A 45898-nucleotide genomic window follows, 5' to 3' on the forward strand; every position below is an offset into this window, starting at 1 on the left:
TCGGCGGGGTTCACGGGGGTGTCCATGCGGGTGCTTCCGTTCCGGCCGCGCGGAGGCGGCCCGTCGTCCTGTCCGGTGCGGTCCGACCGGTGGTGTCCGACCACCGGGCCGGGCGGCCCGCGGTCATGACAGGACGTTAGACGTTGGAGTGCACTCCAACTCAAGCCCCGCCGTCCGACGGCCCCGTACGCACACTCGTGGCGCCGACGGCGGGAGGCGAAAGGGCGGCCGGGGCCGCCGCGCCGGGGAGGCGGTGCGGTGCCGCGGCCGTGACCCGGCGTCAGACGGACCAGCGGCCCGGGCGCCAGGAGCGGCGGCGACCGGCGGTGCCGAGCGCGGCGGCGCCGACCACGAAGGCCACCCCGGCGGTGGTGGCGGCCGCGATGACGACGGCCTGGTGCCCGGAGGGGTCCGCTGGCGGGGGCCGGAGCACGGTGACCGTCGGGGCGCTGCGGGGCGCCGGGTCACCGGCGACGGGAGCGCTGACGGCGGCCAGCGGGTCCACGGTGCCGTAGCCGAGGAGCGGGTCGGGCAGGGCGGTGCCCGGGTGGTAGGCGGTGGTCCGGAGCCGGTCGGCGAGGCGCTCCGGGGTGAGGTCCGGCCGGTAGGCCAGGGCGAGCGCCGCGGCGCCGGCCACCACGGCCGTGGCGAAGCTGGGCCCGGCGCCGGTGAAGTGGCCCTTGCCGCCGGGGCCGACGCTCAGCACGGCGTCGCCCGGGGCCACCAGGTCGACCCTGGCCGGATCCGCGGCGCCGCTCGGCGGGGCACCGTCGGGGGCGAGGTCGGCCACGGCGAGGACGCCCGGGAGGGCGGCGGGCAGGACGGGGGGCGGCGCCGCACCGGAGGACCCTGAGCCGCCCTGGTCAGGGGCGGCCGGGGCGATCACCAGCGCGCCGCGCTCGGCGGCGTGGCGGACGGCGTCGGCGAGTTCGGCCTCGCCCGTCGACACGGTGACGCCGACGGCGATCACCCGGGCCCCGCCGTCGGCGGCGTCCCGGATCCCCTTGGCCAGCGCGGCCGGAGTGGTGTTCCCCGCGTCGTCGGTCACGGCGACGGCGAGGATCCGCGCCTCGGGCGCGATCCCGGCGAAGCCGACGCCGTCCTGGCGGCGCGCGGCGACGAGCCCGGCGAGGAAGGTGCCGTGGCCGACGCAGTCGCGGGTGGAGTCGCCGGTGCCACCGTACTCGCGCGGCCCGGGGGTGAGGCGGCCCTCCAGGACGCCGGAGCCGGGGTCGACACCCGAGCCGACCACGGCGACCGTCACCCCGGCACCGCGGCTGAGCTCCCAGGCGGCCTCGGGGCGCAGGTAGGCCTGCGCCCAGGGGGTGCGGTCGGTGCCCTTGTCGGAGGGCTTGAGGCAGCCGTCGGGCCGCCCGCTGCCCCGGTTCTGGGCGACCAGCGGCAGGGCGGAGGGCTCGGCCCCGCCGGGGGCGGCGGCGGAGGCGCCCGGGGCGGCCGGTCGGGCGCGGGCCGCCGGCGTCCCGGCGACGGCCGCGGACGTGCCGGCGACGGTGCCGGGGACGGTGGCGGGCCCGGACGCCCCGGGGGCGGCGGGGGGCGCCGCCGGGGCCGCCAGGGCGGGCCCGGCCGGGAGCAGCAGGGCGCCGCAACAGAGCGCGGCCGCGGCCGCGCGGGCCGCCGTGCCCGCCGGCCCCGGAGTCGCCCGTGTCGCCCGTGTCGCCGGTGTCCCGGGCGTCCTCCTCTCCCCCGCCGTCACACCGCGCTCCGCTGCGCCGACCCGGGGATGTCCTGGGGCAGCAGCAGGCTGAGTTCGGAGAGGTCGCCGACGTCGAGCCGGGCGAGGCGGCCGGCCTGCCGGGTGACCATCGACTCCAGGGTCTGCCGGGCGAAACGGCCGTTGCCGAAGGTGCGGTCCCGCGGGACGGCCTCGCACAGCTCGGCGAGCGCGGCCAGCGTCTCGGGCGCGCAGACGTAGCCGGCCTCCTCGGCCTGCATCCGCACGATGGTGACGAGTTCGCCGGTGCTGTAGTGGTCGAAGGCGATCTGCTGGGAGAAGCGGGAGGCCAGACCGGGGTTGGAGCCGAGGAAGCCCTGCATCTCGTCCTGGTAGCCGGCGACGATCACGACGACCTCGTCGCGGTGGTCCTCCATCAGTTTCATCAGGGTGTCCACCGCCTCCTGGCCGAAGTCGCCGCCCGCGGCCGCGCCGCGCGGGGTGAGGGTGTAGGCCTCGTCGATGAACAGCACGCCGCCGCGGGCGCGTTCGAAGGCGTCGCGGGTGAGCTGGGCGGTGTGCCCGATGTAGCGGCCGACCAGGTCGGCCCGGGCGGCCTCGACCAGCTGGCCGCGCGGCAGGACGCCGAGCTCGGCGAGCAGCGCGCCGTACAGCCGGGCGACGGTGGTCTTGCCGGTGCCGGGCGGCCCCGCGAAGACGAGGTGGTGACTGATCCGGGCGGTCGGCAGGCCGGCCTCCTCGCGGCGACGGGCCTGGGTGATCAGGTTGACGAGGTTCTCGACCTGCTCCTTGGCCGCCGCCAGTCCGACCATCGACCGCAGCCGGTCGAGCAGTTCGCTGCCGCCGCCGGGCCCGCCCGGGCCGGCGGGGCGGGCCGTGGCGGCGAGCTCCGCGCCGAGGTCCTCGGGGAGCAGCCGGGCGAGGTCGGCGTCGGTGATGTCGGGGAGGGCGGCCAGCCGGGACGCCTGGCGGTCGACCATCTCCTCGAAGACCTTGCGGGCGGCGCGGCCGTTGCCGAAGTCGGCTCCCTTGGGCATCCGGGTGAAGTGCTCCCCGAGCACCTCCCGGGTGTCGTCGGCGAGTTCGAAGCCGTGCCCGGCGGCGGCCCGTTCGACGATGGTGACCAGCTCCTCCGCCGAGTAGTTGCGGAACTCGACGCTGCGGCTGAAGCGCGAGGCCAGGCCGGGGTTGGAGCCGAGGAAGGAGCGCATCTCCTCCGAGTAGCCGGCGACGATCACCACCACGTCGTCCCGGTGGTCCTCCATCAGCTTGACGAGGGTGTCGATCGCCTCGCGGCCGAAGTCCGGCCCGGTGCCGCCGGATCCGGCGGAGAGCGTGTACGCCTCGTCGATGAACAGCACTCCGCCGAGTGCCGACTGGAACACCTCGGTGGTCTTGATCGCCGTGCCGCCGACGATGGAGGCGACCAGGTCCGCCCGGGCCACCTCGGTGAGGTGCCCGCTGCGCAGCACGCCGAGCTCGGCGAGGATGGCGCCGTAGAGGCGGGCGACGGTGGTCTTGCCGGTGCCCGGCGGCCCCGCGAAGATCAGGTGGCGGCCCATCGGCAGGGCCGGCATGCCGGCCTGTTCGCGGCGCCGGGCCAGCTTGTTGAGGTTGACCAGGGTGGCGACCTGCTCCTTGACCCCCTCCAGGCCGACCAGCGCCTGCAGCGCGGCCTGCGGGCCCTCGGGCTCGGCCGGCGGAGGGTCGGCGGGCTGCTCCGCCGGGGGCCCGGCTCCGTCGACGCCCCCGTCGCCCGGCGCACCGCCCGGCCGGTCGGCCGCCGGGCCGCTCCCCGCCCCGGCGGTCGCGGTGCCCCCGCCGTCGGCCCGCCCGTTCTCCCGGCTGGTCAGGTCCTCGACGGACAGCCGGTCACCGGACCCGGTCCGGGACAGGCCCGCGCCGCGGTTGCCGGTGACGGTGCAGCCGGTGATCCTGATCGGCTCCTCGGACTCGGCGCGCAGCCCGTCGCGGGCGTTGTCGGCCATCTCGCAGCCGGTCAGGGCGGCCCGGCTGCCCGCGGCCAGCAGGACGCCGTGCCGCCGGTTGCCGTGCGACCGGGAGCGGGCCATGGTCAGTTCGCCGCCGTCCTCGACGACGACGCCGTCGGCGGTGCACCCGGCGATGTCGCAGTCGCGCAGTGAGGCGGTGCCGCCGTGTCCGACCTCGACCCCGGGGACGCCGCCCGGAGCCGCGGCCCCCTTGCCTCCGGCGGCCCGGCCGCCGGCCGTGCCGCGCACGGTGGTGCCGCCCACCTGGGTGTTGCCGCCGTCGGCGACCCGCAGAGCGGCCAGCCCGGTGGCGGCCAGGACGCAGGACTCCAGCCGGCCGCGCCCCTCCCGCAGCACCTCGACGCCGTGGCCGCGCACCTCGGTGACGTCCAGCCGGCGCAGCAGCGGGTTGGCGCCGTCGCGCACGCTCACCCCCGCGCCGGCCGCGCCACGCACCTCCAGCCGGTCGAACTCGGCGGCGCTCTCGCCGACCAGCTCGACGCCCGCGGCGCCGCCGTCACGCACGACAGTGCGGGTCAGGGCCGGGCTGGAGGCCTCGTCGACCAGGATGCCGGCCAGCTCCGGGGCGAGCACCTCGCACCCCTCGAAGCCGCCCCGGGAACGCCCGGTGACGTGGATGCCGTGGCCCTTGGTGCGCGCGGTGCGGCAGCGCCGCACCAGCGGATCGGTGCCGCCCGCCAGGACCAGGCCGTGGCCGCGGATGTCCTCGACCGTGCAGTCCTCCAGCAGCACCCGGGCGGCGGAGTCGACGAAGACCCCGATCGGCGCGGCGCGCACGGTGGTGCGCAGCACCCGGGTGCTGCTGTGCTCCTCCAGCGCGATCCCCGGTTTGTCGGTGGCGGAGATCTCGCAGTCCTCGATGGTGCCGCGGCCCTCCCCGTTGGCGCAGACGCCGTTGCCGCGGGCGTCGCGCAGGACGCAGTTGCGGACGACGGGGTCGGCCCGCTCGCCGATCACCACGGCGGAGCTGCCGAGGTGCTCGACCACGCAGTCCTCGATCACGCTGGTCCCGGTGGACGTCTCGACGATCCCGGCGCCGGCCGGGTTGACGACCCGGCAGCCGCGCATGGCGAGCGCCCCCTGCTCACGGGTGAACAGGGCCGTCCACGAGTTGCCGACGACCTCGCAGTCGTCCAGGGCCGCCTGCCCGCGCGGGACGTCGACGGCCGGCAGCTCCTCGTCCCGGCCCTGGAGCACCAGCCCGGTCAGCTGGACCGCCTCGGCCACCACCTGCACCACCGCGCCGCGCCGGGGGGAGATCCGGACGCTGCCGCGGGCCTCCTCGGCGGTGATGGTCACCATCTTGGTGATCACCAGGTTCTCCTCGTAGCGGCCCGGACGGACGCTGATCACCGTGCCGCTGCGGGCCGCGTCGAGCGCGGCGCCGATGGTGCGGTAGCCGCCGCCGTCGTGCTGCTCCGCGCTGACCGTCAGCACATGGCGGATCATGGTGCGTTCTCCTCCGTCGTTCGTGGCCCGGGGGCCGTGGTGCGGGCCGGGCCGGGTGGCGTCGTGCCGTCGGGCGGGCCGGGTGGGCGGTGCAGGCAGGGCGGGCGGTGCAGGCAGGGCGGGCGGGGCGGGCCGTCCGGGCGGGGCGGGCCGGGGGTCAGCCCGTGCAGGACGCCCGGACCGCGGACGCGGCGTGGTGGGCGTACGTCTTCGTGGAACCCGACCAGTCCAGGCCCCGGGTGTGCAGCATCACGGCGATCTTGCCGCCGCTGAGCGGGAACGTCCCCACCGAGACCCACTGGCCCCGGCTGGAGACCTGGTTGACGGTGAACGAGTCGATCGTCCCGGTGCCGGGCGCCGACTTGTTCTGCACGGAGTAGTACGTCGGGGCGCCGCCGACCGCCTTCACGTCCCCGCTGCCGGGCACGTAGACCGACAGCTTGCAGCTGCCCGTGGTGACCGGCGCGGTGTTGAACGTCCAGACCACCGAGTTGCCGTCGTCCTTGGCGTCGCCCGACATCGGCACCGAGTAGTAGGACCCGTTGCAGCCGTCGCCCGAGTAGCCGCCGGAGTTGGTGCGCCACCCCGACTGCCCGTTGTCGTACCAGCCGTACGACTGCGTGGTGGTGCTGCCGCCGCACGACGGTCCGGCCACGGCCGCGTAGGTCGGCGGCGGGGGCGGCGCCGGCTGGGCGGGCTTGGCCGCGGGCGGGGCGGGGGCCGGCGGGGCGGGCTGCGGGGCCGCGGGCGGCTGCTGCGCGGCCGGCGGCTGCTGGGGCGCCTGGCCCTGCTGCGGCTGGCTCTGCGGTGCCCCGGCGCCGCCACCGCCCTGCCCGGCCGGGGCGCCACCGGAGGTGCGGGCTGCGTCCGGCTTGCCGGTCGTCGCCGCCGGTGCGGGGCCCCCTGCGGCCACCCGGCCGGCGAACGGCACGGACTGCCCGCCACCGGCGCCCTGGTCCACCGGGGCACCGCCGGCGGCGGCCGCACCACCGGCCGCCGCCGCAGCGCCGTCACCGGGCGGCGGGCCCGCGGCGTCGACCGGCTGACCGGCCGCCACGGGCTGCTCGGCCGGCACGTTCCCGTGCGCGTCGGCACCCGGGACGAACCCGTTGCCGCCGTCCTGCTGCGTGTACCCGGCGGGCGGCGGGCCCTCCGCGCCGGACGGCCCCGGGTCCTCCCCGCCGAACTTCGCGATGCCGAGCGGCACACCGACCAGCACCAGACCCGCGATCACCGCGGCGGCCACCATCGGCCGGGAGATCCGGCGGGGGCCGCCGCTCTCCTCCTCCTCGCCCGGCGCCTCGCCGGGGACGGCGCTCACCCCGGCGGGCGCGCTGGCGGCGGTGGCGGCCGCCGCGGCGGGGGACGTCGTAGCGGGGGACGTCGTAGCGGGGGACGTCGCGGTGGCGGGGGTGGTGGCGGCTCGGGTCGGGGACGCCGTGGCAGCCGGCGCCGGGTCCGGGTCGGGCAGTGCGGGAGCCGCGCCGGAGGCGGGAGCGGCCTTCGCCTCGTTCGCGTTCACCCCGGCCTCGGGCGCCTCCTCGGCGACCGCCCCGACCGCCACCGCGGCAGCGCCCGCCGCGGAGACCGCCTGACGGGACGCCAGTTCCTCGGGCACGACCCACGCCACGGCGGGCAGCTGGATCCCGGCGCCCTCCGACCCCTCGGTCCGGCTCGCCCGGCCGCTCCGGTCCTTGCCCACCCTGGCCCCCTGGCCCTCGACGACGATCCTCGGCAGGGACCCGCCGCCGGCCCGGACCCGGTCGGGTCGGCCGGAACGACGCGTCCACCCGACTCGACGGCCGGAGCGCACCGGGAGGTTCAGCACCCGGCGAACTCGTCAGACGACCGGCGGCTCCCCGCCGCCACCGGTCCCGCCCCGGCCACGCCCACCCCGGCCACCGCCCCGGGGCGCGCCCCGGCCACCACGGCCACCGCCGCGCGGAACGTCGCCACCGGTCGGGGGCCGGACGGGCGTCGGGGTCGGCACCGGTGCCGGGGACGGCTGACCGGTGGGTGTGTCGTCGGCAGCGGTGTTCTCCGCTGCGGGCTCCTCCGTCGTGGTGTCCCCGGCCGTGTTCTCCTCGCGCTGTTCCCCGGTGTCCTGACCCTCGCTGTCCGTGCCCTCCGCGTCCGACTCCTCGCTGACCTCCCCCGGCTCGGAGTCCGACAGGTACGGCTCGTCGTGCTGCCCCAGTGGCGGCGTGTAGCCCTCCGGAGCAGTGATCCTCCCGTCCGTACCGAACAGCAGGGACTGCTGCTTGCCCTTCACCTGCACCGAGGTCCCGGTGATCTTCGCCGTCAGTGCCGCCCGCGCCTGCTCGTGCTTCATGAGGCACTCCGGCGCGGCCCAGTTGCCGAAGATCTTCCCGTGCGTGCCGCCCGTCACGACGACGAAGCCCAGATCCTTGGCGATGTACTCGTTGAAGACGGCGTGGGCCCAGTGGCAGGCCATGCAGTCGCGTTTGCGGCCGCCGATCGGCCAGGGCTTCAGCCTCGGCTCCTCCGCACGCTGCTTGCCCTTGTCCCGGGCCCGTGACGTGCCGCTGCTGCTCCCGGCGGCCGGGTCGTCCTCGTGGGTGGAACTCTCGTCGCCGGACTCCCCGGCCGTCTCCTCGGTCTCCTCCCCGGGCTCCTGCTCCGACTCGGCCTCCCGCTCCGCGGTCTCCTCCGCCTCCTTCGTCTTGCGCTCCTCCTCCGCCTTCCTCGCGGCTTCGAACTCCTTACGCATCTGCTCCTGCACCACGTTCAGGAGGTCCATCTCTCCGTGCACGCAGCCGGCTTCGGCGCGTTCGTTGGGCCTCCAGTTGATGCGGCTCGGGTCGATCAGCGCCCTGCGCACCGCGTCCAGGCCCGCGGCCTCGTCGACGTCGTCGCCCTTGCGCCGGTACCGACCGTCCCTGATCGCGCGGAGCTTCCCCAGGTCGTGGTTCATGGCCGGGTTCGGAACGTCGTCCAGACTCGACAGACGGTTCCTCGCACTGTCCTGCTTCTCCTTGGACATACCGGAGTTGCCCGCGACGTGGACCACCCCGTCGATGACGGTCAGGGCGATGTGCGGCGTTCCGGTCACCTTGAACGACAGGCCGACACCGAACCGGTCCGCGCCCATCATGACGCGGGACATCCGGTCCAGGGCCCGGCCGAAGGCGCCGCGCAGCGAGTCCGTCTCCTCCCCGAGCCGGGCGTCCAGGCTGGGCGGGCGCAGCTCCAGCGGGAACGCGGTGTGACCCGCCGTACCCGGCGTGCCCTTGACGACGTAGGCCACGCCGTCCCGGTCCTCCACCCGGGCCATGTGGTCCTGGTTCGTCAGCGGACGGCTCCCGCCACGTGCCACGGTCCCCCCGCCCCGGCCGCCGCGACCGCGACCGCGCGTCGACGGCGCCGACGCGGGGTGGCCGGTGTTGCCGGTGCCGACGTCGGCCCCGCGGCCACGGCCGCGACCGGCGCCGGACCCGCCTCGGCCGCCGCGCGTCGTCTCGGTCGGTGCCGGCGGACCCGCGTCGTTCCCGCGATGTCCCCGGCCCCGGCCCCGGCCCCGCTCCTGGCTTTGGCCCTGCTCCTGGCTTTGGCCCTGGCCCTGCGGACGTCCGCCCCGGGAGGCCGGGTGCGCCGAGGCGCCCACGACCGGGTTGAGCGCCTGCTGCACCAGATCGGCCATCGACGCCGAGTGGTCCGGCGCCTCCGGGGCCGCGTCCGGATCGTCCCCGAGCGGCTGCTCCTCCGGATGCCCCACGCCCTCCACACCGTGCACGAACTCGCGGAAGCCGCGCAGCATCGCGTCGTCCGCGGAGGTCTCGCGGACCGGGTTCGCCGGTACCGGGCGGCCACTGTCCGGGCGCTCCCCGTAGAGCCGTTCCAGGACCGGCAGGAGGGTGGGCAGGTGGTCGCGCACCCACCCGGCACCGTTGTTGCGCGGCCGGTCGGTGTCCGGGTCGTGGCCGTGGTTGGTGCCGAGGTAGGTGTTGGTCAGCTGGGCGAAGAACTCGTGCTCGTCCGTCGACGAGTAGTTGCCGACCAGGTGCCCGCCCAGGTCGTGCACCGGCCCGTCGGGCCAGGCCGCCGTCGACTCGGTGTCGAACAGCCCGCTCAGGGTGTCGGCCATGTGATTGTCGAGGAAGACCTCCCGTATGCGTTCGCGCTCCTCGTCGGTGAGGGCGAACGCGTGGAGGGCGTGGGCGAACTCGTGGGTGGCGGTGGAGTAGCCGTCCTCGAAGCCCGCCGCCTCGCCGACCGAGGTGTCCTCGCCGAGCAGGTTCTCCGCGGTCACGGCGACGTACCGGCCCTCGGTCGCGCCCCGCACGTCGTGCCAGCGGCGGAACGCTCCCGCCGCGCCCCCGGCGGCACTGCCGGCCAGATGGCGGAAGCCGTCGACCTCGGTGACCGGGACGTCGTTCGGCACGACCACCACCCGCACCCCTCGCCTCAGCAGGTCCGCGGCGACGTCGGGGTTGCCCAGCATCCGCTCCAACTGGGCGTGCGCGGCCTGCCGGGCGGCCACCGGCCGGTGCACCCCCGGGTCCACGTCCACCAGCAGGCGGGCGGCGACCACCGCGAACTCCTCCGGCAGCAGGCGCTCCCGGAGGGTCCCGACGAAGTCGGGGTCGGCCGCGAGCTCGCGACGTGCCCCGGGCGCGAGCGAGTCCAGCGTCAGCAGACGCTCCTGCGGACCCAGCGCCAGGAAGGCCTCCGCCGGCGGAGTCTCCTGAACCTGCGACGGCGGAAGCGGCTCGGGCTCGGGAAGCGGCTCGGGGTCAGGAAGCGGCTCGGGCTCGGGAAGCGGCTCGGGCACGGGCGAGGCGTCGGGGCGGGGCACCACCGGCAGAGGCTCGGTGACGGCCTCCTTGTCCCGCTCGTCCTGCTTCGCCTGCTCCTGCCGGCGCGCCAGCTCCGCGAGCCTGGCCGACTCGGCCTGCTGCCTGGCCAATTCCTCCCGTTCAGCCTGCTCCGCCTGCTGCCGGGCCAACTCCGCCAACCTGGCGAGCTCAGCCTTCTCGGCCGACTCCGCCTGCTGACGCGCCAACTCCTCCCGTTCAGCCTGCTCCGCCTGCTGCCGGGCCAACTCCGCCGACCTCGCCGCCTCGGCCTCTTCGGCCGCCCGCTGCGCCGCCGCGAGCTCCGTTGCGCTGCCCCCGGCACTGCCCCCGGTCCGGTCGCCCGGTGGCTCCGGCGGGCTCGGGACGCGGCCGAGGGTCTCGGCGATCCGTCCTGCGAGGTCGTTCGCCGACGCGTCCGGGACGGGCGGTCCGGTCTCCTCCTCCTGGTCGGGCGGCAGGTCGTAGGGGTCGGACGGCCGGCGGCCGGTGAGCCAGTTGTCCGGGGTGAAGTAGGTGTCGTCGGGGCCGGTGTGCTGCCGGGTGACCGACCGCTTCGGGACGGCGACCAGCACCGGGACGTCGCCGACCACGGTGTGCGGCCGCCACGACCAGGGTCCGGTGCGGTGCTGGAAGGAGAAGGTGAACTTGGCGTACCCCTCGAAGCGCACCAGCGGCTCGGGGAACTTGGAGTTCGTCACGGACCTCTCGGCGACGGTGCGTTCGCCTCCGGTGCGGCGCCCCGCGCCGCCGCCGAAGGTGATGCCGCCCATGATCTTGCCCTTGACCTTGGAGAACTCCAGACCGAACTGGCCCATGAGCTGGGTCATCCGGGAGGCCAGCGCGCGTTCGGTGAACCGGGTCGACACCTCGGCGGACTGGGAGATCTCCGACTTCGGCTCCTCGCGGCCCCGGCCGAGTGCGACCAGCTCCGCCCGCACGGTCACGCTCACCGTGTCGACGAAGCCCAGCCGGACGGTGCGGACCAGCGTCCCGCCCGCCGTCAGGTCGGGCAGGACGTCGATGAGGGTCCCGCGGTCGAAGGCGCGCCGGAGCCGGCGTGCGTCCGCCGAGTCCGGGTCCAGCCGGAACAGGTTCCGGCCGAGGGTGCCGAGCAGGTTCCGCAGCGAGCCGACGTCGGGCAGGTCCACGAGCAGGTCCTCGGCGCCGAGCCCGCTCCACACCTCCCGGGGCGGCACGAGGTGGGTGGTCGTCGGGACGGCCCCGCGGGGCGCCCGCAGCGATTCCTCGCCGGTGTCGGGGGCCCGGTGGCGCGCCTGCGCCGGCGTCCCGACCACCTGGGTGTCGGAGGTCTCCAGCAGCACGTCGAAGCCGAACTCGACGGTGGCGGTGGCCGCCCGGCGCGCACGCCCGGACCGTCGGTCCGCATCCGGCACCGGCCGTGGCGTCGGCGCGGAGCGCGCCGCGTCGCGGATCCGCTGGTTCTGCCGGTCCAGCTCCTCGACGAAAGGCCGGGGCAGGGGCGCGCCCGCGGGCAGGCCGGCGGCCGGGCGGAGCGCGCGCTGGCGCTGCTGTTCGGCGCGGGCCGCCGGCGGGAGGGTGCCGCGGACGGGCCGGGGCCTGCCCCTGCGGCGCAGCTCCACCTGGAGCACGCCGGTGCCCGTGAAGACGCTGCCGGGGACCTTGGTCTTGGTGGCGGTGCCGGTCCGTCCGGCGCCGTCGTGCTCGGTGATCCGTTCCTGGCCCCGGACGTGGCTCAGCGTGCCGCCGAGGACGAGGGAGACGGGCAGCGCGCCCACCGGGTCCGTGGTCACCACCAACCGCCCGGCGACTCCGTCGTCCGTGGCCGTGTTGTGGCCGGTCCGGCCGTCGGGGCCGCCCTGGGCGACGCCGCCGGCGCCGCCGGCGGCGAACTCGGTCTCCGTCGTGTCCGCCGTGTGCCGGATCTCCCGCACACCGGCCCAGCGCAGGACCACCGTGCCGCCGGGCACCTTGACGAAGTGCTCCTGGCCGGCCATCAGCGCGCGCATCCTGGACTGCACGGCGCCGGCCCGGAGGAGGGGTTCCAGCGTGCTCCGCACCCGTTCCCAGCCGGCGCCGTAGACGCTCCGGCCCGGCCGGTCGAGCTGGTCCAGCAGCGACGGGCGGTGTCCCGACCCGGGCTGCGGAGGCACAGGCACGGGCTGCGGCGCCGGCTGCCGAGACACCGGCCCGGGCTGCGGCGCCGGTCCGCGGTCCGGCTGCGGGGTGGGCCGGTCGTGCCCGGAGGGGAGGGCCCGGGGCTCCGGTGCCCAGACCCGCAGCAGCACGTCGGAGCCGCCGAGCACCCCGGAGTCGACGATCCGCCGGGGCACCGAGCGGTGTTCGGCGGGCGCCGGGGCCAGCCCCGTCTTCGGGTCGACGGGCAGTTCGCGGACGGGGAAGACCACGTCGATCCCGGTGACGGCGGTCGTCGGACCGGAGGCGTCGGCGAGCCGCTGCCGGACGGCCCGGCCGACCAGCACGGACGGCCGGTTCGACGTCACCACGACGGACAGCTCGACGGTCACGTCCCCCGTGAACCGGGCCGCCCGCTCGACGGTCTTCTCCTTCTCGGAACGGCTGGTCACCGTGTCGCGGGTGGTGCCCACCGTCCCGTGGGCGGCGGAGGTCTGGCTCAGCGTCACCGCCACGTGCGGGAACGTGCCGTCGACCGCCGCCGTCGCGGTGGCTCCGCCGCGCGTGTCGCGCAGGGTGCCGGTGGAGGAGACGGTCTCGCCGCCGCGCTCGAACTCGCACTTCTCGATCAGGCCCCGGTACTCCCGCATGGTCGCCGCGGCGCGCAGGAGCCGGACCTCGGCGGTGTAGCCCCGGTGCGAGACGGTCACCGTCCACCCGGCGCCGGTGGTGAGGGCCGCCAGCCGGGGGCGCAGCGAGGTCTCGTCGAGGTGGGGGGCGAGCGCGGCCTCGACCCAGGCCCAGTGCCGGCCGAAGACCGGCCGGAGCCGGGCGCCCACGGCGTCCAGGACGGCCCGGACGTCGTGCAGGCCGAGGACGGGGTCGGAGGCGCCGAGCTCCCCGGTCCGGGTGACCCGGTCCGGGGGTTGCACGGCGAGCGGCTCGACCGGGCGGGGCAACACGGCGGGAGGGCGGACGTCGGCCTGCTGGTCGCCGGAGGGCTGGTGCTCGCCCGGCGACGGGTGGTCGCCGGGGGCCTGCTGCCCGCCGGCCTCCTCGCCCTGCCCGGTGGGCGGGACGTCGGGGCGGGTGAAGACCAGGCGGGACGGGCCGCCGTCCGCCGCGGTCGGGTGCGGCGTCGTCAGGGACCTGGGGAGCGCCAGCAGGGCCCGGACGACGGCCCGTTCGGACGCGGTCGGTGCGCCGGCACCGTCGTGCGCGACCCTGACGTCGACCTCGACGTCGGCCAGGTAGACGACCATCGGCTCGGCGAACTTGGCGTTGGCGGAGCCGCCGGCGCTGTCCGCGGCCCGGTCGCCGCGGCGCGAGCGCGCGGCGTAGCCGCCTCCGCCGGTGGCCGCGACGGTGGTGTCGGCCGCAGGGAACCGGGGGCCGCCCTGGAGCCGGCCGGCCGCCGAGCGGAAGGTGTTGCGCCGGTCCCCGCTGCCGGCCGTCCACTCGTTCACGATGTTCAGCTCGGCCTCGTCGAACGCCCGGACGTAGGCCAGCCGCCGGACCTCGGCGCCGGCGAGCACCAGGGCGTCCGGCTGCCCGGCCCGCACCAGCAGCGGCGAACGCAGGTCGATGCCGTGGCTCATCCCCGGGAGCAGTGCCGCGAGCCGTTCGCGGCGGAAGGCCCCGCGCACGGCCGGGCCGAGCGCCGTCCAGCCCTCGGCACCGAAGGTGCGCCGGCCCAGGCCCTCCAGGACCTCCGTCAACCCGGGGAGCGCGTCGGGCCCGTCCTGGGGGCCGGACGGGAGGACGTCGAGCACGACGGCGCCCGTCGGCAGCCCGGTGCGGCCGTGGGCCGGGTCGGGGCCCCACACCTGGGGTGCGGGCATCCGGGCGGCGGTGCCGGGCGGCAGCACGGGCGCCCGGAGCGGCCCGGGCTCGTCGTCGGTACGGAACGTCCGCCCCGCTTCGCCGGCCTCGCACTCCGCGGCCTGGAAGAGCACCTGGAACCCCAGGTCCGCCCTCGCCCGGTCGGGGCCGACGGCGCCGGTCCGGTCCCGGTGGGCGAGCGAGAGCCGGACGACGCCGTCGAAGATCGCGCCCGGGACCTTGGCCTTGAGCGCCGCACCCGTCCGCTGCGCGTTCTGCCCGACGGTGTTCCGGTCGCTGCCGCGCTGCCCGGTCAGCACGCCGCTGCCCGTGCCGCTGACGGGATCGTCCTTCCCGGTTCCGGAGACCTTGGCCGAGAACCCGAGCCCCAGGGTCACGGCCCTGGTGCTGGAGGAGGTGACGGCACCCGTCGCGTCGGCACCGGTGTTGAACTCGCTCGGGTCGGTGTTGCGCAGGTGCACCAGCTCCAGGACCGTCGCCGAGACAAGGACGCTGCCCCGGCCCTCCGCCAGCGGGACCTCCAGCGGCTCCCCCGCGGTCATCGCCCTGAGCTGCGCCTGCAGACTGGGCAGGTCGAGCTGCGCGAGGAGCTCGGCCCGCACCGCGGGCCAGTCATCGCCGAACCGCCGCCGGCCGAAGGCCTCCAGCCCGGTGTCCGCGTCCGCGGGCCCGAACAGGGCGGTGTGCCCGTCGGCGCGGTCGCCGCGCCCGTACCGGGTGCGGACGTCCTTGACCACGTCCACCCCGCCCAGCGCCGCCGTGCGGAGCACCCGGGCCGGCGGGGCGTGGTGGGTCGTCGGCGACGGCGCGTCACCGCCGGCCTCCGCGGCCGGGGTGACGACCCGCGCCGACAGCCGCACCGACACCGGCCCCTCCTGCCCGGGCCGGGGGGCGGCCGCCACCACCGGGGTCCGCGACAGCGGGCGGGCCGGTGTGCGCACGCCCGGGACGGCGGAGAAGTCGAGGTCGAGAAGGATCTCCGCGTCGACCCACAGCACCGGCTCCGCCGTCTTGCTGCGGTGCGTCAGCCGCCCGGTCGAGGCGACCGCCGTCCCCTCGGCGCGTTCCGCGACGCGGGTCGCCGGACCGGTCACGCCGACGGCCGAGGCCGGCTTCCCGCTGACCACCAGCCCCCCGGCCCACCGGGTGCGGCTCTCGCGCAGCGCGCCCGTCCCCGCGGACGAGTCACCGCCGTCCTCGAACTCGAACTTCTCCGTCCGGTGCGCGGTGACCGCCCGCACCACCGTGGCACCGACCCGCAGCAGGCCCGGCCCACCGCCGAGGTCCAGCGGCAGCAGCAGGTCGTCGCCCCTGGTCATCCGGGACAGGTGGGGCTGCAGGGTGCGCACGTCGAGCTGCTCGGCCAGCCGCTTCCGGATCTCCTCACGCCGGCCCGCCGACACGCCCGCCGGCAGGTGCGCGAGCACGGCCTCCACGACCCGGCCGTTCGCACCGTGGACCAGCACCACGCGGTCGCCCGCGCTGATCCATCCCTCCTCGGTCATCCGGCGGGGCGGGGCGGGCAGGGGCGGGAGCGGAGTCGGGAGCGGGGTCGGGGCCGGGACGGTGGCGGGCTGCTCCTGCGGGGGGACGGGCGGCTTGGTCGGCTCCTCCCCCTCGTGGTGCTCCTCCTCGGGGTTCTCGTCCCCCTGGAGCCGGTCCTCCTGCGGCGTGTCCGCCTCCTTCGGCGGCTCGTGCTTCGGCGGCTCGTGCTGCGACGGCTCGTGCCCGTGGCTCTCCTGGACCGGCTCGTTCGGTGGACCCGCCGGGCGGGTCACCCAGGTGAGCGCGCTGTAGTGCGCGCCGCGGATGTCGGCGGGGTTGGAGCGGTGCACGTCGACGGTCCGCGCGGCCTCGGGGTTCAGCACGAAGGACCTGCCGTGGTCGTCGTGCACCACCAGGCGCACGGCCAGGGCGTGCGCGACGACCTGCGCGATCTCGTCGTAGAAACGGCTGCTCCACAGCGACCGGTTGCGCACCGCCATGTCCACCAAGAGGCTGAGCGGCTGGTCGCGGAGGTCCGCGAGGGTCAGCCGCCGGGGATCGGTGTCACCGTCGTGCACCCACAACGTCCCTGCGAGCGCGGGAAGCTGCTCCAGCATCCGGCTCCAGGCGGCGTCCGCGTCCGCCGCGGGCGCCCCGGCGGCGAAGACCGCCCGCAGGTGCTCGACCAGGTCCTCCCGACCCACGCCGTCGAACGCCGTTCCGGCGATCGCCCGCACCTGACGCTCCGTCAGATCGTCGAGCAGGAAGTGCAGCGGGCTCTGCTCCCGGGAGTCGATGCTCTCCCGCAGCGGAGCGCCCGCCGGGCCCCGGAACCAGTGCGAGACGACCCTGCGGGCGTCCCGGGCACCGAGGTCACGGTGCTCCCAGGGGCCGAGCCGGCGGTCCGCGCCGGCCAGCACCGCGGTGAACAGGCAGTCGCCGTCGCCCGGGGTCTCCAGGACGTCGAAGGACGACCCGTCCGCCCGCGTCACCCGCCGCACCACGCGGTGGCCCGGCCCTGCCTCCGGCCCGTCCGATGACGGCTGGTCGTCCTGCAGGAACCCGCCGAGCCCTCCGACACGCCGGGAGTCCTTGGACTTCCTGGTCTTCTTGGTCGATTCCGGCTCGACGGGCGGGTGCGAGCCCCGCTCCGTGTCCGGCTCCGTCCCCGGCACGAACTTGACCCAGCGCCCGCGCGTGCCGTGTTCGTCGCTGAGGATGCCGAGCTGGGCGACACGCTGTCCGACGGCCACGTGGATGGTGGTCGTGGACGCCCAGACCACGCGGCCGGTGGCCTCGGCGAGCTCCTGCGCGACCGCCTTCCCGCTGTCGCCCAGGGCTCCCGCCTGGCACGCGAGCAGCACGATCTGTGTGTCCGGCGGCATTCGCCGGAAGCTGGGACGCCGACGCACGACCTGGCCGAGCCCCGTGCCCGAGACGTACACCTTCTTCTTGTTCCCGTTGGCCGGCTGCCCGGACAGCGTCGGCAGTATGGCCGCCAGGTGCGTGGCGTGCGTCATGACGGTGTAGATCGGCGCCGAGACGTCCCAGGGGACGAGGCCGATGGAGCCGAGGTCCGGATCGTCCGACGCGGCCGCCAGCGTGGGATTGTCCCGGAAGTCGGAGGACAGGTACTCGAAGTGCGGACTGGTCGGATCGAAGCCGTCACGCACTGCTTCCCACTCCCGGGTGAGCGAGTCGTCCCGGAAGAAGCGGCCGCCCGACTGCCTGCCCAGCGGGAAGAGGATGGGCTGACTGTCGAGGTCGTCCTCGTCGACGATGTCCGGCTTCTTCGCGTCGACCCGGCGCCCGTTCTCCTTGGTGACGCCCTTGGTCGGGATGCTGGAACCCTCGGGCGCCTCCGGCATCGTCGGATCCGGCGGGACCTCCTTGATCCAGAAGCCCCGTTCGGCCTTCGCCCCGCCCTTGCCCTTCAGGTCGGAGCGCAGCCTTCCCCGGACCCGGATCTGGCCGTCCGTCAACGTCGTCGCCACCGAACTGGTCCACACCGTCCGTCCGGTCGCCGCGGCCAGCGCCCGCGGGAACACCAGGTCCGTGCCGAGGTCGGAGGGTCCGACCAGAACCAGCGGGGTCTCCGGGGCGAGGACGTCGCCCGGCAGGTCGGCCGCCACGGCCTTGGCGAGGTCGTCGGGGTCGAGGTCCGACAGCTTCGTGGGGATCAGCAGGAGGAAGGGCTCGTGCCCGGTGATCTCGGTCAGGCTGTAGTTCTTGTTCTTCTGCTCCTTGGCGTCCTGATCCTCCGGGTCGCTCCCGTCCTCGGCGTCCTTCGCCGGCTTCGTCGATTTCGGGGGCTTCGCAGCCTTCTCAGGCTTCGCGGGCTTCTCCGGCTTCGCGGACCTGGCCTTCTTCCCGGCCTGCACGGCGGTCGTGGCGCTCGGCAGGCTCTCCGCCGCCGCGCCCTCCGCGGTGACGTCCGGAGCCGCCACGCTCCGCTCCACCGGCTGGTACGGCCCGTCGACGGGCTTCACCGGCGAGGACCAGTGATAGATGCTGCGCACGTCATCGGCCACGGCGGGCAGCTCGTCGGGCCAGGCCCGGGCCCGCAGCAACAGGCCGACCGTGACGCCTCCGGACGTGGTCAAGGGGCGGGTCTGATAGCGCTTCTGCCGTTTGTCCGGCTCCTCCTTCGCCTCACCGGCGCCCTCGGAGAGGGGCTCGGGGAGCGTCTGCGGCGCGGCCGTCTCGCCGGACGCCGACTGCTCCCCCTGCAGCGCGGCCGGGAGCAGGACTTTCAGCAGGGCATCCCGCAAGGCGGACCCGCTCAGGGACGGATCGATCGCTCGGATCGCGTCCACGACGGCCTTCAGGTGCTCCGGCGACGGGCGCTGCCGGTCCGGCAGGCCGTGCAGGTCGTGTGCCATGCCCGCCAGCCAGCCGCCGGTCAGGTAGGCGACCCTCATCCGGTAGTGGTCGCGGGCGAGTTGCTCCAGTCGCCGGAGCGCCCTGACCCTGTCGAGGTCGCGCGTGATCGCCTCCGGGGCCACGTCCCGGTGGTAGAGGTCGTCGTGGATCTTCAAGAGTGCACCGGCGGCGAGCCGTTCCCGCGAGGAGGGCGCGGATGCCGAGGACTCCTCGCCGGGCGGCACCACGGCAGGGTCACCGGTCGTGGTGGGCTCCTCGGCCAGCTCGCGCGCGACCTCGTCCAGTGCGTCCCGGGTGACCGTGCCGCCCGCACCGTCGATGCCACGGGTGAGGATCGCCGCCGGTGAGGTGGGAGGCGTGGTCACCGCGGGCTTCTTGGCCCGTCCGGAGAAGCTCGTCGTGTCGTCGTCGTAGTCGTCGTCGTACTCGTCGTCGGTGCTGTCAAAGTCCTCGTCGTAGACGCTGTCGTCATCCTCTCCGTAGACGCTGTCGTCGTCCTCCCCCAGGAGGTGCCTCGCCACCGTCCGTCGGACTTCGGAGGCGGCGTCGGACCGATCCCGTTCGCCGCTGCCACGGGGGAAGTCCGGCATCAAGCCTCGACGGGCCAACGACTCGACGTTCACACCCAGTTCGGCGGCCAGCCGGTGCCAGGGGTCTGCCAGTCCGTCCGCCTCGTACCGGGCGAGCAGGGCGCGGGCATCGGCGAGCGAGAGGTCCCCGTGCTCGCCGGAGCTGCCGCCCGACTTGTCCCGCAGGTCAGCCAACAGCCGCTGCCAGTCGGCTTCTTCGGCAGCCTTCCGGCTCTGCCGGGCACTCTCCCGCGTCGCCCGGTGGGCAGCCTGCCGCTCGGCATCGCGCTGCTCCTCGCGGGCCTGCTCGTCGGCGAGGAGACGCTTCTGCTCCTCCAGGGCCTCCGCGCGCGCCCGGGCCCTGGCCGTCGCGTCGGCCTCCCGCTGCGCCTGCCGCTCGGCCCTGCGCTGCTCCGCCTCGGCGGCCTCCCGGGCCCGCTGTGCGGCGCGTTCGCGGGCCTGCGGGTCGTTCGTCTGCTCCTCGCGTCGGCGCTCGGCGGCCTGGTGGCTCGCGCTCTGCTGACCGGACTCGGTGGCCCGCCCGTCGCGGGTGGCGTCCTTCCCCCCGAGGACGTGGCCCTGGCCGGGGAAGTCGCCGCGCTCCTTCGGGGGTGCCGCGGGCGGGCGCTCCTCCCGCGGGCCGTCACCGGGCCCGTCCGTCAACCGGTGCCCCTGACCCGGGAACCTGTCCGGGGCCGTGGGGGTGTCCGAGCCGCCGGGGTGCTCGGGCCCGGCAGGCCCGGGTACCACCTGCGTCCGGCTGCCCTCGGACTGCCGGCGGGTCTGCACACCGGATTCGGACGGAGCCGAACCCGCCTGGTCGCGGCCACCGGAGCCCTTGTTGGGCGCGACGGCACCGGAGTCGTCGCCGTCCCTCTCCTTGAGCTCGTTGAACGCGACGATCCTGGACCTGCGCGGAGGCCGCGGCTTTCCGTCGTCGCCGTCACGGCGCGGGCCCTCGGAGGGCGAATCGGCGGTCGGCTTCCGGTCCCCCTTCAACTCCGCCTGACGATCCAGGAACGCCGACACCCGCTCACCACGCGGCCCCGACGCAGACCCACCCAAACCATCCCCACGACCCGAGAACGGCACCACCGGCGGCACCTCACCACCGCCATCACCATCACCACGCGGGCTCTCCGACGGCGAATCCGCCGTCGGCTTCCGGTCCCCCTTCAACTCCGCCTGACGATCCAGGAACGCCGACACCCGCTCACCACGCGGCCCGTGCGACGCCCCGTCCAACCTGTGCCCCCCACCCGAGGACGGCACCACCGGATCGGCCTCCTCGGAGGCCTTGTCCGCCGTCGGGCGCCGCAAGTCCCGGAGTTCCGCCTGGCGGTCGAGGAACGCCCGCCGCAGCTGCTCCTGCAGCGATTCGGCTTTCTTGGGCTGGTCGTTCTGCGGGCCGGGGCCTTCCGGTTCGGGGCCCCTTCCGCCGTCGGGGTCGGGGTGGGTCCCGGGCGGCGGGCCGTCACCGTCGCCTTCCCCGGACGGGTGCGGCGGCTTCCGCTCGGGCCTCGGGTCAGCCTTCGGGTCCGGCTTCGGGTCAGCCTTCGGATCCGCCTTCGGTCCGTCGCCCGTCGTGGCCGTGTTCCCGGACTCCGTGGCGCGGCGGGTCGGCGGCTCCGGGACCTTCCGGTTGCCGCCGGCGCCGCCGCTTCCGCTGCCGCTCCCGTCGCCGGGCGCGTTCCCCCTGGGGTTCCCGTTCCCGCCACCGCCGCCCTCCGCGGTCGCGCGAGCGCCCTGCGAGGTCGACCCCGCGTTACCGTCCGCACCGCCGCGGGAGGAGGACTCCGTCGAGACGGACGGCTTCCCGCCCGTCTCCTTCGCGTTCTCGGGGCCGCTCTTCGCCGATCCGCCGCCCTCGGTGCGGGGCGGGGTGAGCGAGGTGGTGCTGCCGCCCTCGAGGCCGGTCCGGTGCGCGCCGCCGCCCTCGGTGGGGCCGGGGACGTGCTCACCGAGCCTGGGCACCGGGAACGGCACGGCGTGGCCCGACAGGTTGGTGGCCAGCGAGAGCAGGGTCAGGGGGTGCAGCGGGCCGAAGTACTTGCTGGCGCCCGGGGGGATGTCGGCGTGCTGGAGGCTGTCGACGAACCTGACGTACTTGGTCATCAGGGGCGAGGCCGCCGCGTGCAGCAGGTGGCGTGCGCCGCCCATCAGGAAGCCGGCGAGGAAGCTCGCACCGCTGGCGGTGAACTGGTGCTCCGGCTCGAAGATCAGGTTGTAGAAGCCCTCGCTGAGGTACTGGTTGGCGCCCATCTTGACCTGCTCGCCCAGCGCGTGGCCGAGCACGAACATCGTGTTCAGCTTGTCGACGCGCCCGGCGAGTTCGGGCAGTTTCTCGGCGAGCAGGCGCAGTTCGCCGTTGGCCACCCTGGAGTTCTCGGCGATCTCGCGCAGGGCGGTGGCGAGGGCCGCGCGGCTCTCCGGCGACTTGGCCCACTTCTCGACGAAGGCCTCGCCGAACCTGGTGCCGAGCTGCCGGGCGAGGTCCTTGCCGATGCCGTCGCCGAGGTGCTTCTCGAAGGAGGTGGCCAGGCTCTCGGTGAACCGGGCGCCGGCGTTGGCGCCGCTCTTGCCGCCGGCGGTGAAGCCCCTGCCGAGGAAGGAGGAGTTCTCCCGGAGGATCTTGTCGATGCTGGCGGCGAACCGGTTGGCGGCCTCGTCGCCGAGGGCGTGTCCGGCGCCCGCCCCGGCCTCCTTGCCGCCGACGCTGCCGAGTTCCTTGCCGCCGACGTTGCCCAGCTCCTTGCCCCCGAGGTTGCCGAGCTCCTTGCCGCCGATCTTCCCGAGGTCTCCGGCGCCGGCCTTGGCGAGGCCGCCGGCGAGGCCCTTCAGCGAGTTGCCCAGCTCCTTCTGGACGAACAGCTTGCCGATCCCCATCCCGAAGAGCTTCCCCAGGCCCATGCCGAGCAGGTGGAGCGGTCCGGCGATCACGCCGCTGATCGCGCCGAAGATCGCGGCCTGCTTGGTGAGGTCCTTGTCCCACTCGTGCCGGTTGCCCTGGGCGAACTGGATGCCCTGGATGATGCCGTCGAGCACCAGCGCGCCGAGGACACCGAAGAAGGTGTGGGTGAGGATCACCTGGAGGAGCTTCTTCAGCAGGGCGATGATGATCGCCTTCGCCGCCTGTTTGGCGCCCTCGACGGCGAGCAGCGAGGCGCCGCCGGTGAACGGGGCCCAGAAGATGGCCAGGGCGATCTCGATGACCAGTTGGACGATCTGACCGATGATCATCCACTTCGTGTACTCGACGGTGTTCGCGACCTTCCCCGCGAACTCGCCCAGCTCGTGGCAGAGCCTGCCGGCCGTGGTCAGGTAGTCGTCCTCACCCGAGCTGCCGATGAACCGGCCCATCTCGCGGGTGAAGGCGTCCGCCGCCTCACCCTCGAACTGCTGCTGGCACACCGCCACCAGCTCGGCGATGTACTCCCTGAGCTTGGGCAGGTCCTCGGACAGCGCCTGGTAGTCGTCGCGGACGTCCCGCAGCTCCCCCTCCTTGGACTCCGGCCACGGCATCCCGGTGAGGATGTGGAAGAACGACGCGACACCGGGCGAGACCTGGAGCGTGGAGTGGGCCATGGCGGGGGGAGCCTCCGGGCGTGGAGCTGCTGGTGCGGGGTGGGGAGGGCGCCTGCCGGACACGCCTCAGTGGCGCCGGGGGAGGCTCACTTCACGAGGTCGGTGGCGTGCTGGTCGGTCGCATCGAACAGGTCGGCGGTGTCCTGGCCGTGCCGGGAGATGCTCAGCAGCTTGTTACGGATGCCGTCGACCAGGTTGGTCAGGTTCTCCGTCGGCTCGTCGACCTTCTCGTGGTACTGCTTGCCGATCTGGTCGGATCCGGCGGCCGTGCGGTTCTTCGCTCCGACCTCGACGATCTCGACCTTGACCTTCTCGACCAGCTCCGACATCTCGTCGAACTTGCCGAAGGCGGACTTGAGGTCCTCGAGCTTCATCAGCCGCTTAGCCATTGAACTCCTCCTGCCGGTGGGAGGGCCGGGCCGCGTCGGCGCCCGGCCGCATGGCGGTGAGCGGCGCCAGCAGTGCGTCCAGGTCGAGGCCGCTCACCACCGAGAGGAGTTCGTCCTCCCCCTCGCCGGCGACGGCCAGCCGCAGCGATTCACCGACCCCGTCGAAGGCCCGCATGGACCGGCTGATCTGTTCCCCCATCCGTGCCTTGGCCTCGTTCAGCACGTCCTTGAGGACGGCGGCGAGCTGGGCGGGGGCCATCTCCTGGTACGCGGTGGTGTGGAAGGTGAGCGCGAGGACCTCGCCCTGCGAGCCGACCTGCGCGGTGACCGTCCGGTCCTTGGACGTCGCCGAGGCGGTCGCGGCCTGCAGCTCGCGCGCCGTCTCGGCCATCCTGGCCTGCTGTTCCTCCAGGGCAGCCATCGCCTGCGCGAGGTGCTGCTCGATCGAGAACGTCATCTCCGTGTCTCCCTCTCCACTCTCGAATCGCCGGCCGGGTCTCAGCGGCCGATCACGCCGCTGACCGCACCGGTGTCGGTGCCCCAGACCTCTTCGTCCTCGGCCAGCCAGGTGGTCCGCTGGCGGCCCTTCTCGCCCTGGCCCGTCCCGCCCATGCCGCCGGCCATCGGCGGGACCATGGGCATCCCGCCGGCGCCGCTGGTGTTCACCGTGCGGCCCCGCAGCGCGGCGGCCTCCTCCGCGGCGAGCTCGGCGGCGGCCTTCCGACTCGCCGCGGCCTTCTCCGCCGCGGCCGCGGAACCGGTCATGGCGCCCTTGCCGACGGTGGGCACCGGGCCGCCGTTCTCCAGCGCCCGGGGGCCGAGCCCGCTGCCGGTGCCGAGGATCCGGGTGCCGTTCGCGCCGGCTCCGCCGATGCCCTCCTGGGTACCGCCGGAGCCGAACAGCCCGGGGTAGAGGCCGAGCGAGCCGGCGCCGGAGGTACCGTCGGCGGTGCCCGGGTCGAGGGTCCAGGAGGCCGGGTCGGAGCCCGACCAGCGCGAGCCGCCGTCGAGGCCCCCGCTGCCGGTGCCGCCGGTCCAGTTCCCCAGGCCGCCGCTGCCCGCTCCGCCGGTCCAGGTTCCGAGGCCGCCGCTGCCGGTGCCGGTGCCGGACGAGGCCAGGGCCCGCTGCTGGTCGCGGACGCGCTGGAGGTAGTCGGAGATCGGCTTCTTCTGGGGGTCCAGCAGGGTGCCGTCCGCGGCGACGCTGGAGCCCTTCTCCACCACGACCGGGTTGCCGTTGGCGTCGAGGACGGGCTTGCCGTCGGCGTCGACCACCGAGCCGTCCTCCTTGACGGTGGACCCCTTGGGCACCTTGGCGTTGGGCCCGTAGACCCCGCCGCCGCTGCCCGCCGGCACGTACGCGCCCGGGGGGACGACGACCGGCTTGCCGTCCTTGCCGAGCACCTCCTTGCCGTTGGCGTCGTAGACCTTGCCGCCGTCGCCGATGTAGCCGCCGGGCGGGAGGAGGACCGGCTTGCGGTCCTTGTCCAGGAGCGGCTTGCCGTCCTTGTCGAGGATCGGGGTGCCGGCGCCGGTGCCGCCGCCCGTCCCTCCGGTGCCGCCGCTCCCCCCGGTGCCGATCCCGCCGATGACCGGCGGGGGCACGTGCCCGGTGCCGCCTCCCCCGCCGCCGGTGTTCTGGTGGTCGCCGCCGAGGCCGGTGCCGCCGCCGAGGTCGCTCTTGTCGCCGGCGCCTCCGCTGCCGTCGCCGCCGAGCTTGGTCTCGCTCCCGTCGCCGCCGCCGGGGGGCGGCGGGCCGCCTCCGGTGCCGGTGCCCGGGTCCGGCGCGTCCTTCGGGGGGAGGGTGATGCCGACCGGCAGGAGCCCGAAGAACAGCTTGTTGATCAGCGGCTGGTAGGCGGTGTCCAGCGCCGTCATCGCGGTGTTGCCGGGCCCGTCCAGACCGGTCTGGACCTTGGCCAGCCAGTTCGTCTTGGCGGCGGTGTCGAGCGCCGTGTAGAACTCGGCGTTGTGCGGGTCCCCGAAGGGGGTGTCGAACTTCCAGCCGGTGGCCTCCCCGGTCCAGTCCGGGGCGTGGGCGTGCATCACCTTCACCAGCTCCTCCAGGATGCACTGGTAGGGGAAGCCGGTCGCGTACCAGGCCTGTTGGGCGGTCCAGAGCTCCTCGATCGTGACGCCGATCTGCTGCGCGGCGGTCTCCAGCATCGGCTTGTAGTCGGCCCCGACCAACTGGTTCTGCAGGTCGTCGAGTTCACCGGCGAAGCGCTGCAGGAGGATCTTGAACTCGCCCGCCGCGTCGCCCTCCCAGGTGTCACCCGAGGAATTGATCTTCGAGGCCCACTCGCGGGCCGCCTTCGCCTGCATCGTCAGCCACTTGACGCTGTCGTCGATGGCCGTGGCCGCGGCGAGCAGGCTCTGCGGGTGGATCGTGTCGTTGCCCCTGGTGCTGATGGCGAGCTTCTCGGTGGAGCCCGCCGGGACCGTCACCTTCACGTCCGGACGGATCGGCCCGAGGATCAGCTCCGCCTGGTGGTTGAACTTCGACAGCGGGCCGGTGGGGTCGTTCCCCCACTTCGAGTAGTCGATGTGGATGGAGACCTGGAAGTGGCGCTCCTTCTTCTGCGCGCCGTCGTAGAAGTTCATCGCCCACCAGACGTCCGGCACGCCCGTCCCCGACCCGTCCCACGCCTTCTGGTCGGCCGAGAAGTACCCGTCGAGGACCTCGAAGTTCCCGGTCAGCCAGGGGGCCGCCTTCGGCCCCGCGACGTCGGCCCGTCGGACGATCTCGACCGGCACCCCCGACTTCCTGGGGTTGAACGCGGTGAGGATGTCTTCCCAGAGCAGGGGCACGAGGGTCTCCGGAGGGGTGAACGGGCGGGGACGGGACGGGGCCGGTCGCGGACGGGGGCCAGCGACGGACGGGGCGGGCCGGGACGGTCGGGGGCGGGGTGCTACTTCCCGCCGCCCGCACCGCCGCCGCCCCCGCCGGCGCCGATGACGTCCTGCAGGATCTGCATCATCTGGGCCGCCGTCAGGGCGTGTTCGTGGGCGTCGTCCATCTGCCGGAGGAAGTCCTTGATGTCGAGGCGGGACTTCTCCAGCTGGGCGTGGAACTTCTTGAAGTCCTCCACCACGGGGCCGGCCAGGCTGTTCGCGAACAGGTCGTGCAGGTGGGTGCCGTTCTCGAAGTTGCCCGCGAGCAGCTCGGTGAAGTGGTTGGTCCCGCTCTCACCGCCCTTGCCGCTGAACCCCAGCATGGCGGTGAAACCCGGGTCGCCCTCCAGCTTGCGCACGTAGGCCGGGAGGACGGTGTCCGCGAAGTTGACCAGGTCGTCGTGGTCGACGCTGAGGGTCGTGACCTGGGGGTCCGGGGGCGGGGTCGGGCTACCCATCGCGCCCGCCCGTCCCGCGGACCCGGTGCGCCGCGGTCATCAGCCGACGCCCTGGCCGGCGCGGCGGTCCGCGTCGCGCAGCAGGCCGTGCATGAGGCGCAGCGTGCCGACGCCGTCCTTGATCTCGTTCACCATGTCGCTGTCCCGGTCGGACAGGGAGTTGTAGAAGGTGCCGGCCGCGGTGGCGAGGTCACCGCTGAGCTGCGCCTGGGCGGTCCTGATCGCCGTCATGCAGTCCTTCATCGCCGCGTGCATGCCGTCACTGGCCTGCTGCAGGGCGTCCGCCGCCTCGTCGATGTTGGCGTGGTGGAGCGCGATGTCGCTCGGTTGGTCCCGCGGGGTGTCGGCCATGGCCGTCCTTTCGGTGGTACGTCGGGTGGGTGGGGGGTCAGCGGGGGTTGAGGCCGTGCTCGACCTCGAGGGAGAGGTTGCTGCCGCCCCACTTGGTGCTGGCGCCGAGCGCCTCGGTGTGGGCGTTGCGGATCTGCTGGTGCCCGCTGGAGAAGTGGTCCTGGAAGGTCTGGTAGGCGGTCTTGAGCTGCCGGTACTGGTCCTGCCACTCGTGGATCTTGTTCTGGTAGGCCGTGCTGCACGCGGCCTGGAAGTGGCGGTGGACCTCGAGGTTCACGTCCTCGACCTGCATCCCGGCCCGGAACATGGCCTGGACGTGGGTGTCGAGGGTGGTCAGGACGGTCCTGACGGCCGCGTCCTGGACCTGCAAGAAGGCGGTCACGGGTTTCCCTTCGTCGGTGCGGGCTGCCGGTGGATCCCGGTACATCCGGTTCAACGGCGGTGCGGAACGCGGTGGTTCAGCGCGGACAGAGCGGATCGGACGGGCGGGCGGCGGTGGCCGCCGGGGCCGGCTCCGCGGGGCCGGCCAGCGCGGCCGGGTCGAGGCCGGGGCCGGTCGGGAGCAGGGCCAGCAGGCTCTCCGGCAGGGCGGACGGCGCGGTGCCGTCGTAGCCGAGCTGCTTGACGGCGGCCGCCGACGCGAGCGGGTACTTCACCCCGGCATCGGTGACCAGGTAGAGGGTGCTGCCGAGGCCCGCGCTGGACAGCGCCCGGACGAGGGCGCCGCCGCCGGGCCGGACGGCGATCCGGTCGGCGCCCGCGCAGGCGGGGGCCACCCCGGGCTGGGCGGCCGGCGGCGCGCCGGTGACGGCGCCGGCGTCGAGCAGGGTGACGGAGGTGGTCGGCGCCTGCCCGGTGAGGTGCAGCTCGGCGCAGACGCCCCGGCCCGGGGGGACCGTCACCAACTCGGGCGGCGCGGAGGGCAGTGCGGGGGTGCCGGACCGCCCGGCCGGGCGCGCCGGTGCGGTGTGCGCGGCGAGGTCGGCCGGGCCGAGGGCGACCGGGGTGACGGCGCCGTCCTGGTAGGCGGTGTGCTGGGTGCGGGGGTCGTTGGCGAGCAGTTCGAAGGCCATCCGGTCGAGCGGGGCGAGGCCGGCGGCGGTCAGCAGGTAGGGGTCGCCGCCGGGGCCGGTGAAGAGCTGGCCGATCCGGGTGGGCTGCCCGGCCAGCTGCGGTCCGGCGGTGCCGCGGCCCTCGACGTCGGGGAAGGCCAGGTCGGGGCCGGCGGCCAGCGCATTGAGGAAGGCCGAGGTCACCGGGTAGGCGGTGACGGCGGGCTGGCCGAGGGCGCGCCGGGCGCCGCCGGCGCCGTCCAGGCGCAGCCGGCGGCCGTGCCAGAGCAGGTACTCGGTGCCGTCGGGGGCGGCGACCAGGGCGGCCTGGCCGTCCGTCAGCCCGGCGCCCCGGGCGGCAGCACCGACGGCCAGGTCCAGTTCGGGGAGCCGGCCGCCGGCGGGCCCGGGCCGGCTGACGGCGCAGGCCAGCCAGGGCGCGTCGGCGAGCCGGCCGGGCTCGGGCAGGCCGTCGGGGGCGCCGAGGATGCCGATCGGGGCGCCGCGCGGGGTGTCGGCCAGCGAGCGCACCCCGACCTGGTCGACGACCAGCTGCTCGCCGGCCAGGAGCCGGGCGCTGGCCTCGTTCAGCACGGGGTGCAGGGCGCCGTCCAGGTAGAGGTAGCGGGCGCCGCTCTCCTTGACCACCACCAGGGTGCCGGGCTTGCGCCAGCCGGTGGCCCCGCCGGGGACCATCACGCCGTACACGGCGACGCCCAGGCAGACCAGCACGGCGACGACCAGTCCGGCGACGGTGCCGCGGGAGGTGCGCCCGGCGGGGGTGTCGGCCGCGTCGGGTTCGCCGCGCAGCATGCCGGTGGCGAGCCTGCCCATCACGAACAGGTGGGCCTGCACCTGGTCGCGCTTCGACTGCATCTCGGGGTCTCCTAGGGCGTGTTCCCGGCACCTGCCGGGCCGGGGACGGGGGGTGCGTACCGGTTCCGGCTCAGCTGGCCAGGCCGCGCAGCGCGTGGTAGACGCCGGCCACCGCCAGCGCCAGCGGGATCACCGCGACCGCCGCCGCGGTGTGCAGCAGGTCGGCGGCCCGGCCCCAGTACGGCAGCAGCCGGCGCCCGGGGATCGTCCAGGCGGTGACGGCCAGCGCGGCCGCCACCACGAGCAGCAGGACCAGCACCGACAGCCGGCCGCCGGTGGGTTCGCCGACCACCCGGTGGCCGAGCAGCAGCGCCGGGCCGTAGACGCCGGGCAGCAGGACGGACAGCCGCTGCGGGATGCTGCCGATGGCGCGGGCGTGCAGCAGCAGCAGGACGGACAGCGTGGCGGTGAGGGCCGTGCCGGCCCAGCCCGGCTCGTCGGCGACCAGTGTCACGCAGCCGGTCAGGACGGCGCCGAGCGCCAGGTGGAAGGCGGTCAGGTAGCCGTCGGCGACGGCGCTGCGGCTGCGGACGGTGGCGCTCGGCACGGCCGCGATGCCCTCCTGCAGTTCCTCGGCGTTGCGCGGCAGCGCGGGCAGCCGCAGCCCCGACAGCCGGAAGCAGATCCCCGGCACGAAGGCCCCGACGATCACCGCGAGCACGGCCAGCACCGCCGCCGTCTGCCCGCCGTCCTGACCGCCCAGCAGCAGGGCACCCGCCAGCACGCCGTACAGCGCGGTCAGCACCGCGCCGAGGAACAGCGGTGCCGCGCAGCCGACCGCGGCCAGGGCCAGCACCGCGGCCCCGGCGGCCGCGCAGCCGCCGGCCAGGAACCGGGCGCCGGTCGCGCCGGGCCCGCCGCCGGTCGGCAGCAGGGCCCCGGCCAGGGCCAGGTAGGGCACGGCGGCGGCGCCGAGCGCGGTGCCGGCGCCCGCGTCGCCGACGGCCCGGGAGGCGCTCAGGGCGCCCAGCAGCAGGAGCAGGCCGGTGGCGGCCGCGGCCAGCACCCGCGGCTGCGCGGGGCCGGGGAGCAGCAGGACGGCGAGGCCGCCGGCCAGGGCGGTCACGGCCAGTCCGAGCGCGAGGTGGTGGGTCAGCGCCGGGCGCCAGGTGTCGGAGCGGGCCCGCATGCCGGTGGCGACGGCGTCGGGCAGGTCGTCGTAGTGGACCTCGGGCAGCGCGTCGCGGCGCGGGCGCAGGTGGAGTTCGTCGCCGTCGTGCAGGTCGAGGGCGTCGGCGCCCAGCTCCTCGTCCAGCGGCGGGCCGCCGAGGCGCTGCAGGATCCAGCCGTCGTGCTCGACGCCCTGTTCCTCCAGCTCGGGGCCGGCGTGGGCGAGGACGGCCGGCAGCAGGTCGGCCAGCGGGACGTCGGCGGGGACGGCGAGTTCGAGCACCGCCGCGGGGGTGCGGAACCTCAGTCGGCACAGTCCGGCGACGGCGGTCCCGTTCGCGCTCCCGTTCACTGCTCTCCCTCACGACACGCCCAGATCCGGTGTGGCGAGGTGGCCGCCCGGGCCCGTCTGGGGGAGGGGCGGGCCCGGGCGTCACCTCACCTGGAGCCACGGGCGGCGGAGCGCGCCGGGTTCACCGCGGGTGGAACCGGTTCGCGCTGAACCCGGCCCGGCGCCCGGTCCGTCGTCCCGGGTGGACGGTGCGCGTCCGTCGCGGCCGGCGGTCCGGGCGGCCGGTCCCGAGCCGTCCCGAGCCGTCCCGAGCCGTCCCGAGCCGTTCCGAGCCGAGGAGCCCTTCGTTGAGTGTGGTGCTGGTCAACCGTCCGCCGCGGCGCCCCGGCCCGGCGATGCCCGACGGCGAGATCCAGTTGCAGGAGCCGCCGGTCCTGCCGGAGTCGCAGAGCGGCATGTCCAACATGATCATGATGGCTCCGATGGCGCTCAGCTCGCTGTCGATGGTCTTCGTCTTCCTGCGCCCCGGCGACGGCGGCGGCGTCATGACCTACGTCGCGATGGGCATGATGGCGCTGTCCGCCGTCGGCATGCTGGTGACCCAGCTGATCCGCGGAGCCAGTGACCGCAAGCGGGAACTGCGCGCGGAACGCCGCGACTACCTGCGCTACCTCTCCCAGGTCCGCCGCCAGGTGCGCGACCGGATCGCCCGTCAGCAGGCGGCGCTGGCCTGGCGCCACCCTGCGCCCGCCGCACTCGGCTCGCTGGTGCGCACCTCCCGGCTGTGGGAGCGGCGCAGCGCCCACCCCGACTTCGGCGACGTGCGGATCGGCACCGGGCACCAGCGGCTCGCGGTGCGGCTGGCCCCGCTGTCCACCAAGCCGGTGGAGGACCTCGAGCCGCTGTGCGCACACGCGCTGCGCCGTCTCATCCACGCGTACGGCACCGTCGCCGACCAGCCGATCGCCGTCTACCTGCGCGGCTACGCCCAGGTCCTGCTGCGCGGCGGGGACGACGCCGCCAACCGGGCGCTGGCCCGCGCGATGCTGGCGCAGCTGGCGCTCTTCCACGCCCCCGACGAGCTGCGGATCGCCGTGGTGACGGAGCCCGCGCGGCAGCAGGAGTGGGAGTGGACCAAGTGGCTGCCGCACGCCCTGCACCCCGAGGAGGTCGACGGGGTGGGGCCCGTGCGGCTGGTGGCGGGGTCGCTGGTGGAGATCGAGCAGCTGCTCGGCGACGAGTTCGCCGGCCGCCCGCCGTACGAGCCGGAGGCCCAGCCCGGCCGGGACGAGCCGTTCACCGTGATCGTGCTCGACGGCCCGCAGGCGCCGCCCGCCGGCCGCGCCGCACTGGCCGGCTGGCGCAACGCCGTGCTGCTGGACCTCGGCGACACCCTGGAGTGGAAGCCGCTGCGGCACCGGCTGCGGCTGCGGATCGAGGACGGCCGGCTGGCCATGGTCGGGGCCGACCGCAACCACCGCGACGAGGTGACCGACCTCGGCCGGCCCGACGCCCTCTCGCTGCCGGCGGCCCGCCGGCTGGCCACCCTGCTCGCCCCCTACCGGATCGGCGACACGGCGGACGCCGGGGAGCCGCTGGCCACCGACTTCGACCTCGCCGCCCTGCTCGGCATCCGCGACCTGCAGCGGCACGACGTCGGCCAGGGGTGGGCCGGGCGGGCCCCGCGCGAGCGGCTGCGGGTGCCGCTCGGCATCGCCGGCGACGGCACGCCGGTCGAACTCGACATCAAGGAGTCCGCGCAGGGCGGCATGGGCCCGCACGGCATGCTGATCGGCGCCACCGGCTCCGGCAAGTCCGAACTCCTGCGCACCCTGGTGCTGGCGCTCGCCCTGACGCACTCCTCGGAGACCCTCAACTTCGTGCTCGTCGACTTCAAGGGCGGGGCGACCTTCCTCGGCCTGGACCGCCTGCCGCACACCTCGGCGGTGATCACCAACCTGGCCGACGAGGCCGCCCTGGTCGACCGCATGCGCGACGCGCTGCACGGCGAACTCGTCCGCCGTCAGGAGCTGCTCCGCTCGGCGGGCAACTACACCTCGCTGCTGGACTACGAGACCGCCCGCGCCGCCGGCACCCCGCTGGACCCGTTGCCGACCCTCTTCGTGGTGGTCGACGAGTTCTCCGAACTGCTCGCCGCCCACCGCGACTTCATGGACCTCTTCATCATGATCGGCCGCCTCGGCCGCTCCCTGGGCGTCCACCTGCTGCTCGCCTCCCAGCGCCTCGACGAGGGCCGCATGCACGCCCTCGAGTCCCACCTCTCCTACCGGATCGGCCTGCGCACCTTCTCCGCCATGGAGAGCCGCGGCGTGCTCGGCGTCCCCGACGCCTACCAGCTGCCCCCGCAGCCCGGCAACGGCTTCCTGCGCAGCGACATCGCCACCCTCACCCGGTTCAAGGCCGCCTACGTCTCCGGCCCCTACCGGGCCCGGCGCCCCGCAGCCGCCCGTCAGGAGGCCGCGGCGGGCCAGGTCGCCCACTACGGCACCGGCTACGTGGCGCCGCGTCAGCCCGTCGCACCGCCGGTCGCCACGGAGCCGGAGGAGACCCCGGAGCAGACCCGAACCCTGCTCGACCTCGCCGCGGAACGGCTCACCGACGCGGGCCCGCCCGCCTACCAGGTGTGGCTGCCGCCGCTGGGCGTCCCGCCCACCCTCGACCAGCTGCTGCCGCCGCTCGCCCCGCACCCCGAGCGCGGCCTCACCACCGAGACCGGGTCCGGCCGCGGCACCCTGACGGTGCCCGTCGGCGTCATCGACCGCCCCTTCCAACAGGTCCGCGACCTGCTCACCGCCGACCTGTCCGGGGCGGGCGGCCACGTCGGCGTCGCCGGCGGCCCGCAGAGCGGCAAGAGCACCCTGCTGCGCACCCTGATCACCGGGCTGGCACTCACCCACACCCCGCGTCAGGTGCAGTTCTACTGCCTGGACTTCGGCGGCGGCACGCTCTCCTCGCTGCGCGGGCTGCCGCACGTCGGCGGGATCACCGGTCGGCACGACCCGGAGCGGGTGCTGCGCACCGTCGCCGAGGTCAACGGCATCCTCGTCCGGCGCGAGCAGCGCTTCGCCGAGCTCGGGATCGACTCCGTCGCCGCCTTCCGCCGCCGACTCGCGGCCGGCGAGCTGCCGGACGAGCCGCACGGCGACGTCTTCCTCGTCATCGACGGCTGGAACACCGTCCGCCAGGAGTTCACCGACCTCGCCCCCGCCCTCACCCTGATCGCCCAGCGCGGCCTCAACTACGGCATCCACCTGATCGTCGGCACCACCCGCTGGGGCGAGGTCAGCGGCGCCCTGCGCGACCTCCTCGGGACCCGCTTCGAACTGCGGCTCGGCGACGCCGTCGACTCCGCCGTCAACATGCGGGCCGCCGGCACCGTCCCGAACGTCCCCGGCCGGGGCCTCACCACGGACGCGATGCACTTCCTCACCGCCCTGCCCCGGCTGGACGGCGGCGGCAGCGCCGAGGACCTCGGCGAGGGCGTCGCCGACCTGGTCGACGCCGTCGCCGAGCACTGGAGCGGTCCGCGCGCTCCCGAGATCCGGATGCTGCCGCTGCAGCTGCCCGCGTCCGCCCTGCCCGCCCCCGAGGGCCGGCTGCGCGTCCCGCTCGGGCTCCAGGACGTCACGCTCGCCCCGCTCTGGCACGACTTCGAGGAGACCCCGCACCTGGTCGTGGTGGGCGACAGCGAGGCCGGCAAGACCAACCTGCTCAAGCTCGTCGCCGACGCCGTCACCACGGCCTACCGCCCCGACGAGGCGCGGATCATGCTCATCGACTACCGTCGCGTCCTCCAGGAGGCGGTGCCCCAGGAGTACCGGCTCGGACACGCCGTCAGCGTCGACGTGCTGCGCCAGATCGTCGACGGCGCCGCCCGTGCCATGGCCAACCGGCTGCCCGGCGCCGACATCGCCCCCGCGCGGCTGCGGCTGCGCGACTGGTGGGAGGGGCCCGAACTGTTCATCGTCGTCGACGACTACGAACTGGTCTCCGGCTCCCCCGGCGGCTACGGCAGCCACCCCTTCGAGCCGCTGCTCGACTACCTGGCCCAGGGCGCCGAACTCGGCCTGCACCTGATCGTCGCGCGCAGCGCCAACGGCGTCGGCCGGGCCTCCTCGGACCAGCTGCTGCGCCGGCTGGCGGAGGTCAACACCCCGGCGGTGCTGCTGTCCTGCCCGCCCAGCGAGGGCTACCTGTTCGGCGACACCAAGCCCCGCGTCCTCCCGGCCGGGCGCGGCCTGTACATCACCCGGCGCCGCACGGTGCAGCTGCAGACGGCGGTCGTCGAGGAGGGCGACATCGAGGAGGCGTCCTGAGGGGAGCCTCGTCGGGGCGGGCGGCAGGGAGGAGGTCGGGGCGGGCGGCCGCCGGCCGGCAACGGGGTGAACCCGGTCCGGCGGTGAACCCGGCCCCGCCGTGAACCCGGCCCCGCCGTGAACCCGGTCCGGAGGTGAACCCGGTTCGGCGGTGAACCCGGTCCGGCGCCGCGGCCGTAGAGCCGGGTGACGCGCCCGGCAGACGCGACCGGGCGCCGGGGAGGCGGGACGATGAGCACACCAGCGCACGCGGCAGGGGACGCCCCCCGCACCGCCGGGGCGGGCCGGCGCCTGCTGACCCGCCGCCGCACCGCCGCCGCGCCGCCGCCCGCCGCGCTCCACCGGGTCGGACCGCACTTCGTGATCGCCCCCGGCGGTGCGGACGGTGACGCTCCGACCGCCCTGCCGGGCGCGCTCACCGACGCCCTGCAGCTGCTCAGCCCCGTCGCCCGGACCGTCACCGTCCTCGCCGCCGCCCCCGACGCGCCCGCCGTCCTGTTCGGCCGGCTGGACGAGCTCACCCGCACCGCGGCCGCCCGGGACGCCACCGCCCTCGTCCTCGCCGCCTCCGGACTGGCCGCCGCCCCCGACACCGGGCGCCGGCCCGCCGAACGGATCGCTGAACTCGCCGGGCTCGGGGTCGTCGCCCCGGACGGCCTGGTCACCCTGCGGCCCGACGGCACGCTGCTCACCAGCGGGCCCAGCGACGACACGCCGTCCTCCTGGTGGCTCTGCACCCCGGCCGGCCACCTGCGACGGCTCGGGCCGCTCTGGCCGCTGCCCCCGGAACCCGCCGCACCGCCCGCCCGGTCGGCACCCGTGCCGCCCGCGGCCGACCCGGCACGGCCCGCCGCCGCACCCCCCGCCGCCGCGATGCCCGGACCGGACCTTCCGGAAGCCCCGGACGGCCCGCACCCCGCCGACCCGCTGGTCACGGCGCTGCCGCACGGCTACTGGATCCGCACCCGCCCCGCCCCCGACGGTCCCCCCGGCCCGCTGACCAGGGCCCGGGCCGACGAGGGCACCGTCGTCCTGGTGGTCGGCCACCCCGGGACGCCCCTCCCCCCGGCCGAGGAGCTCGCCGACCGGCTCGGCGCCCTCCTCCCCGGCGGGCCCGGCGGCGAGCCCCCGGAGCTGCTGCTCAGCGCCCCCTGGGCCACCGTCAGCGCGCTCACCGCCCTGGCCGACGGCCTCGCCACCGCACTCGGGCGCGACCTTCGCGCCGCCGTCGGACTGCCGCTGCGCACGGCCGCCGGCGCCTCCTCCCGGGTGCTCGCCGCCGACGGCACCCCCGCCTGGGAGCCCTGGCTCACCGAACTGACCGCCTCCCCCGCCCGCGGCCGCGTCGTCGCCTCCGCCTGGCGCACCGCCCCCGGCGGACCGCCGAGCTGCGGACCGGCGCTGTACCGGACCCCCGTCCCGGGCTGGCTCCTGGAGGCGGTGCCCGCGGGGCTCTGGCTGCGGCCCCGGGCGGAGCCGCAGGACCGCGGCCCCCGCCTGCGGGAGCCGGACCGGGCCCGCCCGCTGCTGATCGCCGGTGCGGACGGGCTGCCGGTGCCGCCGGAGGTGCTCGGCGTCCTGGAGGACCTCCGCGCCGCCCTCACCGCCCCGGGCGCGACCGCACCCGACCTGCTGGTCCAGGGCGTGTCCGCGCGCGGTGCCGCCGGGGAGCCGGCCGCCGCCGTCCCGCCGCCCGCGGTTCTCAGCGCCGGGCCCCCGACCGGGGCGAGCGGGGCCGCTGCGGAACCCGAGGCCTCCCGGGCGCCCGAGGCCTCGCAGGTGCCCGAAGCCGCCGAGGAACCCCGGGAGCCCACCGCGCCCGCGGAACCTCCCGTCGCCCCCGCCCCCGCTCCCTCCCCCGCCCGGCTCCTCGCACCGGACGGCGGCACCGTCTCCGGGCGACCGAGCACCGCCGCCGAACGGGCCGCCTTCCGGGCCCTGGTGGGCGAGCACTTCCAGCGCAGCGCCAGTCGGGCCGAGCAGGCCGCGACCCGGCTGCCGGCACTGCGTTCGCACACCCGGGACGACCTGAAGAGCGACCTCGCCGCGGTCTACCTGCACCACGTCGACACGGGCGTCCCGGTGTCCCGCGCCGAGCTGGTCGCGTCCGCCCGCCGGCCCGGCGGCGGTGCACTGGCGGCGTACCTGGCCTGCCTCGGGTCCGGGCTGCGGCGGCTGCCGAACCACCGCGGGGCCGTCCTGCTGGGTGCCGACGCGGGGGCCGAGGTGCTGCGCCACTACACCCCGGGGGCGCTGCTGGTGGAGCCGGCGCCGGTGGTCGGGACACCCGCCGCGGAGGTGCTGCCGGGGACGGCGGTCGAGTTCCTGGTGTGGTCGGCGACCGGCCGCCGGACGTCGGTGATGGCCGAGGACGGCGAGCCCGAGGTGGTGTTCCCGCCCGGTTCCCGGTTCTCCGTCCTGGAGGTCCTGCCCGCCGCGGAGGGCTGCCCGGACCGGGTCCTGCTGCGCGAGGTGGGCCCGGGCGGACCGGCCGAGTCGGCGGACGAGCGCGACCGCCAGGCCCGCACCCGGCTGCGCGACTGGCTGGAGCGCCGTGACGCCCTCGCCCCGGAGCTGCGGCGCCCGCCGGCCCGGCCCGGGCGCCTGCACCTGACCCCGGGCGTCGCCGCGCCCTGACACCCCGCCGGCCCTGAAGGGCGAACCCCGACGGCCGCCGACTGAACGACGTCGGTACCGGGGCTTGTCCCTAGCCCGCGGGCGTGCTGCGCGGTTCGACGCGGAAGTCGAACGCGACGGTCCCGGGATCGACGGCCGTCACACCGCCGTCGACGGTGAGCACCGCCCCGTTGACGAAGGACGCGGCCGGCGAGAGCAGCCAGGCGATGGCCTCCGCGACCTCCTCCGGCTCGCCGGGGCGGCGCGCGGGAACGAGCCGGGTCGCCGCCTCGTACGCCGCCTCCGTGCCCCCCTCCCCCAGGCCCGCCTCGTCGGCGAAGCGCGCCATCCGCCGGTCGGCCATATCGGTGCGCACCCAGCTGGGACACACGGTGTTGGCGCGCAGCCCGTGCTGCCCGTAGTCGACGGCCAGGGACCGACAGAGCTGGAGCAGGGCGGCCTTGGACGTCGCGTAAGCGGCGTTGCCCACCCCGTTGCGCAGCGCGGACACCGAGGCGACGGCGACCACCGAGCCACGGGCCTCCAGCAGGTGAGGGAGCGCGGCGCGCTGAAGGAGGAAGGGGCCGGTGACGTTGATCCGCATCACGGCCTCCCAGTCCTCGATCGACAGGTCGCCGACACCCCCGCTGCGCCCGGTGCCCGCGTTGAGCACGAGCCCGTCCAGCCGACCGTAGGCCGCCACGGTCGCGTCCACGAGGCCGCGAACGGCGTCGGGGTCGCCGATGTCGGCGGGGTGCGCAAGGGCTCCGGACTCCTCCGCGACCCGACGCAGCGGCTCGGGCCTGCGCCCGGAGACGACCACGTGATGCCCGGCCGCGCGCAGCAACCGCGCGGTTGCGGCACCGATGCCGGTCCCCCCGCCGGTGACGATGACAACTCGCTGGTCCGTCATTGCCGTTCAGCCCTCTCGACGAGTGATCGACTGGAGTCCGGATGATCATACGCACACGTCCCTACGGCCGGACGGGGCTCCCACCGAGCCGGACGGGTCGGCGGACACGTCGGGGGACCGGGCCCTACGACGCATCGATCTGACGGCCCATCAGTCCAGCCGCTCCCGCCCGCACGACGACCGGGATCCACCAGGACGGCACCCATCGCTGCGGCCCGCCCCGGATCGTCGGCGCGGGGCGGGCCGTCAGCGCGGCCGCGGGGCGGGCTGTGGGATGCGTCACCGCCGGGCACCGGTGGGCGGTTCGGGCCCCTACGATCACCAGCGCGGGCCGGGCCGCCGCCCGGCCCGCCCTGTTCGTCACCCCGCGATCGGCCCGAGGAGCACGTCCCTTGACCACCGGCACCACCGCGCCCGACAGCTACTACCAGCGCATCGACGAGGACCACTACAAGCCCACCGCCCACGCGGGCGGCGCCTGGGACACCGCCGAGCAGCACTTCAGCCCGCTGGCCGGCCTCGTCGTCCACGCGGTCGACCGCCACCTCGCCGCGCGCCCGGACACCGGTCTGACGCTGTCCCGGATCAGCTACGACATCCTCGGGCGGCTCCCGCTGGACGAGTGCACGATCAGCGTGGAGAGCATCCGGCCCGGCCGCACGGTCGAACTGCTGGAGGCCGTCGTGGTGATCGGCGACCGCCCGGTGGTGCGGGCCCGCGCCTGGCTGCTCGCCGCCTCCGACACCGCCGCCGTCGCCGCCACCGCGCAGGAGCGGATGGCGCCGCCCGAGGAGTGCGAGCCCTGGGCGATGGACGGCGAGTGGGACGGCGGCTACGTCTCCTCCATCGAGGTCCGCCGGGGGCCGGAGCACCGGCCGGGCCGCGCCACCGCCTGGATCTCCAGCCCGGTGACCCTGGTCGCCGGCGAGCCGAGCAGCGCGCTCGCCTCCTACCTCGCCCTGGTGGACACCGCCAACGGCATCGCACCCCGCCAGCCGCACACCGACTGGATGTTCCCCAACGTGGACCTGACCGTCCACCTGCACCGCCACCCCGAGGGCCGCTGGACCGGCCTGGACACCACCGTCTCCTTCGGCCCCACCGGTCTCGGCCTCACCAGCAGCGTCCTGCACGACCGCCACGGCCCGGTCGGCTGCGCGCAGCAGAGCCTCACCGTCCGCCCGCAGCCGGGCGCCGCCGGGTAGCCGCCGGGCAGTGCCGGGTGGCGACCGGCCGGCCGCCGGGGGGCCGGGTGGCCGCCGGCCCGGGCGCCGGTGCTCCAGGGCGTCTCGACCGGCCGCCGACCCGGACTCCACCCGGACCGGTGATCGTGAGGGCGACGCTTCACCCCAGAAGGACGGAGCACCCTCGGATGACCACGAACCTCCAGCGCGTCGCCGTCGTGGGTGCCGGTGCCGCCGGCACCCTCACCGCGGCGCACCTCCTCCTCCGGGCGGCCGAGCAGGGCCTCGGGCTCGACGTCCACCTCGTCGACCCGTGCCCGGGCACCGGCCGGGGCACCGCGTACGCCACCTCGGCGGGGCACCACCTGCTCAACGTCCCGGCCGGCCGGATGAGCGCCTTCGCCGACGCGCCGGACCACTTCACCGCCTGGCTGGAGCGCCGCACCCCCGGCACCTTCGCCCCGGGCGACCACGTGCCGCGCGGGCTCTACGGCGCCTACCTGGACGACGTGCTCACCGCGGCCGCCGCCCGCCCCGGCCCGGCCCGGCTGTCCCGGGTCCGCGACCGGGTGGTCGCCGCGCGCCGGGTCGGCCCGGGGGTGTCGCTGTGCCTCGACGGCGGCGGGACGTTCCGGGCGGACGCGGCCGTGCTCGCGCTCGGAACCTTCCCGCCGGACCAGTCCTGGGTGCCCGCCGCGCTGCGCCCCTCCGCGCGCTACGTCGCCGACCCGTGGACGCCCGGGGCGCTGGCCGCCCTGCCGGAGGAGGGCGACCTCCTGCTCGTCGGCACCGGGTTGACGATGATCGACGTCGCGCTCGCCGTGCACCACCCCGGGCGGCGCGTCCACGCGGTGTCCCGGCACGGGCTGCTCCCGCGCGCCCACGCCGCCTCCGCGCTGCCGGCCGTCCCCCCGCCGGCCGTGGACCCGGCGCAGGGCCTGACCAGGGTCCGCCGCACCCTGCTCGCCCACGTCTCGGCCTGTCGCCGCACGCACGGCGACTGGCGGGTGGGCGTGGACAGCCTGCGGCCGGTCACCGCCACCGTGTGGCAGGGCCTCACGCCCGCCGAACGGGCCCGGTTCCTCGCCACCGACCAGCGGCTCTGGGACGTCCACCGGCACCGCGCCCCGGTCACCACCGCCCGGGCCTTCGCCGAGGCCGTCATCGCGGGCCGGATCGAGGTGGGCCCGGGCGAGATCGCGGACGCCGAGGTCACCGCGGACGCCGTCCGGGTGCGCCTGCGGGACGGCCGGACGTTGGACGTCGCGGCGGTGGTCAACTGCACCGGCCCGCAGGCCGAGATCCGCCGGGTCGGCGATCCGCTCGTGGCGGACCTGCTGGCGGCCGGACTGGCCGACCCGGACGACGTCGGGCTGGGGTTCCGCACCACCGCGCAAGGCCGGCTGCGGCCGGCCACCGGTGCCGACCCCGCCCCGCTGTGGACGCTCGGCGCGCTGCGCCGGGGCAGCCTGCTGGAGAGCACGGCCATTCCCGAGATCCGCGCCCAGGCTCAGGCGGTGGCCGCCTCCGTCACGGCCGTCCTGGACGCCGCGCACCGGGCGGGCACCCGGCACGACACGCCGCGGGCCGCCACCGCCGAACGCCCGCACCTGGCGTACGCGGAGCGCTGAGGCGGCGCCCCGGAGCAGGAGCGGCGGGCGCGGGTGCGCGTCCGCCGGGCACACCACCGAACGAGGAGAACCGATGACCGAGCGGACCGAACAGGTCGCGACGGCTGGTACGACCGCGCCGGCCGGGAAGGCCGTGATCAACCGTGAGGAGTTCCTGCCCTTCCCGCCCGCGCGGGTGTGGGAGGCCCTCACCGTCCCGGAGCAGCTGGCCCGCTGGTGGGTCCCCGGGAACGTGAAGCCCGAGGTGGGCCACCGGTTCACGCTGGACATGGGGCAGTTCGGCCACACCCCGTGCGAGGTGCTCGCCGTCGAGCCGGAGCGGCTGATCAGCTACACCTTCGCCGAGGGCGAGCTGGACACCACCGTCACCTGGCGGCTGGTGCCCGAGGAGGGCGGCACCCGGCTGCTGCTGGAGAACGCGGGCTTCGACCTGGAGACCCCGATCGGCCGGCAGGCCTACCAGGGCATGGGCGAGAAGGGCTGGCCCCGGGTGTTCGGCCGGCTCGCCCCGGCGCTCGCCGGGTGACCGACGGCGCGCTCGCCGGTTGACCGCGCCGGACGCCACGGCTCAGAACCAGGTGCCGCCGCTCGGGCCGCGGCTGCCGCCCCTCAGGCCCGGCCGAGCACCCGGTCGACGGCGATCTCGATGACCACCCGGTCCGGGTTCACCCGGGGCTCGCGGTAGCGCTCGGCGTAGCGCCGCTCGGCCTCGGCGACCTGCTCCGGCTCGTCCCGGACGACGGCCACGCCCTCCAGGGTGGACCAGCGCGCCCGGTCCACCTGGCAGAGGGCGACCCGCAGCCCGGCCGGCCCGGCCTCCGCCACGTTGCGCGCCTTGCGGCTGGTGCGGCTGGTGATCACCCGGGCCGTCGCGGTCTCCGGCTGGTACGTCACGCCGACCGGCACCACGTGCGGCGTGCCGTCCGGGCGGACGGTGGTCAGGGTGGCGATGTGCCGCTCCCGCCAGAAGGCGAGGAAGGCGTCGTCGAGGTCGCGCGGATCATGGGCCATGGGCGCGATCGTACGGTGCCCGGGCCGGTGCGGGGACACCGGCCCGGGCGCCCGGGCCGGTGTCCCCGCACCGGTGTCCCCGGGGCGCGGCCCGTCCGGCGGATCGTGCCGGACCGGTACCGCCCGGGGCTCAGTGCCCCCGGGCGACCCACTCCGGCAGGGCCGGCGCCTCGGCGCCGATCGTGGTCGGGTCGCCGTGGCCGGTGCGCACCACCGTCTCGGGCGGCAGCGACAGCAGCCGGTCCCGGATCGAGTCGATGATGGTCGGGAAGTGCGAGAACGACCGGCCGGTGGCGCCCGGGCCGCCCTGGAAGAGGGTGTCGCCGGTGAAGACCGTGCCCAGCGCGGGCGCGTACAGGCAGACCGCGCCCGGGGCGTGGCCCGGGGTGTGCAGCACCGTCAGCTCGATGCCGGCCACCTCGATCCGCTGCCCGTCGGCGAGTTCGCCGTCCGGCAGGCGCTCCGGGTGCGTGAGCTTCCACAGCGGCAGGTCGTCCGGGTGCAGCAGGATCGGCGCGCCGGTGCGGGCGGCGAGCTCCGGCGCCGCGTCGACGTGGTCGTTGTGCGCGTGGGTGGAGACGATCGCCAGCAGCCGGCGCCCGCCGAGCGCCGCCTCGATCGCGTCGGCGTCGTGCGCGGCGTCGATCACCACCGCCTGCTCGTCGTCGCCGACGATCCAGACGTTGTTCTCCACCTCCCAGCTGCCGCCGTCCAGGTCGAAGGTGCCGGCCGTCACCAGCCGGTCCACGCGGGCGGTCACAGGACCACCACCGAACGGAGCACGTCGCCCTGGTGCATGCGGTCGAAGGCCTGCTCCACCGCGTCGAGCCCGATGGTCTCGGTGACGAAGGCGTCGAGGTCCAGCCGGCCCTGGAGGTGCAGGTCGATCAGCATCGGGAAGTCCCGCGAGGGCAGGCAGTCGCCGTACCAGGAGGACTTCAGCGCGCCGCCGCGGCCGAACACGTCGAGCAGCGGCAGCTCCAGCGTCATCTCCGGCGTCGGCACGCCGACCAGGACGACGGTGCCGGCGAGGTCCCGGGCGTAGAAGGCCTGCCGGTAGGTCTCCGGGCGGCCGACCGCCTCCACCACCACGTCCGCGCCGTTGCCGCCGGTCAGCTCGCGGATCGCCTCGACCGGGTCGGTGGTGCGGGAGTTGACGGTGTGGGTGGCGCCGAGCCGGCGGGCGGTCTCCAGCTTGCGGTCGTCGATGTCCACCGCGATGATCCGGGCCGCGCCCGCCAGCCGCGAGCCCATCACGGCCGCGCCGCCGACGCCGCCGCAGCCGATCACCGCGACCGAGTCGCCGCGGCCCACGCCGCCGGTGTTGATCGCGGCGCCGATGCCCGCCATCACGCCGCAGCCCAGCAGGCCCGCGACGGCCGGCGAGACCGCCGGGTCCACCTTGGTGCACTGGCCGGCCGCGACGAGGGTCTTCTCGGCGAACGCGCCGATGCCCAGCGCCGGCGACAGCTCGGTGCCGTCCAGCAGGGTCATCCGCTGCTTCGCGTTGTGGGTGGCGAAGCAGTACTGCGGCCGGCCGCGCCGACAGGCCCGGCACTGGCCGCACACCGCACGCCAGTTGAGGACGACGAAGTCGCCCGGCGCGACCTCGGTGACGCCCTCGCCGACCGCCTCGACGACGCCCGCCGCCTCGTGGCCGAGCAGGAACGGGAACTCGTCGTTGATGCCGCCCTCCCGGTAGTGGAGGTCCGTGTGGCACACCCCGCAGGCCTGGACCCTGACCACCGCCTCACCGGGACCGGGGTCCGGGACCACGATCGTGGTCACCTCCACGGGCGCACCCTTCGCGCGCGCGATGACCGCCTTGACCTGTTGGGCCATTACCATCCACCTCCGTCGGCCGGTGCGGCTCTGCACCGGGCGTGACCTGCGACGAACGACTGCCCACGAAGCGTAGCGCCCGCCGCGCGGGACGCCTGCGGGACGGTCGGGTGAGCGGCCCGCCGCATATGACGGCGGGATATCCGCCGCGTGACCTGCGCAACCCCGGGCACGGCCCGGCGGACAGGGCGCGCGGGCGGCGCTGAGCGCCCGTCAGCGTGCCCCGAACTGCCCGGAAAGCATCGCCGTTGGCTGGAAGTGCCGCAGACGCACGCACCGCGGCCCACGTACGGTCGTAGCAGAAGCGGTCCACGCGACCACGCTCAGCACACCCGCCCCATCCGGCGGTGCGTCCCCGCGCGCCGCCCGCGCCGGCGCGTACCGACCGTACGCCGCCGCGCGATTCGCGCCATCCGGGACCGGCACCCGTTTCGTTCCGCCCCGACCGGTCCCCGTCCCTCCAGCCCCTCCTCCCGGTCGCCGCCCTGCCGGGCACCGCTTCGCCCGTTCCCCGTTCGTCCCGGTCCACCCTTCACTAGTCCCGCCGAACCACCGAACCACCGAACCGCCGTTTCCCGCCCCACCGCTCCCCGTTCGTCCCGGTCCACCATCGCACCCGGCCCGAGCCGAGCCGCACGCCGGCCCGTCCCACCCGTCCCCGCACCATCCCGGTTCCACCCCCCGTCGGGTCGCCCCCTGCGGCCCACCGCCCTGGAGTCTGGAGTACGGATGTCCGCCGAGAACAGTGCGCCCGGTGCCGGAACCGGCACCGCCCCGCTCATCCCGATGCACTGCCTGCGCCACCTCGAGCCCGGTCCGCCGCGGCTCGCCGCGCTGCGCACCGGCACGCCCGTCTGGCTGGTCAGCCGGCACGCGGACGTGCGGCAGGTGCTGACCGACCCGCGCCTGGGCCGCGCCCCGCTCTACGCGCCGGACGCGCCGCCCATCACCAGCACGCCCAACATCCTCGACGACCCGAACAGCATGCTGAACATTGACGGCACCGAGCACCAGCGGCTGCGCCGCACCGTGCAGCGGGCGTTCACCCCGCGGGCCATCGCCCGCTGGCGGCCCTGGGTGGCCTCGGTGGTCGAGTCGCTGATCGACGAGCTGATCGACCACGGCTCCCCCGCCGACGTCGTCGCCTCCTACACCCGCCCGCTGCCGGTCGCGGTGATCAGCCGGCTGATGGGGCTGGACAACCTGGACAGCAAGAAGCTCGCGCACTGGAGCGACCACGCGCTCTCCGCCACCGCCTACAGCGCCGAGGCGATCGCCACCGCGATGACCGAGTTCGCCGGGTTCGGCGCGGCCGTGATCGCCGAACGCCGCGCCCACCCCGGCGACGACCTGGTCAGCAGCCTGCTCGCGGCCGCCGCCGAGGACGGCTCGATCGCCGAGGGGCAGCTGGTCACCCTGGTCATCGGCCTCGTCGTGGCCGGACACGAGACCACCATGACCAGCCTGGGCAACGCGCTCGTCTACCTGCTCGACGGCGACCGCGCGTCCTGGCAGCGGCTCGCCTCGGACGAGGCCAGCGCCGCCGCCGCGACCGAGCAGATCCTGCGCGCCGTCCCGCTCGGCGACACCGACCACATACCCGGTCTGCTGCGCCGCGCCGTCGAGGACGTCGAGATCGGCGGGGTGGTGATCCCGGCCGGCAGCGTCGTCGCCGCCGACACCGGCGCCGCCAACCAGGACCCGTCGGTCTTCACCGGGGACCTGCTCACCGAGCTGTTCTCCCCGCTGGCCGCCCCGATGCTGACCTTCGGCGCCGGGCCGCACCACTGCCTGGGCGCCTGGCTGGCCCGGATGGAGCTCGAACTCGCCCTGCACCGGCTGGCCCGGAGGCTGCCCGCACTGCACCTCACCGGGAGCGCCGACCGGATCGACTGGCGGCGCGGACTGCTCACCCGCAGCCCCGAGTCGCTCCAGGTCGCCTGGTGACCGCCGCCCGGCCGGAGGCGGACGCCGAGCCGGTCGTCGTCCGGGTCGACCGGGACCGCTGCATCGGCTCCGGGATGTGCGCCCTGAGCGCCCCCGGCTCGCTGGCCCTCGGCGACGACGGGCTGGCCGAGCCGGTGGCCGACTACGCCGACGGCGGTGCGGAGTTGACGGAGGCGCTGGCCGAGGCGGTCGACTTCTGCCCGGTCGAGGCGCTCACCCTCCACTCGGCCGACGGCGGCTACCGGATCGCCCCGGCCGATTGAGCCCCGGGGGGGGGGGGGGGGCCCCCCGCCGCGGGCGGCGCCCCGCCCCCCCCCCCCCCCCCCCCCGCCCCCGCCCCCCCCCCCCCCCCCCCCCCCCCCCCCCCCCCGCGCGCCGCCGCCGGGGGCGTCCTAGGCCGTGCCCGAGGAGCCGTGGCGGGCCCTCGGCCGGGCCGTGGCGCGGATCGTGGGGTGGGGGGTGGTGCGCATACGGGTCCTCCCGGGCCGTCGGGGCGCGCCGCGCGCCCCGACCCGCTCAACGGGCCCCCCGCCGGGGGCGG

24 protein-coding genes (1 of these 24 cut by a window edge) are annotated in these 45898 nt (G+C 75.8%); 7 read left to right on the forward strand and 17 right to left on the reverse strand.

Features of this window, described 5'->3' with window-relative positions; translation table 11 throughout:
• The 13 genes from ACIA8Q_RS02570 to eccD all read right to left on the reverse strand — a co-directional run.
• Nucleotides 1-26 carry the 5' portion of a carboxymuconolactone decarboxylase family protein gene (locus ACIA8Q_RS02570; RefSeq protein ID WP_360216894.1) on the reverse strand. It extends 397 nt beyond the left edge of the window, so 26 of the gene's 423 nt are visible here — the first part of the coding sequence; the start codon lies at nucleotides 24-26; the stop codon falls past the left edge of the window.
• A gap of 254 nt (nucleotides 27-280) precedes the next feature.
• Nucleotides 281-1717 (reverse strand): S8 family serine peptidase, encoded by a 1437-nt coding sequence (locus ACIA8Q_RS02575; RefSeq protein ID WP_360216892.1) that lies wholly within the window; start codon nucleotides 1715-1717, stop codon nucleotides 281-283.
• The gene (locus tag ACIA8Q_RS02580; protein WP_360216889.1) at nucleotides 1714-5157 is read right to left on the reverse strand and encodes a right-handed parallel beta-helix repeat-containing protein; all 3444 of its coding nucleotides are present in this window, start codon (nucleotides 5155-5157) and stop codon (nucleotides 1714-1716) included. The genes ACIA8Q_RS02575 and ACIA8Q_RS02580 overlap by 4 nt, the downstream gene beginning before the upstream one ends.
• A 157-nt stretch (nucleotides 5158-5314) precedes the next feature.
• On the reverse strand, nucleotides 5315-6859 hold the full coding sequence (locus tag ACIA8Q_RS02585) for a hypothetical protein (protein ID WP_360216887.1): 1545 nt from the start codon (nucleotides 6857-6859) through the stop codon (nucleotides 5315-5317).
• Between the two features lie 138 nt (nucleotides 6860-6997).
• Nucleotides 6998-22453 carry a hypothetical protein gene (locus ACIA8Q_RS02590; RefSeq protein ID WP_396316642.1) on the reverse strand — a complete coding sequence of 5152 codons (15456 nt, stop codon included), beginning with the start codon at nucleotides 22451-22453 and terminating at the stop codon, nucleotides 6998-7000.
• An 86-nt stretch (nucleotides 22454-22539) separates the two neighbouring features.
• Nucleotides 22540-22842 carry a hypothetical protein gene (locus ACIA8Q_RS02595; RefSeq protein ID WP_360216881.1) on the reverse strand — a complete coding sequence of 101 codons (303 nt, stop codon included), beginning with the start codon at nucleotides 22840-22842 and terminating at the stop codon, nucleotides 22540-22542.
• The gene (locus ACIA8Q_RS02600) at nucleotides 22835-23299 is read right to left on the reverse strand and encodes a YbaB/EbfC family nucleoid-associated protein (protein WP_396316643.1); all 465 of its coding nucleotides are present in this window, start codon (nucleotides 23297-23299) and stop codon (nucleotides 22835-22837) included. Before ACIA8Q_RS02600 ends, ACIA8Q_RS02595 begins: the two co-directional genes overlap by 8 nt.
• A 41-nt stretch (nucleotides 23300-23340) precedes the next feature.
• Nucleotides 23341-25653, reverse strand: a complete 2313-nt coding sequence (locus ACIA8Q_RS02605) for a hypothetical protein (RefSeq protein WP_396316644.1) — start codon at nucleotides 25651-25653, stop codon at nucleotides 23341-23343.
• Nucleotides 25654-25754: 101 nt separating this feature from the next.
• Nucleotides 25755-26195 carry a hypothetical protein gene (locus tag ACIA8Q_RS02610; protein WP_396316645.1) on the reverse strand — a complete coding sequence of 147 codons (441 nt, stop codon included), beginning with the start codon at nucleotides 26193-26195 and terminating at the stop codon, nucleotides 25755-25757.
• 39 nt (nucleotides 26196-26234) lie between these two features.
• Nucleotides 26235-26546, reverse strand: coding sequence for a hypothetical protein (locus ACIA8Q_RS02615; protein WP_396316646.1), 312 nt, complete (start codon nucleotides 26544-26546; stop codon nucleotides 26235-26237).
• A gap of 37 nt (nucleotides 26547-26583) precedes the next feature.
• The gene (locus tag ACIA8Q_RS02620; protein WP_396316647.1) at nucleotides 26584-26928 is read right to left on the reverse strand and encodes a hypothetical protein; all 345 of its coding nucleotides are present in this window, start codon (nucleotides 26926-26928) and stop codon (nucleotides 26584-26586) included.
• Between the two features lie 76 nt (nucleotides 26929-27004).
• On the reverse strand, nucleotides 27005-28474 hold the full coding sequence (gene eccB / locus ACIA8Q_RS02625; RefSeq protein WP_396316648.1) for a type VII secretion protein EccB: 1470 nt from the start codon (nucleotides 28472-28474) through the stop codon (nucleotides 27005-27007).
• A 70-nt stretch (nucleotides 28475-28544) separates the two neighbouring features.
• Nucleotides 28545-29936, reverse strand: coding sequence for a type VII secretion integral membrane protein EccD (gene eccD, locus ACIA8Q_RS02630; protein ID WP_396316649.1), 1392 nt, complete (start codon nucleotides 29934-29936; stop codon nucleotides 28545-28547).
• Nucleotides 29937-30223: 287 nt separating this feature from the next.
• Here eccD and eccCa point away from each other — a divergent pair, with 287 nt between their 5' ends.
• Together eccCa and ACIA8Q_RS02640 are read left to right on the forward strand one after the other, a co-directional pair.
• Nucleotides 30224-34213 carry a type VII secretion protein EccCa gene (eccCa, locus tag ACIA8Q_RS02635; RefSeq protein WP_360216859.1) on the forward strand — a complete coding sequence of 1330 codons (3990 nt, stop codon included), beginning with the start codon at nucleotides 30224-30226 and terminating at the stop codon, nucleotides 34211-34213.
• Between the two features lie 231 nt (nucleotides 34214-34444).
• Nucleotides 34445-36850, forward strand: a complete 2406-nt coding sequence (locus ACIA8Q_RS02640; protein WP_360216856.1) for a hypothetical protein — start codon at nucleotides 34445-34447, stop codon at nucleotides 36848-36850.
• Between the two features lie 70 nt (nucleotides 36851-36920).
• Here the strand turns inward: ACIA8Q_RS02640 and ACIA8Q_RS02645 are convergent, their stop codons facing one another.
• Nucleotides 36921-37742: an SDR family oxidoreductase gene (locus ACIA8Q_RS02645; protein ID WP_360216853.1), complete on the reverse strand. Its 822-nt coding sequence runs from the start codon at nucleotides 37740-37742 to the stop codon at nucleotides 36921-36923.
• A 392-nt stretch (nucleotides 37743-38134) separates the two neighbouring features.
• Here ACIA8Q_RS02645 and ACIA8Q_RS02650 point away from each other — a divergent pair, with 392 nt between their 5' ends.
• From ACIA8Q_RS02650 to ACIA8Q_RS02660, 3 genes are all read left to right on the forward strand, one after another.
• The gene (locus tag ACIA8Q_RS02650; RefSeq protein WP_360216850.1) at nucleotides 38135-38947 is read left to right on the forward strand and encodes a thioesterase family protein; all 813 of its coding nucleotides are present in this window, start codon (nucleotides 38135-38137) and stop codon (nucleotides 38945-38947) included.
• A gap of 167 nt (nucleotides 38948-39114) precedes the next feature.
• A complete protein-coding gene (locus tag ACIA8Q_RS02655) occupies nucleotides 39115-40557 on the forward strand; it encodes an FAD/NAD(P)-binding protein (RefSeq protein ID WP_360216847.1) in 1443 nt (480 codons plus the stop codon).
• 73 nt (nucleotides 40558-40630) lie between these two features.
• Entirely contained in the window at nucleotides 40631-41083 is a 453-nt protein-coding gene (locus tag ACIA8Q_RS02660) for an SRPBCC domain-containing protein (RefSeq protein WP_360216844.1), read from the forward strand.
• 83 nt (nucleotides 41084-41166) lie between these two features.
• Here the strand turns inward: ACIA8Q_RS02660 and ACIA8Q_RS02665 are convergent, their stop codons facing one another.
• From ACIA8Q_RS02665 to ACIA8Q_RS02675, 3 genes are all read right to left on the reverse strand, one after another.
• Complete coding sequence (locus ACIA8Q_RS02665) at nucleotides 41167-41568, reverse strand: TIGR03618 family F420-dependent PPOX class oxidoreductase (protein ID WP_360216841.1); 402 nt, start codon at nucleotides 41566-41568, stop codon at nucleotides 41167-41169.
• 130 nt (nucleotides 41569-41698) lie between these two features.
• Nucleotides 41699-42328, reverse strand: coding sequence for an MBL fold metallo-hydrolase (locus ACIA8Q_RS02670; protein WP_360223382.1), 630 nt, complete (start codon nucleotides 42326-42328; stop codon nucleotides 41699-41701).
• Nucleotides 42325-43410 (reverse strand): S-(hydroxymethyl)mycothiol dehydrogenase, encoded by a 1086-nt coding sequence (locus ACIA8Q_RS02675; RefSeq protein WP_396316650.1) that lies wholly within the window; start codon nucleotides 43408-43410, stop codon nucleotides 42325-42327. Before ACIA8Q_RS02675 ends, ACIA8Q_RS02670 begins: the two co-directional genes overlap by 4 nt.
• A gap of 729 nt (nucleotides 43411-44139) precedes the next feature.
• On the opposite strand from ACIA8Q_RS02675, the gene ACIA8Q_RS02680 reads away from it, so the two are divergent.
• Together ACIA8Q_RS02680 and ACIA8Q_RS02685 are read left to right on the forward strand one after the other, a co-directional pair.
• A complete protein-coding gene (locus ACIA8Q_RS02680; RefSeq protein ID WP_360223377.1) occupies nucleotides 44140-45357 on the forward strand; it encodes a cytochrome P450 in 1218 nt (405 codons plus the stop codon).
• Complete coding sequence (locus ACIA8Q_RS02685) at nucleotides 45354-45620, forward strand: ferredoxin (protein WP_363365763.1); 267 nt, start codon at nucleotides 45354-45356, stop codon at nucleotides 45618-45620. The genes ACIA8Q_RS02680 and ACIA8Q_RS02685 overlap by 4 nt, the downstream gene beginning before the upstream one ends.
• The last annotated feature ends 278 nt before the right edge of the window (nucleotides 45621-45898 follow it).

Origin of the sequence: Kitasatospora sp. NPDC051705, from assembly GCF_044453265.1 — a bacterium.
In the GTDB taxonomy this organism is placed as follows: domain Bacteria; phylum Actinomycetota; class Actinomycetes; order Streptomycetales; family Streptomycetaceae; genus Kitasatospora.

What these genes read in the sequence shown, in the direction of transcription:
- ACIA8Q_RS02615 (WP_396316646.1), bottom strand. Translation starts at nt 26,546, where the DNA reads ATGGCCGACACCCCGCGGGACCAACCGAGCGACATCGCGCTCCACCAC.
- ACIA8Q_RS02610 (WP_396316645.1), bottom strand. Translation starts at nt 26,195, where the DNA reads ATGGGTAGCCCGACCCCGCCCCCGGACCCCCAGGTCACGACCCTCAGC.
- ACIA8Q_RS02665 (WP_360216841.1), bottom strand. Translation starts at nt 41,568, where the DNA reads ATGGCCCATGATCCGCGCGACCTCGACGACGCCTTCCTCGCCTTCTGG.
- ACIA8Q_RS02595 (WP_360216881.1), bottom strand. Translation starts at nt 22,842, where the DNA reads ATGGCTAAGCGGCTGATGAAGCTCGAGGACCTCAAGTCCGCCTTCGGC.
- ACIA8Q_RS02655 (WP_360216847.1), top strand. Translation starts at nt 39,115, where the DNA reads ATGACCACGAACCTCCAGCGCGTCGCCGTCGTGGGTGCCGGTGCCGCC.
- ACIA8Q_RS02590 (WP_396316642.1), bottom strand. Translation starts at nt 22,453, where the DNA reads ATGGCCCACTCCACGCTCCAGGTCTCGCCCGGTGTCGCGTCGTTCTTC.
- ACIA8Q_RS02600 (WP_396316643.1), bottom strand. Translation starts at nt 23,299, where the DNA reads ATGACGTTCTCGATCGAGCAGCACCTCGCGCAGGCGATGGCTGCCCTG.
- ACIA8Q_RS02645 (WP_360216853.1), bottom strand. Translation starts at nt 37,742, where the DNA reads ATGACGGACCAGCGAGTTGTCATCGTCACCGGCGGGGGGACCGGCATC.
- ACIA8Q_RS02660 (WP_360216844.1), top strand. Translation starts at nt 40,631, where the DNA reads ATGACCGAGCGGACCGAACAGGTCGCGACGGCTGGTACGACCGCGCCG.
- eccB (WP_396316648.1), bottom strand. Translation starts at nt 28,474, where the DNA reads ATGCAGTCGAAGCGCGACCAGGTGCAGGCCCACCTGTTCGTGATGGGC.
- ACIA8Q_RS02580 (WP_360216889.1), bottom strand. Translation starts at nt 5,157, where the DNA reads ATGATCCGCCATGTGCTGACGGTCAGCGCGGAGCAGCACGACGGCGGC.
- ACIA8Q_RS02640 (WP_360216856.1), top strand. Translation starts at nt 34,445, where the DNA reads ATGAGCACACCAGCGCACGCGGCAGGGGACGCCCCCCGCACCGCCGGG.
- ACIA8Q_RS02680 (WP_360223377.1), top strand. Translation starts at nt 44,140, where the DNA reads ATGTCCGCCGAGAACAGTGCGCCCGGTGCCGGAACCGGCACCGCCCCG.
- ACIA8Q_RS02675 (WP_396316650.1), bottom strand. Translation starts at nt 43,410, where the DNA reads ATGGCCCAACAGGTCAAGGCGGTCATCGCGCGCGCGAAGGGTGCGCCC.